Source organism: Bradyrhizobium sp. 139 (assembly GCF_023074175.1).
Lineage (GTDB): Bacteria > Pseudomonadota > Alphaproteobacteria > Rhizobiales > Xanthobacteraceae > Bradyrhizobium.
Genome location: NZ_JADPKS010000104.1, coordinates 1 through 55,140, shown reverse-complemented (window position 1 = coordinate 55,140; position 55,140 = coordinate 1). Strand labels below are relative to the sequence as shown.

Annotated in this window: 57 protein-coding genes, 1 tRNA gene and 3 pseudogenes (1 of these 61 only partly in view); 33 read left to right on the top strand and 28 right to left on the bottom strand. The window is 64.8% G+C overall.

The window, feature by feature from the left end; all coding sequences use genetic code 11:
• The 6 genes from IVA80_RS23220 to IVA80_RS23195 form a co-directional block, all read right to left on the bottom strand.
• On the bottom strand, nt 1-694 hold the beginning of the coding sequence (locus IVA80_RS23220) for an ATP-binding protein (protein ID WP_247435767.1). It extends 1,253 nt beyond the left edge of the window; only the first 694 of its 1,947 coding nucleotides appear in the window; it begins with the start codon at nt 692-694; the stop codon falls past the left edge of the window.
• Nucleotides 691-1,374: a response regulator transcription factor gene (locus IVA80_RS23215; protein ID WP_247435765.1), complete on the bottom strand. Its 684-nt coding sequence runs from the start codon at nt 1,372-1,374 to the stop codon at nt 691-693. The genes IVA80_RS23220 and IVA80_RS23215 overlap by 4 nt, the downstream gene beginning before the upstream one ends.
• A 126-nt stretch (nt 1,375-1,500) precedes the next feature.
• Complete coding sequence (locus IVA80_RS23210) at nt 1,501-4,194, bottom strand: DUF2235 domain-containing protein (protein WP_247435763.1); 2,694 nt, start codon at nt 4,192-4,194, stop codon at nt 1,501-1,503.
• A gap of 197 nt (nt 4,195-4,391) precedes the next feature.
• Entirely contained in the window at nt 4,392-4,625 is a 234-nt protein-coding gene (locus IVA80_RS23205) for a hypothetical protein (protein ID WP_247435761.1), read from the bottom strand.
• A 160-nt stretch (nt 4,626-4,785) separates the two neighbouring features.
• Entirely contained in the window at nt 4,786-5,088 is a 303-nt protein-coding gene (locus IVA80_RS23200) for a hypothetical protein (RefSeq protein ID WP_247435759.1), read from the bottom strand.
• A gap of 172 nt (nt 5,089-5,260) precedes the next feature.
• Nucleotides 5,261-5,345: transfer RNA gene (locus IVA80_RS23195), tRNA-Leu, on the bottom strand.
• 159 nt (nt 5,346-5,504) lie between these two features.
• On the opposite strand from IVA80_RS23195, the gene IVA80_RS23190 reads away from it, so the two are divergent.
• Entirely contained in the window at nt 5,505-6,047 is a 543-nt protein-coding gene (locus tag IVA80_RS23190) for a disulfide bond formation protein B (RefSeq protein WP_247435757.1), read from the top strand.
• A gap of 112 nt (nt 6,048-6,159) precedes the next feature.
• Here IVA80_RS23190 and IVA80_RS23185 read toward each other — a convergent pair whose 3' ends face one another.
• On the bottom strand, nt 6,160-7,245 hold the full coding sequence (locus IVA80_RS23185; RefSeq protein ID WP_247435754.1) for an AbrB family transcriptional regulator: 1,086 nt from the start codon (nt 7,243-7,245) through the stop codon (nt 6,160-6,162).
• A 100-nt stretch (nt 7,246-7,345) separates the two neighbouring features.
• Nucleotides 7,346-7,630, bottom strand: coding sequence for a PsiF family protein (locus tag IVA80_RS23180; protein ID WP_247435751.1), 285 nt, complete (start codon nt 7,628-7,630; stop codon nt 7,346-7,348).
• Nucleotides 7,631-7,830: 200 nt separating this feature from the next.
• On the opposite strand from IVA80_RS23180, the gene IVA80_RS23175 reads away from it, so the two are divergent.
• Entirely contained in the window at nt 7,831-8,328 is a 498-nt protein-coding gene (locus IVA80_RS23175; protein WP_247435748.1) for a hypothetical protein, read from the top strand.
• Between the two features lie 46 nt (nt 8,329-8,374).
• On the opposite strand, the gene IVA80_RS23170 is transcribed toward IVA80_RS23175, so the two are convergent.
• On the bottom strand, nt 8,375-8,923 hold the full coding sequence (locus IVA80_RS23170; RefSeq protein WP_247435745.1) for a TetR/AcrR family transcriptional regulator: 549 nt from the start codon (nt 8,921-8,923) through the stop codon (nt 8,375-8,377).
• 110 nt (nt 8,924-9,033) lie between these two features.
• Here IVA80_RS23170 and IVA80_RS38655 point away from each other — a divergent pair.
• The 5 genes and pseudogenes from IVA80_RS38655 to IVA80_RS23150 form a co-directional block, all read left to right on the top strand.
• Nucleotides 9,034-9,120 (top strand): annotated as a pseudogene (locus IVA80_RS38655) (thioesterase); the annotation flags it as partial.
• 18 nt (nt 9,121-9,138) lie between these two features.
• Entirely contained in the window at nt 9,139-9,627 is a 489-nt protein-coding gene (locus IVA80_RS23165) for a PaaI family thioesterase (protein WP_247435742.1), read from the top strand.
• A 34-nt stretch (nt 9,628-9,661) separates the two neighbouring features.
• On the top strand, nt 9,662-10,045 hold the full coding sequence (locus tag IVA80_RS23160) for a CidA/LrgA family protein (RefSeq protein ID WP_247435740.1): 384 nt from the start codon (nt 9,662-9,664) through the stop codon (nt 10,043-10,045).
• Nucleotides 10,042-10,764, top strand: coding sequence for an LrgB family protein (locus tag IVA80_RS23155; protein WP_247435737.1), 723 nt, complete (start codon nt 10,042-10,044; stop codon nt 10,762-10,764). Before IVA80_RS23160 ends, IVA80_RS23155 begins: the two co-directional genes overlap by 4 nt.
• Before the next feature lie 85 nt (nt 10,765-10,849).
• Nucleotides 10,850-11,509, top strand: a complete 660-nt coding sequence (locus tag IVA80_RS23150; RefSeq protein WP_247435734.1) for a DsbA family protein — start codon at nt 10,850-10,852, stop codon at nt 11,507-11,509.
• Nucleotides 11,510-11,590: 81 nt separating this feature from the next.
• On the opposite strand, the gene IVA80_RS23145 is transcribed toward IVA80_RS23150, so the two are convergent.
• The 3 genes from IVA80_RS23145 to IVA80_RS23135 all read right to left on the bottom strand — a co-directional run bounded on the left by IVA80_RS23145 (nt 11,591) and on the right by IVA80_RS23135 (nt 13,954).
• On the bottom strand, nt 11,591-11,797 hold the full coding sequence (locus IVA80_RS23145) for a hypothetical protein (RefSeq protein ID WP_092288893.1): 207 nt from the start codon (nt 11,795-11,797) through the stop codon (nt 11,591-11,593).
• Nucleotides 11,798-11,876: 79 nt separating this feature from the next.
• The gene (locus IVA80_RS23140; protein ID WP_247435731.1) at nt 11,877-12,947 is read right to left on the bottom strand and encodes a phospholipase; all 1,071 of its coding nucleotides are present in this window, start codon (nt 12,945-12,947) and stop codon (nt 11,877-11,879) included.
• Nucleotides 12,948-12,982: 35 nt separating this feature from the next.
• On the bottom strand, nt 12,983-13,954 hold the full coding sequence (locus IVA80_RS23135) for a S1C family serine protease (protein ID WP_247435728.1): 972 nt from the start codon (nt 13,952-13,954) through the stop codon (nt 12,983-12,985).
• A 268-nt stretch (nt 13,955-14,222) separates the two neighbouring features.
• Here IVA80_RS23135 and IVA80_RS23130 point away from each other — a divergent pair, with 268 nt between their 5' ends.
• The 8 genes from IVA80_RS23130 to IVA80_RS23095 all read left to right on the top strand — a co-directional run bounded on the left by IVA80_RS23130 (nt 14,223) and on the right by IVA80_RS23095 (nt 22,683).
• Nucleotides 14,223-14,834: a hypothetical protein gene (locus IVA80_RS23130; RefSeq protein WP_247435725.1), complete on the top strand. Its 612-nt coding sequence runs from the start codon at nt 14,223-14,225 to the stop codon at nt 14,832-14,834.
• Complete coding sequence (locus tag IVA80_RS23125; RefSeq protein ID WP_247435722.1) at nt 14,831-15,220, top strand: hypothetical protein; 390 nt, start codon at nt 14,831-14,833, stop codon at nt 15,218-15,220. Before IVA80_RS23130 ends, IVA80_RS23125 begins: the two co-directional genes overlap by 4 nt.
• A gap of 153 nt (nt 15,221-15,373) precedes the next feature.
• A complete protein-coding gene (locus IVA80_RS23120; RefSeq protein ID WP_247435719.1) occupies nt 15,374-16,792 on the top strand; it encodes a M20 family metallopeptidase in 1,419 nt (472 codons plus the stop codon).
• Between the two features lie 264 nt (nt 16,793-17,056).
• Nucleotides 17,057-18,850, top strand: a complete 1,794-nt coding sequence (locus IVA80_RS23115; protein ID WP_247435716.1) for a peptide ABC transporter substrate-binding protein — start codon at nt 17,057-17,059, stop codon at nt 18,848-18,850.
• A gap of 30 nt (nt 18,851-18,880) precedes the next feature.
• A complete protein-coding gene (locus IVA80_RS23110; protein ID WP_247435713.1) occupies nt 18,881-19,840 on the top strand; it encodes an ABC transporter permease in 960 nt (319 codons plus the stop codon).
• Entirely contained in the window at nt 19,806-20,723 is a 918-nt protein-coding gene (locus IVA80_RS23105) for an ABC transporter permease (protein ID WP_247435709.1), read from the top strand. The genes IVA80_RS23110 and IVA80_RS23105 overlap by 35 nt, the downstream gene beginning before the upstream one ends.
• The gene (locus tag IVA80_RS23100) at nt 20,723-21,718 is read left to right on the top strand and encodes an ABC transporter ATP-binding protein (RefSeq protein WP_247435706.1); all 996 of its coding nucleotides are present in this window, start codon (nt 20,723-20,725) and stop codon (nt 21,716-21,718) included. The genes IVA80_RS23105 and IVA80_RS23100 overlap by 1 nt, the downstream gene beginning before the upstream one ends.
• Nucleotides 21,715-22,683 (top strand): dipeptide ABC transporter ATP-binding protein, encoded by a 969-nt coding sequence (locus IVA80_RS23095; protein ID WP_247435702.1) that lies wholly within the window; start codon nt 21,715-21,717, stop codon nt 22,681-22,683. Before IVA80_RS23100 ends, IVA80_RS23095 begins: the two co-directional genes overlap by 4 nt.
• 24 nt (nt 22,684-22,707) lie before the next feature.
• On the opposite strand, the pseudogene IVA80_RS23090 reads toward IVA80_RS23095, so the two are convergent.
• The 9 genes and pseudogenes from IVA80_RS23090 to IVA80_RS23050 all read right to left on the bottom strand — a co-directional run.
• A pseudogene (locus IVA80_RS23090) lies at nt 22,708-22,800 on the bottom strand (HAD family phosphatase); the annotation flags it as partial.
• Nucleotides 22,801-22,940: 140 nt separating this feature from the next.
• The gene (locus IVA80_RS23085; RefSeq protein ID WP_247435698.1) at nt 22,941-24,845 is read right to left on the bottom strand and encodes a diguanylate cyclase; all 1,905 of its coding nucleotides are present in this window, start codon (nt 24,843-24,845) and stop codon (nt 22,941-22,943) included.
• Between the two features lie 180 nt (nt 24,846-25,025).
• On the bottom strand, nt 25,026-25,247 hold the full coding sequence (locus IVA80_RS23080) for a dodecin (protein WP_247435695.1): 222 nt from the start codon (nt 25,245-25,247) through the stop codon (nt 25,026-25,028).
• Nucleotides 25,248-25,443: 196 nt separating this feature from the next.
• Nucleotides 25,444-26,691 carry a glycosyltransferase family 87 protein gene (locus tag IVA80_RS23075; protein ID WP_247435692.1) on the bottom strand — a complete coding sequence of 416 codons (1,248 nt, stop codon included), beginning with the start codon at nt 26,689-26,691 and terminating at the stop codon, nt 25,444-25,446.
• A gap of 358 nt (nt 26,692-27,049) precedes the next feature.
• Nucleotides 27,050-27,607: an HNH endonuclease gene (locus IVA80_RS23070; protein WP_247435689.1), complete on the bottom strand. Its 558-nt coding sequence runs from the start codon at nt 27,605-27,607 to the stop codon at nt 27,050-27,052.
• Between the two features lie 218 nt (nt 27,608-27,825).
• Nucleotides 27,826-28,803, bottom strand: coding sequence for a peptidyl-alpha-hydroxyglycine alpha-amidating lyase family protein (locus tag IVA80_RS23065; protein ID WP_247435686.1), 978 nt, complete (start codon nt 28,801-28,803; stop codon nt 27,826-27,828).
• Between the two features lie 111 nt (nt 28,804-28,914).
• Nucleotides 28,915-30,690 (bottom strand): NAD(P)/FAD-dependent oxidoreductase, encoded by a 1,776-nt coding sequence (locus IVA80_RS23060; RefSeq protein ID WP_247435683.1) that lies wholly within the window; start codon nt 30,688-30,690, stop codon nt 28,915-28,917.
• Nucleotides 30,691-30,767: 77 nt separating this feature from the next.
• A pseudogene (locus tag IVA80_RS23055) lies at nt 30,768-30,938 on the bottom strand (DUF2855 domain-containing protein); the annotation flags it as partial.
• A gap of 221 nt (nt 30,939-31,159) precedes the next feature.
• Nucleotides 31,160-31,807 carry a DNA-3-methyladenine glycosylase 2 family protein gene (locus IVA80_RS23050; protein WP_247436040.1) on the bottom strand — a complete coding sequence of 216 codons (648 nt, stop codon included), beginning with the start codon at nt 31,805-31,807 and terminating at the stop codon, nt 31,160-31,162.
• A 225-nt stretch (nt 31,808-32,032) separates the two neighbouring features.
• Here IVA80_RS23050 and gluQRS point away from each other — a divergent pair, with 225 nt between their 5' ends.
• Nucleotides 32,033-32,938 carry a tRNA glutamyl-Q(34) synthetase GluQRS gene (gluQRS, locus tag IVA80_RS23045; RefSeq protein WP_247435680.1) on the top strand — a complete coding sequence of 302 codons (906 nt, stop codon included), beginning with the start codon at nt 32,033-32,035 and terminating at the stop codon, nt 32,936-32,938.
• Nucleotides 32,939-33,000: 62 nt separating this feature from the next.
• Nucleotides 33,001-34,290: an ATP-binding protein gene (locus IVA80_RS23040; RefSeq protein WP_247435677.1), complete on the top strand. Its 1,290-nt coding sequence runs from the start codon at nt 33,001-33,003 to the stop codon at nt 34,288-34,290.
• Here the strand turns inward: IVA80_RS23040 and IVA80_RS23035 are convergent.
• Nucleotides 34,217-35,110 carry a YihY/virulence factor BrkB family protein gene (locus tag IVA80_RS23035; RefSeq protein WP_247435674.1) on the bottom strand — a complete coding sequence of 298 codons (894 nt, stop codon included), beginning with the start codon at nt 35,108-35,110 and terminating at the stop codon, nt 34,217-34,219. The two genes, IVA80_RS23040 and IVA80_RS23035, sit on opposite strands and share 74 nt — an antisense overlap.
• A 253-nt stretch (nt 35,111-35,363) precedes the next feature.
• Here IVA80_RS23035 and IVA80_RS23030 point away from each other — a divergent pair, with 253 nt between their 5' ends.
• The 6 genes from IVA80_RS23030 (at nt 35,364) to IVA80_RS23005 (ending at nt 39,507) form a co-directional block, all read left to right on the top strand.
• Entirely contained in the window at nt 35,364-35,558 is a 195-nt protein-coding gene (locus IVA80_RS23030; RefSeq protein WP_194391311.1) for a twin transmembrane helix small protein, read from the top strand.
• A gap of 67 nt (nt 35,559-35,625) precedes the next feature.
• A complete protein-coding gene (locus IVA80_RS23025; RefSeq protein WP_247435671.1) occupies nt 35,626-36,198 on the top strand; it encodes a cob(I)yrinic acid a,c-diamide adenosyltransferase in 573 nt (190 codons plus the stop codon).
• A gap of 124 nt (nt 36,199-36,322) precedes the next feature.
• Nucleotides 36,323-37,072: an electron transfer flavoprotein subunit beta/FixA family protein gene (locus IVA80_RS23020; RefSeq protein WP_247435667.1), complete on the top strand. Its 750-nt coding sequence runs from the start codon at nt 36,323-36,325 to the stop codon at nt 37,070-37,072.
• Nucleotides 37,072-38,016: an FAD-binding protein gene (locus IVA80_RS23015; protein ID WP_247435664.1), complete on the top strand. Its 945-nt coding sequence runs from the start codon at nt 37,072-37,074 to the stop codon at nt 38,014-38,016. Before IVA80_RS23020 ends, IVA80_RS23015 begins: the two co-directional genes overlap by 1 nt.
• Nucleotides 38,017-38,223: 207 nt before the next feature.
• Nucleotides 38,224-39,105, top strand: a complete 882-nt coding sequence (locus IVA80_RS23010) for a 3-hydroxybutyryl-CoA dehydrogenase (RefSeq protein WP_247435661.1) — start codon at nt 38,224-38,226, stop codon at nt 39,103-39,105.
• Nucleotides 39,106-39,312: 207 nt separating this feature from the next.
• Nucleotides 39,313-39,507 carry a hypothetical protein gene (locus tag IVA80_RS23005; RefSeq protein ID WP_247435658.1) on the top strand — a complete coding sequence of 65 codons (195 nt, stop codon included), beginning with the start codon at nt 39,313-39,315 and terminating at the stop codon, nt 39,505-39,507.
• 10 nt (nt 39,508-39,517) lie between these two features.
• Here IVA80_RS23005 and IVA80_RS23000 read toward each other — a convergent pair whose 3' ends face one another.
• The gene (locus IVA80_RS23000) at nt 39,518-40,183 is read right to left on the bottom strand and encodes a TlpA disulfide reductase family protein (RefSeq protein ID WP_247435655.1); all 666 of its coding nucleotides are present in this window, start codon (nt 40,181-40,183) and stop codon (nt 39,518-39,520) included.
• A 115-nt stretch (nt 40,184-40,298) separates the two neighbouring features.
• On the opposite strand from IVA80_RS23000, the gene argH reads away from it, so the two are divergent.
• The 3 genes from argH to lysA all read left to right on the top strand — a co-directional run bounded on the left by argH (nt 40,299) and on the right by lysA (nt 43,368).
• Nucleotides 40,299-41,696 (top strand): argininosuccinate lyase, encoded by a 1,398-nt coding sequence (gene argH / locus IVA80_RS22995; RefSeq protein ID WP_247435652.1) that lies wholly within the window; start codon nt 40,299-40,301, stop codon nt 41,694-41,696.
• Between the two features lie 92 nt (nt 41,697-41,788).
• Entirely contained in the window at nt 41,789-42,079 is a 291-nt protein-coding gene (locus IVA80_RS22990; RefSeq protein WP_247435648.1) for a lipoprotein, read from the top strand.
• A 23-nt stretch (nt 42,080-42,102) separates the two neighbouring features.
• Nucleotides 42,103-43,368: a diaminopimelate decarboxylase gene (gene lysA / locus IVA80_RS22985; RefSeq protein WP_247435645.1), complete on the top strand. Its 1,266-nt coding sequence runs from the start codon at nt 42,103-42,105 to the stop codon at nt 43,366-43,368.
• 101 nt (nt 43,369-43,469) lie between these two features.
• On the opposite strand, the gene IVA80_RS22980 is transcribed toward lysA, so the two are convergent.
• Nucleotides 43,470-44,360: an NAD(P)-dependent oxidoreductase gene (locus IVA80_RS22980; protein WP_247435641.1), complete on the bottom strand. Its 891-nt coding sequence runs from the start codon at nt 44,358-44,360 to the stop codon at nt 43,470-43,472.
• Nucleotides 44,361-44,630: 270 nt separating this feature from the next.
• Nucleotides 44,631-45,014 carry a carboxymuconolactone decarboxylase family protein gene (locus tag IVA80_RS22975; protein ID WP_211381234.1) on the bottom strand — a complete coding sequence of 128 codons (384 nt, stop codon included), beginning with the start codon at nt 45,012-45,014 and terminating at the stop codon, nt 44,631-44,633.
• 176 nt (nt 45,015-45,190) lie between these two features.
• Between IVA80_RS22975 and IVA80_RS22970 the strand changes: the two genes are divergently transcribed.
• Together IVA80_RS22970 and IVA80_RS22965 are read left to right on the top strand one after the other, a co-directional pair.
• On the top strand, nt 45,191-47,308 hold the full coding sequence (locus IVA80_RS22970; RefSeq protein ID WP_247435637.1) for a TIGR02302 family protein: 2,118 nt from the start codon (nt 45,191-45,193) through the stop codon (nt 47,306-47,308).
• Nucleotides 47,309-47,311: 3 nt separating this feature from the next.
• On the top strand, nt 47,312-48,232 hold the full coding sequence (locus IVA80_RS22965) for a DUF4175 family protein (protein WP_247435633.1): 921 nt from the start codon (nt 47,312-47,314) through the stop codon (nt 48,230-48,232).
• A gap of 101 nt (nt 48,233-48,333) precedes the next feature.
• On the opposite strand, the gene IVA80_RS22960 is transcribed toward IVA80_RS22965, so the two are convergent.
• Nucleotides 48,334-48,708, bottom strand: a complete 375-nt coding sequence (locus IVA80_RS22960; protein WP_247435630.1) for a response regulator — start codon at nt 48,706-48,708, stop codon at nt 48,334-48,336.
• A 51-nt stretch (nt 48,709-48,759) separates the two neighbouring features.
• Nucleotides 48,760-49,638, bottom strand: coding sequence for an MJ0042-type zinc finger domain-containing protein (locus tag IVA80_RS22955; protein ID WP_247435627.1), 879 nt, complete (start codon nt 49,636-49,638; stop codon nt 48,760-48,762).
• A gap of 181 nt (nt 49,639-49,819) precedes the next feature.
• On the opposite strand from IVA80_RS22955, the gene ftsE reads away from it, so the two are divergent.
• From ftsE to IVA80_RS22935, 4 genes are all read left to right on the top strand, one after another.
• Complete coding sequence (gene ftsE, locus IVA80_RS22950) at nt 49,820-50,479, top strand: cell division ATP-binding protein FtsE (RefSeq protein WP_247435624.1); 660 nt, start codon at nt 49,820-49,822, stop codon at nt 50,477-50,479.
• Nucleotides 50,472-51,440, top strand: a complete 969-nt coding sequence (locus IVA80_RS22945; protein WP_247435622.1) for an ABC transporter permease — start codon at nt 50,472-50,474, stop codon at nt 51,438-51,440. Before ftsE ends, IVA80_RS22945 begins: the two co-directional genes overlap by 8 nt.
• Before the next feature lie 130 nt (nt 51,441-51,570).
• On the top strand, nt 51,571-52,275 hold the full coding sequence (locus IVA80_RS22940) for a YdcF family protein (RefSeq protein ID WP_247435619.1): 705 nt from the start codon (nt 51,571-51,573) through the stop codon (nt 52,273-52,275).
• Between the two features lie 11 nt (nt 52,276-52,286).
• On the top strand, nt 52,287-53,060 hold the full coding sequence (locus IVA80_RS22935) for a 1-acyl-sn-glycerol-3-phosphate acyltransferase (protein WP_247435616.1): 774 nt from the start codon (nt 52,287-52,289) through the stop codon (nt 53,058-53,060).
• Here the strand turns inward: IVA80_RS22935 and IVA80_RS22930 are convergent.
• Nucleotides 53,057-53,668, bottom strand: coding sequence for a gamma-glutamylcyclotransferase (locus IVA80_RS22930; protein WP_247435613.1), 612 nt, complete (start codon nt 53,666-53,668; stop codon nt 53,057-53,059). The two genes, IVA80_RS22935 and IVA80_RS22930, sit on opposite strands and share 4 nt — an antisense overlap.
• A 110-nt stretch (nt 53,669-53,778) precedes the next feature.
• Between IVA80_RS22930 and IVA80_RS22925 the strand changes: the two genes are divergently transcribed.
• Nucleotides 53,779-54,963 carry a DUF2125 domain-containing protein gene (locus IVA80_RS22925; protein ID WP_247435610.1) on the top strand — a complete coding sequence of 395 codons (1,185 nt, stop codon included), beginning with the start codon at nt 53,779-53,781 and terminating at the stop codon, nt 54,961-54,963.
• Nucleotides 54,964-55,140: the final 177 nt, after the last annotated feature.

The following is a 55,140-nucleotide window of genomic DNA, read 5'->3' as shown; positions in this document are numbered from 1 at the left end:
CGACGCCAAGCACCATCGCCACCGCCAGCACGCCATAGACCGGCTCGTGGCGCCGCATCAGCCACATGATCGCGAGGATGACTGCGAGGATCGATTGCCAGGCGGAGAACGCCACAGGCAGCGTGACGAACAGCAGCGTGCGTGTTTCGTAGGACGGGCGCAGGGCAGCGTCCGGCCCGACATAGACGGTGTCGAGAAAGCCCTTCAGCGGTCCCCAGACGAACAGCCGCACCATGATCTCGTTGTTGCCGTCATGCAGCAGCGAGGCGGGGATGAGCGCGATCTGCGGTGTGTTGCGGTCTGGCCGGTTGGCGTTGGCATCGCGACGGGAGTCGAGCACGACGACGCCGTTGACGGCGACCTCCACCGCGTTGCTGAAGCGCGGCAGGAATACGGACCATCCGGACGCCGCATCGCCGCGCCGGAACGTGAAGGCCCCGGTGTAGAGCGGAGGATCGGCAAGCGAATAACGCGACGACGTGAAATGCGGCAGCGTCACGGGACGGCTTGCGCCGTCCTCCCGTAGCGAAAATCCGCCCAGCGCAAAATCTTCGGGGTCGCTGGGCTGGAGCAGCCGGAGCCCGAGGATGGTGGCGATCACGATCAAGACCTGGAGCAGCAGATAAGGCACGAGGCGCGCCGCGATCAGCGAGCGCCTGGAGCGCGTTGGCGCCTTCGCCGCAATCTCGCTCACAGCTTGATCAGGCCCTGCTGCACCGCCTCGAACACCGCCTCGCTGCGCGTGTGCACTTCGAGCTTGCGATAGATGTTCTTGATGTGGCCGGGCACGGTCTGCCTGGACAGACCGAGATGGCTCGCGATCTCGGCGTAGCTGAAACCTTTTGCGATGCCCCAGAGGATATCGATCTCGCGTGGGGTCAATCTTGCGGTGTTGAGCGGGGGACCCGGCGGCGGCTCGGCCAAATTTTGTGCGGCACCTTGCGTTCTGCGCACGATGAAACGGGCGATCGAAGCCGAGATCGGCGAATGGCCGGCGACCAGATCGCGCACAGTGGTGGCGATGTCGGTCGGAAAGGCATCCTTCAAGAGATAACCGGTAGCGCCGACCGTGATTGCCGAGATCACGCTTTCCTCGTCCCCGAGCGCGGAGATCACCATGATCTCGGTATCGGGAAAGCGCTGCCGGGTCTCGCGGATCAGCTCGATGCCGTGGCCGTCGGGCAGCCGCAGATCGGTCAGCAGCACGCGCGGTGCCCTGCCGTTGAGGGCCTGGCGCGCCTCACTGAGCGTGCCTGCGCTGCGCACCTCGTAGCCGGCCTTGACCAGCGCATCCTGCAGCCGCCAGCAGGTCGGCGCGTCGTCCTCGACGAGAAGAATGGTGATGGCTTCACCCGCCTCGCCCTGTTCGCTCATGTTCATCGTCCCGCACCGCGTGTCCGCCGCGGCGCAGGCCAAGCTTAGCCGCGGCGCGGGCGCCGTGACACCCATAATCATGGGGGCCGCAATGGCCTCCCCCACGCAATCGTCGCCGGGGCGTTGCTAGTCGGCCGGAGCCGGAGCCGGAATCCGCTGGACCCGGATTGTCGCCGTGCCGCTGTTGTTGTTGTAGAACTGGACCCGCGGCCCCTGGAGTGGGACGAGCCAGCGCGGCGCGAACCGCAATGGAACGATTTGCGGGAAGAACTGGACGGCGTCATTCACGTAGAAGAACAGCTCGCCGGACTCGGGAGCGACGAACTCCGCGACAAGCAGATCGGACAATCCCTGGCGGCGCCATAGCGCGCGTGCCGCCGGCAGCGCCTCGGCCGGCATCGGCTCGAAATCTCCGAACGGACGCCAGACCCGCCTCAATTCGCTGTCTTGCTTGTCGAACTCCTCGGAGTCCTCGACACGGATGGGGTAGTTGTCCCTGGTGTTGTCCTCATATGTCGGCACCGTCGCGTTGACCCGACGCGGCAGTTCGTCCGCCGGGGATCCATTGACGGCTTGCAGCGGCATATCGTTCGATCCTCTGGCGCCCACCCGCACGATTGGCTGGAACCAGTCCGCGCCGTAGAGCCGCAGGATCGGCACGGCCGAGCGATGGGTCGGATCCGGCGGGGTCTTGAATCCGTTCAGACCGGTCATGATGGTGCGGTCGAACCACGGATCGGCCATTTGAATCCAGACGCGATATTTGCGTCCCTTCTCGACCGCGAGGTGGCTTGGCCAGCAAAAATCGCTGACGTTGAATAGTTCGCCGTCACGGGCCGCAAGCGGCATGTCGCTGACTGCACGCGTGGATGCGCTGCTCGTGCAAACGTCCCCGATGCCTTCGCGCCAGCTGAGATAACCGCGGGACGTCAGCAGCAGGGCGGAGCCGAAGATGGCAACGAGGAAAATGCCCGGCAGCAGGATGTTGGTGAATGCCATGCGTACCGGCCACGCATGCAGCCGCATCCAGCGTCCGATCGCGAGCAGCCAGCCCGATTGGCTCGCTCGGTCTCTGGAGGCCTTCCGGTCGGGCCTGTACCAGGCCAGTCGCGCCCGCTCCTGAATGCTGTCGCGCAGCGCCGCATTCCTGTTCCAGGCGATGAGTATGACAACGACAAGAACCGTAGTCAGGAAGGGATAGTAGAGTGCGATGGCAAGCCACGGCCCCGCATAGGATGGCAGAACGCTCGCGAGGAGATCTGCGAACGGCTTGACGATCGTGCCCGTGCCGTTGTCGAACGCCGTGACCCATCTGAGCAGGACTGTGTCTTCGAGACCGTGCTCCTTGGACGAGCCTACCACCGTCCGCGCGATCCATGGCCATGCGACCAATGTGCCGAGCGCGATGACGAGCGAGAAATAGGCCACGCGGCGCCACCAGACGGTATCGAGCACCCGTCCGGCCATCTCGGCATCGGGCGGGCTCATCGCCGTGAATGCATCGGCTTCTGCCGCCTTTTGCCGATCCCCGGTTCTCGCCGCGTAGGCCGACTTCATGGCCTTGCGCGTCTCATCTCTCGTGAGCGGCAACACCTCTCCGCTCGGCAGCAGCACCCTGGCATTTGCCGGAAGCATCAGCGGTGCGTAATTGTCGCATCCGTGCAACATGCGTTCGACGACGGCGAAATGCACCACCGGCGATCCGCCATCTTCCTTGCGGTCCGCGATCGGCCGCGGGCCGTAGCGATACAGCGCCGCCGCGCCGCTGCGTGAATCGTGCATCGGCCCGATCGCCGACCGGGATTCGCGGAAATGCTCGATCGTGCCGTCCTGGAAACGGAGCTGGCCGCCGAACTGTTCGGTCATCCAGACCAGAGGTACGAAAGACAGCGTGGATTCCGGATAGCCGCCGCCGACGTCGGAATGGACTCCTGCGAACCACACCTCCTTGACGACCTGCCCCTGCGGAAGATCGCGCTGGTCGATCCGCAGCGGGTGGAAAGTGGTTCGTTCGTCGTCGAGCGCGAGCGCATGGCAGGCGTGCTTGACCGTCTTCGACAGCCGGTGATTGCGAAAGGAGATCGGCCAGATTGCCCAATCGATCGCGAGGCGCAGCTCCTCGATCGGGACGCCGAAGGCCTCGACCGTATCGAACAGTCCGAGGAATTCGATCTCGATCTGTTTGCGGCCGTCCATTGCCTTGCGGACCTTGGCATAGGAGCGATGTCGAAGGACGAGGTGATAGAGGTAGATCAGGACGTCGCGGATCCAGCGGACGATCCAGATCGTCGGCAGGCTGCGATAGCCGATCGACTCTTTGCGATATTCCCGCCAGGCAGCCATCGTGTTGCGCTGCATTTCCGCATGCGACACCGCAACTTTGTCAACCACCGCAGGCACGAGGCCCTGGCTTGCGATCATCGACGCCAGCGTGCGCGCAGTGAAGGCTCCGCGGCTGAAGCCGAAGATGTAGATTTCGTCGCCGGGACGCCAATTCCAGCACAGGAAGCGGTACAGCTTGCGGACATTGGAGGGCACGCCGATGCCGGTGGCGCCGTCGAGCGCGGCGAGCGGCGCCCAGCCGGCGGTGCCGACGCCCTTGATGTAGTAGGCGATCTGGTCTGGCTGGGTGTGGTCGAGGGCTTCGTAGAGACGCCAGACGCTGGATTCCTGGGTGGTGAACGCGTTGCCCGTGCCGTCGGCGAACAACACCAGCTTGCGCTTCGACGGGGTGGTGGCGGTCCCGTCGGCGCTTACATCGTCATCCGTCTGTTTGGGTCTGGCAGAATCGACATTCTGCACGCCATCATGGTGCGTCATGGGCCCCTCCGGCAATCGACGGTGAAGCGCTTCAGGCTGGAGCCGGGCAGCACTCCCCGGATTCGATCAATGGTCGCGTCATGAAATGCAGGTGCATTCTGCACACAATCCCGCTGAGGTAGCAAGCGCCATTGCGCCGCCACGGGACGACGTGGGATGAAGGCATGCGGACCCGTGCTGGGTTACGCTGACTCACCCTACGAAATCTCCACCCGTGGCGGTGGATAGCGCCGCGCCAGCGTCGACATCGACAGATGCCGCTCTTCCTCCGGCAGCGCCAGATAGGCGAGCACGAGCGAACGTTTCCAGCCGCCGACGCCGAAATCCATCGCCGTCCATTTCTGCGGTTCGGGGCCCTCGAGGCCCCGAACCCAGACGAAATAGCGGGGGAGGTCGTTTGCCGACGCTACCGTCGTGCGTCTCCGGGCCATCAAAGCTGCTCACTGCTTCAACACGCGTTGCTGCAGGATATAGGTACTGGCGCGGCGAAATCGAACCCGTCGCGGGAGGCTCGCGCCGGGACGCACGCGGCCCTCTACCGGCGACATCTCTCCGGCCGGCGGATGCGAGCCGTACGGCCGTACGCGTTCGTCATTGCCAGAGTTCGCAGGTCGCAACCCGATTGATATCGGCGAGCCGCCGGCTGGAGTCGCCCTTGAGATCGAGGCTTGCGACCAGCGTCATCAGGCGATGATAGGCGCCGTCAGCGACCTCGACGGGCAGCGGGGCCTCGTCGAACGTCTCGATATAGCTGCCGACGAGACCGCTCAACAAACGGCACAGGCCGCGCTGGGCGGGGTCGTCGCGGCCGAGCGTCTCGAGTTTTTGCTGGAAGATCCGGAAGGTCCGCAAACCGTGGTGCTGTTGCGAAAGCCACGCGTGCAGGTCGTTCATTTGAGCCTCTTCGGTGAGTGAAGAAGCTAACGGCTTATACAGTGGAGATGTGACGATTGCCAGAGAGGGGAAGAATGCGGAGCCGGTCCGCTTTCGCCAAGGCTTCGGCGCGACAGCTTTCGCTGCTTCGCTCGGATCGTGCCTGGCTTGCCGAGCCGTAGCTCGCGAAGCTTGGTGCCCCTGGCCGGAATCGAACCAGCACTCCTTGCGGAACTCGATTTTGAGTCGAGCGCGTCTACCAGTTCCGCCACAGGGGCCCTCGGTCGGCCCTCAAACGGACGGCGTCGCGAAGCCGGCGGACTATAGCCATGGACAATGCGGGGTCAACCCGCGCCAAAGTGATGTCAGCCGTTCTCGACAGCCGCATGGGCCGGCGCTAGAGCCTTAAGGCCACGTCCCATCCGAAAGAGGCTGCCGTGACGACCCAGAGTGCCGCAACACCTGCGTTCAGGCCGGCTGCGAGCGGCCCCGCGCTGACCGCCTCGCTCGCGGTCGCGCTGATCGCCGCAGTGACGATCGCAGGTGCCTGGTTCTTCCAACTCGTGCTCGAGATCCTGCCCTGTCCGCTCTGCCTGGAGCAGCGCTACGCCTATTATGTCGCGATCCCGCTCGGCGCGCTCACGGCCCTTGCGGCGAGAGGCGGCGCGCCGCGGCCGTTGCTGCTCGCCGGGCTTGCGATCATCGCGCTGCTGACGCTCGCCAATGCCGGGCTCGGCACCTATCACTCCGGCGTCGAATGGGGATTCTGGAAGGGGCCGACCGATTGCTCCGGCCCCGTGGTCAATCTCGGCAACGCCACTGATCTGCTGTCGCGGCTCGACACCGTGAAGGTGGTCCGCTGCGACGAGGTGCAATGGCGCTTCCTCGGTCTCTCGCTCGCCGGCTACAACGTGCTGATCTCGCTGCTCATGGCCGCGATCGCCGCGTGGGGATTTGTGACGACGGCGAAGCGCTCGTAGCTGCCGTAGGGTGGGCAAGGCGAAGCGTGCCCACCAATTCCAGCAATACTGCGGATGCATGGTGGGCACGGCGCGAACGCGCCTTTGCCCACCCTACGAGAGCTGCATCCCATCAATCATCCACATCGTCCTGCGTGCGCCCGAACAAATGCACGATGCCCGGGGTCGCGATCGTCACGAATACGAAGCGCGACAGATGATGGGCGCCGACGAAGATCGGGTCGATGTGCAGCGTCAGCGCCAGCGCCAGCATCGCGTCCATTGCGCCCGGCGCAAAGGCGACGACGACGTCCGAGAATTTCACCTGCGTGGTGAGCGCGACGATGCCGACGAAGACGGCGGAGACGCCGATCGCCACGGCAAATGAGCCCAGCGCCGCATTAATGTGGCCGGCGAGCGTCTTGATCCGCATCCGCGCGAAACGGCTGCCGATTAGTGCGCCGATGCCGATCAGCGCCACGCCGCGTCCCCAGTTCGGCAGGCCACCCTCGACCCAGCCTGCGCCATGCAGCACGCTGGAGGCGATCATCGCGCCGAACATCCAGCTCGCCGGAAATCTGACCAGCCGCAAGAGCAGCGCCGCGGCCAGCGAGGCCGCGACCAGTTCGACGAGGTCAAGCGGCGAGGCGATCGTCGCGGTCAGCGACGGCGCGGCGGACGGCGCGACACCGGCCAGTGCCAGCACCATCGGCAGCGCCGCGGTGAGGATGATGACGCGCATGGTCTGCACCACCGCGATGCCGGGCAGGTCGGCGCCGCGCTCGACCGCCAAAATCGTGATTTGCGACAGTGCGCCGGGGCTGCCGGCGAGGAAGGCCGAGGTGCGGTCCCAGCCATGGATGCGCTGGAGGTAATAGCTCGAGCCGAAGGTCGAGCAGAAGGTGGCGAGCGCAAGCAGCCCGATGGTGAGAGGATAGGCGCCGACCTGTTGAAGCAGATGGCGCGAGACGACCGAGCCCAGTGAGATGCCGAGCAGCACCAGCACGGTCTGGGTCAGGATCGGCGGCAACGCCAGCTGGCGGCCGGCGATCGCGGCGATCCCGACCGCGATCATCGAGCCCGAGATCAGTCCGCCGGGAAGTCCGGCGACCAGAAACACGAGGCCTCCGGCGGTACCGATGACAAGCGTCTCCACCGTGCTCAGGATCGTGGCACGGCTTGGCCGTTCGAACGGCAGGGAGGTGGTGATTTGCTTCACGCCACCTTATCGCAAATCAGCGAGAGGCGCACAATTGCGGCCACGTCATGCCGCAATGCGCGCGCCTCGCGCCGAGGCCGAGAGGAGGATCGTGACGGATTTACTTCTTGTCTGCGGCGGGAGCGGCAGTGCCGGCCTTCGCGGTCTTGATGCACTCGGAGCGGAATTTCTTGCGCTCCTTGCCGTGCAGGCCCTTGGCGTCGGCCTGCTTGGAGCATTCGAGCGACTCGGCCGAGTGCTCCTTCGGCGCCTTCTTGTCCGTGGGGGCGGCGGTTGTGGTCTTGGTATCGGCCTTGGGAGCCGGTGCAGCGGTCTGGGCGAAAGCGGGGCCGGTTGCGAGCAGGGAGGCGAGGGCGACGGCGGCGAGGCGGGACGCGAGGGTCATGATGTTGCACTCTTCTTGCGAGAATTGTGAAGGGCGCGAAGGTCGGCTCGCGTTGCTGAACGCGACATGAATAATGCGAACGGCCGGATGACTATATTTTCGCTGCGAACGCCATCGCTCCTTGTCGGAAGCCGCGAGCACGCTAGGATAGCAATCCTCGTTTCACTTCCGTCGGGACAGACCAAGGAGGAGGATCCAAGATGACCATTCAATCGAAATTGTTGTGTGCTGTTGCGGTGTCGGGATTTGCCGCGCTGGTGGCGAGCGCGCCGGCACAGGCGCTGACCTCGCAGGAATGCAGCGCGAAATATCAGGCCGCCAAGAAGGACGGCTCGCTCGGCACCATGAAGTGGAATGACTTCCGCAAGGCCCAGTGCGGTGCAGATGCAACGCCCGCCGCTGCGCCGACCGCAGCTGCTCCGGCAGCGCCCGCGGCTCCCGCCGAGCCGAAGCAGGCGAAGAAGGAGGCGGCCCCCGCTGTCGCCCCGGCGCCAACCCTGCCGGCCGGTCCCGCGATCTATCCGAACGCGGTCGACCCGAAATACGCCAAGGAGACCGCCGGCAAGGCGCGCCTCCACACCTGCGTCGACCAGTACAACGCCAACAAGACCACCAACGGCAATGGCGGTATGAAGTGGATCGAGAAGGGCGGCGGCTACTACAGCGAGTGCAACAAGAAGCTGAAGGGCGCCGCCTGAGCTTCGAATTGACAGGATGGCCGGAGCAAAGCTCCGGCCATTTCGCCTAATCCAACAGCTTCTCGGCCGACCTCGCCACGAGCTGCGAGCGTTTGCGCGGACCGCGCTCGACGAACAGCAAACTCTGGCCGAAGATGAAGCAATAGAACAGGAAGGCCTGCGCCTCGGCCGCCTCGGCCTCGAGGCCGGTCGCGCGATAGAGCTCGGCGACGTGCTTCAGCCGCGCCGCGTCCACGCTCGCGACCGCCGTCGCCGCGGTTTCGTCCGAACGAGCCCATTGCCGGATCGCGAGCTCGATTGCGATGCCCTCCGGATTGAGCCGCTCGGAATAGAGCTGGATCACCGCCTTCAGCCGCTCGCGAGGCGCTTGCCCGTCGAGACTCGTCTGCTGCGCGATCGACGCCGCGCGTCCCTCGCGCCAGCGTTCCAGCATGGCATCGAGCAGCGCGGCGCGGTCGGCGAAGCGGCGGTAGAAGCCCCCCTTGGTGACGCCGAGGTTCTTGGCGAGCACCTCGACCCGCACGCCCTCGACCCCCGAGCGGGCGAGCTCATTAAATCCTGCCTCGACCCAGACATCGCCCTTGCCGTCGCTCATGAAGAAAGCCTCGCCGGTCCTTGATACGGTGCCGTATTGCTAACGCAGTCGAGTCCTGATACGCTACCGTATCAACAATCAAAGAGCAGAAAAACGGCAGGAGGATTGCGATGCAGGAGGCGACCTATCGCGGCACCGTCTATCCATGGCAATACGATCACGTCGGCTACATGAACATCATGTGGTATGTCGCCGAGCCGGCCGAGGTCTGAGCCATGGCCGCGTTCGAACCGAAAAACCCGGGATATCGCGCGGCGGCCGTCGCCATGTTCGACAGTCAGCCGGCGATGCACACGCTTGGCATCGTGATCGTCCGCCTTGCGCCGGGAGAGGTCGAACTGGCAATGCTGCATTCGCCGGCCTTCGCGCAGCAGAACGGCTTTGTTCATGCCGGCATCATTGCCGCCGGACTCGACAACGCCTGCGGCGTTGCCGCCTTCACCCTGATGCCACGCGAGGCCGATATTCTCACCGTCGAGTTCAAGACCACGCTGCTCGCGCCCGCCCGCGGCGAGCGTTTCGTTTTCAAGGCCGAGGTGGTCAAGCCAGGTCGCACGCTCACCTTCTGCGAGGCCAGGGCCTTTGCCGAGCACGAGGGCAAGCCCACGCTGATCGCCACCATGACGGGGACGCTGATGGCGATGCTGCGTGGAGCTGCGGCTCCGCACGAACCGCGCGCGTCCCACGCATCGCGCGGCGATTGACAAGCCTGCCGATGCATTCCTTGATGCGACCGTCATGCTCGCGAGTCTCGGCCTCATCCTGCTCTGCCAATTGATCGGCGAAGCCGTCGTGCGCGGCCTCGGCCTGCCGCTGCCGGGACCCGTGCTCGGCCTGCTGCTGCTCCTGATCCTGCTGCTCGCCCGCGACCGCTTCGCGCTACTGGTGCGCGGACCGCTGCGCAACGGCGGCGTGGAGACCGCAAGCAAGGGCCTGCTCGCGCATCTCTCGCTGCTATTCGTGCCGGCCGGCGTCGGCGTCGTGCAGAAGCTCGATCTGCTCGCATCCCACGGCATCGCCATCACCTTGGTGCTCGCGCTCTCGGTGGCGGTCACGCTGCTCGCGACTGTGCTGACCTTTCGCCTCGTCAGCCGACTGCTCCGGCAGCAGGACCAGCGATGAAGGACAATCCGTTCTCGCTCTGGGTCTATCTTTCGCAGTCACCGCTGCTCTGGCTGACTGTGACGCTGTTGGTCTATGCGACCACGGATGCGGTGTCGCTGGCGACGCGGCGCCATCCGCTCGCCAATCCCGTGCTGCATGCGATGTGGATCATTGGCGCGTTCCTGCTTCTCACCGGCACCTCCTACACGACCTATTTCGCCGGCGCGCAGTTCGTGCACTTCCTGCTGGGTCCCGCCACCGTGGCGCTCGCCGTGCCGCTCTATGAGAACCGCACGCGCGTGGTCGCATCCATCGTGCCGATGCTGGTGGCGCTGGTCGCCGGCTCGGTCACGGCGGTGGTGTCGGTCGTGCTGCTGGCAGAACTCGCCGGCCTGCCGCGCGACCTGGTCCTGTCGCTGGCGCCGAAATCGGTCACGGCGGGTGTCGCCATGGGCATCAGCGAATCCCTGCACGCCGATCCCTCGCTGACAGCGGTCGCTGTCATTCTCACGGGCATCATGGGTGCGATCATCGTAACGCCGCTGATGAACCGCACTGGTATCACCGATTTCCGTGCCCGCGGCTTTGCCGCGGGTCTTGCCGCACACGGCATCGGTACCGCCCGCGCCTTCCAGGTCGACGAGATCGCGGGCGTCTTTTCCGGCATCGCCATGAGCCTCAACGCTCTGGTGACCTCGTTCCTGGTGCCCTTGGCGGTGACGCTCCTGCTGCGATGACATTGCCGCCGGGACACTCTATATGAGCGTAACAATTCCGGTCCCGAACCGTATTTGCGGCGATGGGACCAAAACGGAACGAGATATGGCTGGATTTGGGAACAAGGGCCTCGTGGCGACGCGGCGTGCGGCGCTGACGTTGATCGGGGCGGGTGCCCTTGCGGCCGGCAGGATGACTTCTGCGCGCGCGGCCGCCGACGATGACGAGGTGCTGACTGAAGCCAAGGTGCTGCGAGACCCCGATGTTCCCGTCGCCGGTAATCCCGACGGCAACATCAGCATTATCGAATGGTCCGACTACAATTGCCCCTATTGCCGCAAGCTCGAGCCAGAGCTGCGCCAGGTCGTTCAGGACGACGGCAAGGTGAGGCTGGTGATGAAGGACTGGCCGATCCTCGGGCCGGTCTCGGTCACCGCGGCGCGGATCGCGCTGGCGGCAAAATTCCAGGACAAATACCATCAGGCCCATGACGCCATGATGGGTGTCAGCTCGCGCCTGACTGAGCCGCGCATCAACGAGCTGCTCGCGTCCGCCGGCGTCGACATGGACCGCCTGAAGCGCGATCTCACCGACCACGCCAAGGACATCGACGCCGTGCTCAAGCGAAACAACGAGCAGGCAGAAGCTTTCGGCTTCCGCGGCACTCCATCCTTCATCGTCGGCAAGTACCGCGTTCCGGGCGTGCTCAGCATGACCGAATTCGAGCAGGTCATCGCCGACGCCCGCAAGGCCAAGATGAACTGACGCAAGCCGCATCGAACCTCAGTCAACCACAAAGGCGCCGACGCGGACGCGCGGCGGCGCCTTGTTCATGACACGGCGTCGTTACTTCGATGAGATCCGGACCCAGTCCTTGTGCGCGCGGTCGCGCAGCGCGTCCCAATCGGCCTTCGCGACATCCCAGTTCACGATGGTGCGATTGGTGATCGCGACCTCGCCATTGGCGACCGACGACGTCTGCATGGAGTCATAGATGTAGACGCCGCACGCAAGCAGCAGCGCACCAAGGATCATTCCGAAAAAAGTCTGCATGACGAACCTCCGGTGACGGCGATAACGTCGGCCCGGAGTGATGGTTCCGCGGCAGTGCGGCACGATCAAGGACGGTTCGTCATCCGCCATTCAGCCACCCCACCAGATCCGCGTTGATTTCGCACGGATAGGTGTGGCTGAGGTCGTCGATCTCGCGATAGGTGACGTCGGCGCCGGCGGCGGAGAGGGCCGCCTGCGTCTGCCGGGCGGTCTGTACTGGAAACATCCAGTCGAGCTTGCCGTGGGTGATGAAGATCGGCAGTCTCTGCAGGCGCGCAGCGTCCGCCATCTCCGCCATCAGCGGATGGAAGGTCGCTGAGACCGGCGCAAGATGAGTGAAGGGTGAAGAGCCGTCGAGCCCGGTGACGTAGCAGAAGGTGCCGCCGTCGCTCATGCCGGTCAGCAACAGGCGCGAGGCATCGATGGTCCAGCGGCTGCGCACGGTCTCGAGAATGCGCATAAGGTTGGGCGTGTCGGTGTCGTCGCCCATCAGCGCCCATGTCGGGCCGGCCGCGGTCGGCGCCACCAGGATCGCGCCAAAGCTGCGGGCATCGCGCAGCCAACTCCACAGGAAGCCGCGGCCGTTGCCGCTGCCGCCATGCAGCGCCATGACCAGCGGCATGGCGCGCTCCGGCGAATAATATTCTGGCACATAGACCGAGAAGCCGCCGCGGCTGCCCGGCTCGTTGTGGTCGTGGAAAATGCCGGTGTGTTCGCCCGCGCCGGCGTCCAGTCGCGCCAGCAGATCGTCACTCTTGCGATTGGCGGCGTTGAGGAAGAAGCTGCTCACCGGCGGAAACTGGGTCGAGAGCGGATACAGCGCTTCCTGTGCGCGAGGCACATGGCGCAGCGCGCGGAAGACCGCGACGAGCTCGCCATTGCCGCGCTCGACCTCGCGGATGCCGGCAAAGGCGGCAAGCGCTTCATTGCAGGCGCGATCGAGCCGCTCGCGCAGTCCGGTGAACTGCTCGGGCCAATCCCCGATCGCCGCGTGTGCCGCTTGCAGCGCCTCGTCGGGCGTGCCGATCGCATTCATCACCGAGGCGAAGACTGGCGGATGCAGGTGCCGGGTGAAGAAGCCGAGTGCTTCCAGCGCATTGAGCAGCGGCGGTAGCACGGCCATGATGTCGTCAACGACGGCATCGCTCATCGCCGCTTTCCTTGCCTGATGTCAGTTCGATCTTGTCAGTGCAGCTTCGGCGCCTTCAGGAGCTTGAAGCGGTCGGTCGACGTCACTGTGACGTCGAAGGTGACACCTTCATGGTGCACGGTGAGGGGCACATCGACTCCGGCGGCGCCGAGCCCCCACATTTTCTTGTAGAAGCCGGTCTGGCTCGTGACCTTCTCGCCGTCGACCGCGAGGATGACGTCGCCGGTCTTGAGCTCGGCGCGCGCGGCCGGACCGTTGGCTGAAATCCCGATCACCACCACGCGATTGTCGATCTCTGTCGAATAGAGCCCGAGCCAGGGCCGTGCCGGCTTGTTGACGCGGCCGAACTTGCGCAGATCGTCCAGGATCGGCTTCAAGAGGTCGATCGGCACGATCATGTTGACATGCTCGGCCTTGCCGTCGCGTTCGCGCTCGAGCTGGAGCGAGCCGATGCCGATCAGCTCGCCGCGCTCGTTGAGCAGCGCCGTGCCGCCCCAGTTCGGATGTGCGGGATGGGTGAAGACGGCTTCATCCAGCAGATATTCCCAGTAGCCGGCGAATTCCTGCTTGGCCACGATCTGGCTTGCGACCGAGCGGGTGCGCCCGCCGGTGCCGCCGACCACGACGCGGTCGCCGAGCCGGGTCCCGGCCGAGATGCCGAGCGGCAAGGGTTCGACGTCGAGCTGGCCGAGCGCCTGTACCAGCCCGAAGCCGGTGACAGCGTCGAAGCCGAGCACATGCCCTTCCACCACGCGCCCGTCTCCGAGATGCAGCCACACCGACTCTGCTTCGGTGATGAGATAGCCGATGGTCAGCACCAGCCCCTCATCGATCACGACGCCGTTGCCGGCGCGTTCGGTGCCCAGCGTTTCGGCACTGAAGGCGTCCGGCGGAATGATGGCATGCAGGCCGACGACCGATGCGAGCGCGCGGTCGAGATCGAAACCGTAATCGCTCGCACGCGGCTGATTGGCCGGCGGCACTCTCCATTCGGTCAGAGCGGGCATGGAGTTCTCCTGGCTGAGAGCATCGCTCCGCCATTGCTGCGGAACGACGCGCGAAGCAGGATCAATCTAAGCCGCGAATGATCCGTTTTAAAGGCTTGTCGCGGCCATTCGCAGAGGATTGGAGCACGGGCTGTGCAAGTTCAGGCAGGAACAACCCTAGAATCGGTCCATCTCCCCGATCGTTGACGGCTGGCGAACTGCCGGGGGCGGAATGCTATTGTCGGCCTCGTGTTGCAGACGTATCGTTTCGCGAGCTGCGGAAGAAGCCATGAGCGACAACAAGAACTTCGATCGATCACCTCTGGAGTATGCGCTGGCTGAACTCGGCCGGAGGGCTTTTGCGGCCGGTCGCACCGTCGAAATCGTGATCTACGGCGGATCGGCTCTCCTGCTGACCCTGAATCGGCAGATCAACACCGGGGACGTCGATGCGGTGTTTGAAGGGAACAGGGATTTCATCAAGAAGCTGGCTGTCGAGATGGCAGAGGAGTTCGGGTGGGATGAAAATTGGTTGAACGACGGTGTAAAGGGGTGGCTGAGCAAGAGAGACGCTGATCCCGACGTGAAGACTTTGTTCAAGACGTATCCTGCCGAGGATCAGCCTGGCCTCCGCGTCTATACGGCAAGACCGGAATACCTGTTCGCCATGAAATGCCGCGCCATGCGCGTCGGCGGCGTCGAAACGAACTCGGATATCGACGATATTAAGCTCCTCGCCCGCGCCATAGGCATCAAGGACAGCCAGGACGCATTGACGCTGGTTGAAAAATTTTACCCACAGAACGTGCTTCAGCCCAAAACACGGTTGGGTCTCGAGGAGATTTTTTCAAATCTCGGGCCCGACAATGATCAAGCGCCTTCCTCGTCGAGCCAGCCATGAGCCTGTTTGGCAAGAAACCCGCAACGTTGAGTGAGGTGGTTCGCCGCGTAAGAGCCGGCGAGCAGAAGTTTGACCCGTCGCTCCGCGAATTTCTCGATTCGTTCTATATGAACCCACCCTCGCGCCAGCAGGCGATCGAACAACGCCCCGCTTCCATCGATGCCGTGCACGATGCCTATGCGGCGGCAGTCGCGGAGCACCTTGCGCGAGTTTACGGACTACAAATACCGGAATGGACCGAGGTTCACGGTAATGGGCTTCGCGAACCGTTCTTCGCAGGCGGCCTGGAATCTCTGAAGGGAGTGCTGGTTGCCGAGAGTCCGACGGCCTTTCGGCGACGCCTCCTGTTCGTCAGCAAAGACGCGCTATCAAGGCCGAGAATGTAGTCTTGTCGCGGCTTTCGCGCGACCAATCGCCTTGGGCCGTGCCGTGGGACCCCGCTGGGCCGCATGGCTGGTGTCCCCGTCGCTGCTAGGCGGACCATGCCGAAGCTGCTAACCATTGCCGCTTCGTTTGACCAAGAGATCACGGACCGAAGCATGGATAACCGCAGCGACATCTGGCGTGGCGTCGACACGATCAAGGCGCGTTTCATCGACCTCAGCGACAAGGTCTGGGGCATGCCGGAGGTGTGCTACACCGAAGCGCGGTCCGCTGCCGAGCATCTGGCCGAGCTGCGCCACCAGGGTTTCCGCATCACCGAGAATGTCGCGGGCATTCCGACTGCGGTGATGGGCGAATGGGGCGAGGGCGGTCCGGTCATTGCCTTCATGGGTGAATATGACGCGCTGCCGGGCCTCAGCCAGGAGGCCGGCGTCGCCGAGCACCGGCCGGTCGAGACCGGCGGCCATGGCCATGGTTGCGGACATAATCTGCTTGGTTCCGCGGCGCTGCTCGCCGCGACCGCGATGAAGGATTGGCTCGCCGAGAACAAGGTGCCCGGCCGTGTGCGCTATTACGGCTGCCCCGCGGAGGAAGGCGGCGCGGCAAAGGCCTTCATGGTGCGCTCCGGCGCGTTCGACGACGCCGACATCGCCATCACCTGGCATCCGCACAGCTTCTGGGAAGTCGCGGTAACGCCGTCGCTCGCCAACACCCGCGCCGATTTCATTTTCACCGGCCGCACCTCGCATGCGGCGGCTTCGCCGCATCTTGGCCGCTCCGCGCTCGATGCCGTGGAGCTGATGAATGTTGGCGTGAACTACATGCGCGAGCACATGCCGAGCGATGCGCGCGTGCACTATGCGCTGCTCGACACCGGCGGTATCGCCCCCAACGTGGTGCAGGCGCATGCGCGCGTGCGCTATTCGATCCGCGCCCGCGATCTGCCCGGCATGAACGAGCTGGTCGGACGCGTGAGCAAGATCGCAGAAGGCGCGGCGTTGATGACCGAGACCAAGGTCGAGATGAAGATCATCTCCGCGGTCTCCAACATCCTGCCGAATACTCCGTTGGAGCAGGCGCTGCACCGGGTGATGGAAGAGCTGGGGCCGCCGCATTTCGACGACGCCGACAAGGGGTTTGCCAGCCAGATCCGCGCGACGCTCAGCGACAAGGATATCGAGTCGGTCTACTACGCGATCGGCATGGAGCCGACCGATCGGCCGCTGGCCGACTTTCTGGTGCCGCTCGATGCCAAGCGTAACCCGCTGGTCGGCTCGACCGACGTCGGCGACGTGAGCTGGGTGGTGCCGACCGTGCAGGTCCATGCACCGACGGTTGCAATCGGCACGCCGTTCCACACCTGGCAGGTGGTGGCGCAGGGCAAGAGTGGACACGCCCACAAGGCCATGGTGCAGGCCGCCAAGGCGATGGCCGGGATCGGCATCAAGGCGTTGGTGGAGCCCGGGCTGATCAAGGCCGCGAAGGCTGACCTGAAGAAGCGGACGGCCAAGACACCTTATGTGTGCCCACTGCCGGATCACGTCGCACCGCCGCTGAATATGTCCGTGGTGTAGAATTCGTCTCGATACTTCGTCTGATCCGGCGAACAAATTTTCCGCAGTGCAACGCGGGATTCCGGCGCGTTTTAGCGCCGGATTGCCGAACGCTTGGGCTGTGGAACGCAGTTTTGCCCAACGGACAGCCAGAAGACCGTTTGCATACACACGGTCGCAGTTGACGTATGCCCTATTCAGTGTGCCATCTACCGCCAGCCAAACCCGGTGGCCGCCTCTCGCGGCCGCCTGCATCCAAAAACGGGAACCAGACGGGGGACAACCATGCTGGATAAAGAACTGCGTTCGATGATCGGCAAAGTGAAGGACGGGCGGATGGATCGCCGCGCCTTCATCCAGCGCCTGGCCGCCGTCGGCCTCACCGCCCCCCTGGCCAACCAGATCCTCGCGCTCGGCGGCGTCGCCATGGCAGAAGGCGCCTCGACCTACAAGCCGACCAAGCGCGGCGGCGGCGGTGCGTTGAAGCTGCTGTGGTGGCAGGGCCCAACTTTGCTCAATCCGCATTTCGCCACCGGCACCAAGGACCAGGACGGCTCCCGCCTGTTCTATGAACCGCTCGCCTGCTGGGATCCGGACGGCAACATGAAGCTGGTTCTGGCTTCAGAGATCCCCTCGGTCCAGAACGGCCTGCTCGCCGCCGACGGCACGTCGGTGACGTGGAAGTTGAAGCCCGGCGTGAAATGGCACGACGGCAAGCCGTTCTCGGCCGACGACGTGATCTTCACCTGGGAATATACCAAGGATCCCGCCACGGCGACCGTCACGGCCGGCGTCTATCGCGACCTCAAGCTCGAGAAGATCGACGACCTCACGGTCAAGATCACCTTCCCCCAGCCCACCCCGTTCTGGGCCGATGCGTTCGTCGGCGCCGGCGCCGGCCAGATCCTGCCGAAACATCAGTTCGCCGACTATATCGGCTCGAAATCCCGTGATGCCCCGGCCAACCTCTCGCCCGTGGGCACCGGTCCCTACAAGTTCGTCGAGTTCAAGCCCGGCGATCTCATTCGCGGCGTGATCAATCCCGACTACCACATGGCAAACCGTCCCCATTTCGATTCGATCGAGATGAAGGGTGGCGGCGACGCCGTCTCGGCGGCGCGCGCCGTGATCCAGACCGGCGAATATGATTTCGGATGGAACATCCAGGTCGAGGATGACGTGCTGCTGCGGCTGGAGAAAGGCGGCAAGGGCAAGACCATCTACGCCGTGGGCGGCGACACCGAGTTCATCGCGCTCAACTTCACCGATCCGAACACCGAGGTCGACGGCGAGAAGTCTTCGATGAAGACCAAGCATCCGCTGTTCTCAGATCCGGCGGTGCGCAAGGCGCTGTCGATGCTGGTCGACCGCGATTCCATCAAGAAGGCGATCTATGGCCGCGCCGGCCGCACCACCGCCAACTTCCTCAACGGTCCCGAGAAGTTCGTGTCCAAGAACACCACCTGGGAGTTCAGCATCGAGAAGGCCTCGAAGCTGCTCGACGACGCCGGCTGGAAGCCCGGCGCGGACGGCATTCGCGAGAAAGACGGCAAGAAGCTGAAGCTGCTGTACCAGACCGCGATCAATGGTCCGCGTCAGAAGACCCAGGCGATCGTCAAGCAGGCCTGTCAGAAGGCCGGCATCGACGTCGAGCTGAAGTCGGTGGTTGCCTCCGTGTTCTTCTCCTCGGACGTCGCCAACCCCGACACCTACCCGAAGTTCTATGCCGACCTCGAGATGTTCCAGATCCCGCTGAGCCAGCCGGATCCGGCCCAGCACATGCGCCGCTATCATTCGCGTTACATCGCCAGCAAAGAGAACAAGTGGCAGGGCACGAATTTCCCGCGCTGGGTCAACAAGGAATACGACGCGGCAATCGACGCGGCGGACAAGGAAATGGACCCGATCAAGCGCGCCGCCCTCTACGTCAAGTGCAACGACCTGATGTGGCAGGACACCGTTTTTATCCCGGCGATGCATCGCCTGAAGGTGGAGGCCTCCGCCAACACGCTGCGTCCGGTGATCTCGGGCTGGGCCAACGAAACCGACAACATCTTCGACTGGTACCGCGAGGAATGATCCCCCAGCTCTAGACGGGGTCTTTCCCTCATGAGTCAGTATGTCCTGCGTCGCCTGATGATCGCGATTCCGAGTTTGCTCGGAATCTCGGTCGTGCTGTTTGTCGTGCTGGCGCTCGCGCCAGGCGATCCCTTCTCGGAACTGGCAACGAACCCGAACGTGCCGCCCGAAGTACAGGCCGCGCTTCGGGCCAAGTTCGGCCTCGACGATCCGATCTATCTCCGTTACGTGCACTGGCTCAACGCCATGCTGCACGGCGACTGGGGTTTCTCCTTCGTCAGCCGGATGAACGTCGACACGCTGATCCTGCAGCGCCTGCCGGCCACGCTCTACGTGATCGGCTCGGCGCAGATCCTGGCGCTGATGATCGCGATTCCCGTCGGCGTTTATGCGGCCACAAAGCCCTATTCGCTGTTCGACCAGATCGCCAACACGCTCGCCTTCGTCGGCTTCTCGCTACCCACCTTCTTCACCGGCATCCTGTTCATCCTGATCTTCTCGGTCACGCTGGACTGGCTGCCCTTCGTCTATACGACCGACATCAAGGGCACCGGCATCCGCTGGGTGCTCGAGATGATCCGGCAGGCGATCATGCCGGTCGCGGTGCTGGGCCTGTTCCAGGCGGCGTCGATGACGCGCTTCGTGCGCTCGGCGATGCTCGACGTGATCCGGCTCGACTACGTCACCACGGCGCGCGCCAAGGGGCTCGGGCAGGCCAAGGTCATCGTCAAGCACGTGATGCGCAATGCCATGATCCCGGTCGTTACGCTGATCGCGCTGCAGATGCCCGCGGTGTTTGGCGGCGCCATCGTCACCGAGCAGATCTTCCGCATCCCCGGCATCGGCTCGCTGCTGATCTCCTCCATCCTGTCCAACGACACCCCGGTCGTGATGGCCGTGACCTTCGTGTTCGCTTGCCTGGTGGTGCTCTTCAACCTCATCGCGGATGTGCTGTATGGCTGGCTTGACCCTCGCATCTCCCTCCGCTGAGCGGCGCACCTACTCGCCCTGGCGCGAGACGTGGCGGCGTTACAGCCGCCACAAGCTCGCCGTGGTCAGCGCTTTCCTGCTGCTCGTCCTCATCCTGGCCGTCGTGGTCGGGCCCTTCATCTGGCGGGTCAAGATTGACGACATCGATATCGTGGCGGGCATGCAGGGGCCTTCGCTCGCGCATCCCTTCGGCACCGACGATCTCGGGCAGGACATTCTGGCGCGCATGATCTATGGTGGTCGCATCTCGCTCGCGGTCGGGTTGGCTGCGATGCTGGTCTCGGTCTTCATCGGCGTGCTGGTCGGCGCGTTCGCCGGCATGTCGCGCGGCGCGCTCGGGCATGGGTTGATGTGGCTCACCGACCTGTTTTTGTCGCTGCCGCAACTGCCGCTGCTGCTGCTGCTGATCTATCTCTTCCGCGATGGGCTGAAGGTCGCGTTCGGTCCCGAGGGCGGCATTTTCATCCTGATCGTGCTTGTCATCGGCGGCCTGCGCTGGATGCCGGTCGCGCGGCTCGTTCGTGCGCAGTTCCTGTCAATCCGCGAGAAGGAGTTCGTCGAGGCCGCCCGTGCGCTCGGCGCAAGTCCGGTGCGCCAGGTGGTGCGGCACATCCTGCCCAATGCGCTCGGTCCGGTGATCATCGCCGGCACCATCGACGTCGCTGCCGCCATCATCGCGGAATCGACGCTGTCCTTCCTCGGCCTCGGCTTTCCGCCGGATACGCCGACCTGGGGCCGGCTGCTGTACGACGCCAAGGATTTCCTCGACATCGGCCCGCACTGGGCGCTGTTCCCGGGCGGCGCGATCTTCATCGCGGTGGTCGCCATCAACTTCATCGGCGACGGCTTGCGTGACGCGCTCGATGCGCGACGGGTGATCTGATGGCACCGTTGCTGGAAATCAAAGGGCTGAAAACCCACTTCTCGACCGACGACGGCATCTTGCAGGCCGTCGACGGTGTCGACATCTCCATCAACAGGGGCGAGACGCTCTGTGTCGTCGGCGAATCCGGCTGCGGCAAGACCGTGACCGCGATGTCGATTCTGAAGCTGATCGCCATGCCGCCGGGCCGCATCGCTGCGGGCCAGATTATCTTCGAGGGCCGCGATCTCGTGCCGCTGACGAGCAGTCAGCTCGACGAGATCCGCGCCAAGGAAATCGGTTTCATCTTCCAGGAGCCGATGACCTCGCTCAATCCGGTGCTCACCATCGGCGAGCAGATCGCCGAGAGCCTCCGTCGCCATGAGAACGTCACCAGAAAGCAGGCGCTCGAGCGTACTATCGAGATGCTGAAGCTGGTGCAGATCCCCAACGCCGAAGGCCGCGTGCACAATTATCCGCACCAGTTCTCCGGCGGCATGCGCCAGCGCGTGATGATCGCGATGGCGCTCGCCTGCAGGCCGAAGCTGATCATCGCCGACGAGCCGACCACCGCGCTCGATGTCACCATCCAGGCGCAGATCCTCGACCTCTTGCAGGACATGAAGGAGCGCTTCGGCATGGCGGTGATGCTCATCACCCACGCCATGGGCGTCGTCGCCGAGACCGCGCAGCGCGTCGTCGTGATGTATGCCGGCAAGGTGGTGGAGGAAGCTCCCGTCGAAGATCTCTTCGGCGATCCCCGCCATCCGTATACGCAGGGCCTGATCCGCTCGATTCCGCGCATCGATCTGGCCGCCGAGCACAAGATACGGCTGGAGGCCATTGGCGGCTCGGTGCCGATCCTGATCAATCCGCCGGTCGGCTGCCGGTTTGCCGCGCGTTGCCGCCATGCCATGAACATCTGCACCGAGAAGGAGCCGCTGTTGCGCGAGATCGCGCCGGGCCATCGCATGGCATGTCACCTGGGAGATTCGCATCTGGGAGATGCGGCATGAGCGAGCCCTTGCTGCAAGTCTCCAACCTGAAGAAGCACTTCCCGGTGTTCGGCGGCCTGTTGTCGCGCCAGGTCGGCAGCGTCTACGCGGTCGACGGGGTCTCGTTTTCGGTCAATCGCGGCGAGACGCTCGGTCTCGTCGGCGAATCCGGTTGCGGCAAGTCAACGACGGGGCGTTGCGTGCTGCGCCTGATCGAACCGACCGACGGCGAGGTCATGTTCGACGGCCAGGACGTGCGCCAGCTCGGTGGCAACGATTTGCGCGCGATGCGGCGGAACATGCAGCTCGTGTTCCAGGACCCGTTCGCCTCGCTCAATCCGCGCATGACGGTCGGGGCGATCCTCGGCGAGGCCTTCACCATCCACAGTCTCGCGTCCTCAGCCAAGGAGCGCGAGGAGCGCGTCGCGGGGCTCTTGGTGAAAGTCGGCCTCAAGGCCGAGCACATGCGCCGCTACCCGCACGAATTCTCCGGCGGCCAGCGCCAGCGCATCGTGATCGCGCGTGCGCTCGCGGTCGAACCGAAGCTGATCGTCTGTGACGAGCCGGTCTCGGCACTCGACGTGTCGATCCAGGCGCAGGTGATCAATCTGCTGGAGGACCTCCAGGCCGAGCTGAACCTGACCTATCTGTTCGTCGCGCACGATTTGTCGGTGGTCGAGCACATCTCCGACCGCGTCGCCGTGATGTATCTCGGCCGCATCGTCGAGCTGGCGAAAGCGAGCGATCTGTACCGCAATCCGCAGCATCCCTACACCAGGGCGCTGTTATCAGCGGTGCCGGTGCCCGATCCCAAGCTCAAGCGTGAACGCATCCGCCTCAAGGGCGACGTGCCGAGCCCGATGAAGCCGCCATCCGGCTGCCACTTCCACACCCGCTGTCCGATCGCCCAGCCGCGCTGCGCGGAAAGTGCGCCTGAGCTGAGGGAAGGGGCGGGCGGGCACTTCGTGGCGTGCCATCTTGCCTGATGCCGCGCAAACTGGAACGCGCGTTCATTCGTCGTGAAGCAGGCCGTGCTCCGCAAGAGCCTGCCTGAAAGACTCGACCGAGGTGTGGCGATGCGCAAACAGGCCGGCCTCGCCCGAACGCAAGCGACAAACCGGGGAGGAAAGGCCCGCGCTGCGATGGTCGGTCGCGGCAACGTTCGAAGGTGAGTTCTCAAATATCACTCGCAGCGACGCAGGAAACGACGCCGTGCGCTACGCCTGGCGGGCGACCGATCCCATCACGCGCTCTTCGCGGTCCAAGGTACGATCTGCCCCGACATCACCAGACGGTCACGGCCGCTGTCCTTGGCAGCGTAGAGCGCGCGGTCGGCGGCAGCGACCAGCGTGCTGCAGTCCATCGTGGTCTGAGACGGAAGGCTCCTCGCGGCGCCCACGCTCACCGTAACCAGCCGGGAGGGCGGATTTTGCGCATGCAGCATGGCGAAGTCGTGCAGTGCCTGGCGAATCCCTTCGCCGACTTCAGCGCAGCCATCCGGCCCGGTATTCGGCAACAGCAAGGCGAACTCCTCGCCACCGTAGCGCGCCGCGAGGTCGGCCGGGCGTCTGGCCTGGGCGGACAGGATCCGGCCCAGCGTACGCAGGCATCCGTCGCCGGCCAGATGTCCATAATGGTCGTTGAATTTCTTGAAATGGTCGACATCGATCAACAGGAGCGAGATCTGCGTCCCGTCGCGCCGGGCGCGCGTCCATTCCTCCGCGAGACGCTCATCGAACGCCCGGCGGTTGGCAAGACCGGTCAGGCCGTCGGTGGTTGCGAGCGAAGCGAGCTTGTCCTGAAGGTCCTTCTGCTCGGTCATGTCGCGCACGACCGCGACGACACCGTCGATCTCGCCGCTGTCGGAGGCTCGGGTCACGTGCAAGGCCGCCTCGGCCCAGATATCGCCCTTGTCGCGATGACGCTGGCGATAGACGAACCGCGCTTCTTCGGCCTCGCCGTTCTTCAGCGCGGCGATGGCTTGCTCGACCCGTTCCATGTCGTCCGCGTGGATGCCGGCCACCGCCGACGTGCCGAGCAGTTCGTCGGGAGACCAGCCGATGATGCGCACGCACGAGGGAGAGACGTAGATCAGCCGGTTATCCAGCCCGATCCGGGACACCATATCGCTGGATTGCTCGGCGAGCAGGCGGAAATGGGCTTCCTTCGCGATCAGGGCCTGCGCCATTCGCTGCCGCTGCCAGAGCTGGCGGACCAGATAGAAGCCGATCACCGCGATCAGCACGACGAGGCCGAGCACGAAGGTCGTGCGTACGGCCGCCGCGCGTCGCCAGGGCGCCAGCACGTCGTCCTGCGACTTGCTTGCCAGCACTATCAGCGGATAGCGGCTGCTGTGCTGATAGTAGCTCAGCCGCTGCACGCCATCGAGCGGCGACTTGAAATAGTAAACCGCCGCCCCCGGACGGCTTTTCCAATCCCTGAACAGCGGCGCATTGGACAGGTCGCGGCCGACGAAGCCGCCGCTCGCGTCGTGGCTGCGCGCCAGCATGATACCGGCGTTGTTGAGCAGCGACGCCGAGCCGTTCGGGCCGAAATCGAAGCGCTCGTAGAACTTCGCGAAATAGGCGACGTCGATCGTGAGCAGCGCGACGCCGGCAAAGCTGCCGTCGGGGTGGTCGATTCGGCGTGACGCGGTGATGATCCACTGGCCGCCGGCGCGGCTCTTGACGGGCCGCCCGATCAGCGTGTCCTTCTTCGGGGAATCGCGGTGCTGCCGGAAATATTCGCGGTCGCTGTTATTGAGCTTGGAGAAGTCGACATGCTCGGTGGTGGCGAGCCATCGGCCGGTCTCGTCATAGATGAAAATGCCGCGGATGCGGTCCGATGATTTGCGGGTGGGCAGATAAGTCTGGAGCTTTGCGATCGTGTCCGCGCCCGTTCCGTCGAGTTCGAGCCGATGGACCAGTCCGACCAGGATCGTATCGGCGAGCTCGAACGTGTCGTCCGCGTGCTGGATCAGCGAATGCGCGAGGTTGGCGACGTCGATCTCGGCGTTCCTGAGCTCGGCATTGTGCGTTTCCCATTCGCGCCAGACGCTCAAGCCGAGGATCGCCGCGCAGATCAGCACGACGAATCCCGCGGCCCAGAGCGGAAGGCGCGTCTTGCCGAGTTCGCGGCTCGTGACCATCGGGCTTGCTCCAGATCGGTGCAAACCTCTCACTTTGGCCTTAACGGCCTGTTGCAACTTCCGCGATGATTTTGCGCGTCCGTAGTCCTCCGGAGGAGGTCGTCGATATTTGATCGCCCCCCACCGGCGGATGTTAACCAGGCCGCCGCGCCATGACGGTTTCGCGCGGCGTCCGCCGCGTCAATCCGCCAGCGTGAAGCCGACGCGTAGCGTCACCTGGTAATGGCGGACAGTGCCATTTTCGATGTGACCGCGCGTCTGCACCACCTCGAACCATTTCATCTCGCGAACCGTCTTTGCGGCGCGGCTGATGGCGTTCTTGATCGCATCCTCGATCGAGGTCTCGGATGATCCGACCAGCTCCAGGATCTTGTAGACGTGATCCTTCTCGGCTGTGGCCATGGTGCGTCTCCCTCGTTTGCGTTGCGGCAGCACTGCCGCCCGCGCTCCCATCTGAACGGGTACCAGCGTTCCGGGTTCCATAATCCGCCATAGCCTGTATCCGCCAGCCGAGGTGGAGTGCGTCGCACTCGTCTGCTAAGCGCCATCCATGGATTCGGCGCGGCGTGACGCTGGTGTTGCAGCGGGCGTAGAGGCGTTATTCCGCGGCTTGCGACAGGATGGGCGCCGGCTGTGTCCCGCGCCACAGCAGTCGCAGCAGCAGGACCAGTAGCGCCATCAAGGCGAAGCCGCCCAGCGCGGGCGCGAAATGTTGATCGGGATCGGCCTTCTGCCCGAATTGCACCGCGCGCCGCGCTGTCTGCAACAGACCATAGGCTCCGGCGAACAGGATCAGCCCGTATATGACGCTACGCTCGCGCGGGCTCGCGATCCTGATGAGATCGGGCAGCATCAGCGCCAGGCCGATTCCGAGCATCGGCAGATCGTAGTCATACGCATAGGGGCTGATCATCACGGATACCATCACGGCGGCACCGAGCGTGAAAGCCGCTGAAGCGCCGCGCGCCGCGCCGAGAAGGACGGCGAACAGGGCCAGCCCGGCAACGGCCGTCTGTGCCCAGAAGGCGGCGCTTGCGGAAACGCCGGCCTTGTACAGCGCCGCATAGGTCGAAACCATACGAAAGAGTGGATAGAATCCCTGCTCGAGATAGCTCGCCGATTCTCTGATCGCGCCGAGCCATGCGAACCAGATCTGCCAGCCGAAGAGGAGCGTGCAGAGCAGTGAACTCGCCAGTACGACGGCGGCGGCCGTTCCGAGCGCGATCCAGCGCCGCGTCACCAGCAGATAGACGCCGGCGGCAATCGCAAGGTGCGGCTTGATCACCATGGTGCCGAGCGCGAGGCCGGCCAACAGCTGCCGCCGTTCCACGTTGAGGCAAACGAGCCCGATCAGCGCCCCGGTCAGAAAGCCGTTCTGTCCGCAGCCGATGGTGATCGCCAGCGCCGGAAACAGGATCACCAGCACTTGCGCGAAATTATTCCCGGCGATCCTTCGCAGCGTTACGAGATAGAGCGCGAGCGTCGCGGCCGTGAACAGCAGATAGCTAACGCCGACGGGGAGGAATGCGAAGGGCGCCACCAGCAGGTCGTATTGCGGCGGATAGGTCCAGGGCATGAAGCGGGTGGCGCCGCCGGCGGCCTCCATCTGCATCTTCAGCAGCGCCTCGGAATGATAGACCTGGTCCAGATCGCCGCGCCAGACGCGTTGCGCGACGATGTGGAAGGCGTCGAAATCGGCAAGCTCGCGCTGCGCCCAAGCACCGAAGCGCGCGAACCAGAAGGTCTTGAACACGACGATCACCGCCAGCGCCGCCAGCACGAAGCGAACATAGGCCGCCCGCTTCGAGGGCAAGAACTGAAGCTGTTCCAGTGTTTCGGCGAGCATGAGAAGGCAACCTCGAACCTGACCGGTCGGCGGGCCGGCACGCCGGTCCGCCATGGCCGAGATTGCCGCCAGAGGCTTAAAGGACGGTAACGAAACGATAAGGATCGGCGGCCGCAGGCCCGCAACATCTCTGCGTTTTCGACGGCAGCCTCGACCTGAGGTCTATCCCCGCGCCCGACCAGCGCGAGTGCAATTCGACCGCCATGGCCGAGTACGAGGTGCCGCCATGGGCACCGAGGTCTCGGATCTGGCAGAATCGGTGGCTGGAGAACGACCTCTGAGTTGCCTGATCTCGAATCTCGTAAAACATGCGCTGGCAGCCAGAGTTCGAAGAACTCATTGGCGAACTGCCAACTCCCTACGGATCCAGTTCGGTGTCCCAGTAGAGATAGTCCAGCCAGCTATCGTGCAGATAGTTCGGTGGGAACAGGCGGCCGTTGCGGTGGAGCTGGTGCACGGTCGGGGCGAAGGCGTGCTGGCGCGGAAACATTTTTGCTTGCACCGACGTGAGATTGCCCTTGCGCAAATTACAGGGCGAGCACGCCGCAACCACGTTCTCCCAGGTGGTCTGGCCGCCTTTGCTGCGCGGGACGATGTGATCGAAGGTGAGGTCTTCGGGCGAGCCGCAATATTGACAGGCGAAACGATCGCGCAAGAAGACGTTGAATCGGGTGAACGCGGGATGCGTGGTCGGCTTGACGAAGGATTTGAGGGAGACGACGCTCGGCAGCTGCATTTCCAGCGTGGGACTTCGAACCGCCTGATCGTAATGCGCGACGATGTTGACGCGGTCGAGGAACACCGCCTTGATCGCATCCTGCCACGACCACAGAGACAGCGGGTAGTAACTCAGCGGCCGGAAGTCCGCATTCAGCACCAACACCGGCCAATGGCCTTGCGAGACATGTGCGTTCAAGTAACGCTCCTGGCCTCCATGTACGCTGCGAAGCAGCACGTATTGACATACTACATGCAGCGTGACGGGATTGTGAAGCCCGTTGAGCGACTTATTCCGGCGCAAGCAATGCGGCTCCGGGGTGGCAAAGCGCTCAAAACACCGTGATTTAGGAGGCGAGGACGACGCCGAGGGAGGCAGGGTCGGCCTGACAGCGCATCGCGGCCTCGTCCGCCCGATTACTCCCGCACTCGCTCCAGCTTCTGCAAGCACCGCGTGGCGCGCACCACGGCCGGCATCTCCTCGTCCGGAAAACTCGTCTTCCAGTCGGTGACGCCGACCTCGCCAACATAGATGTCGCCCCTCGAGTCCAGCGCGATGCCGTGCGGAGCCAGGAATTTTCCGCTGGCGACACCCGGGCCTTCCTCGCCGCCGAGCCGCGCGATGCGGTTTCCCTTGGCGTCCACAATGGACAGCCGCGGGCCGAGATTGGGGACCTTGCGGTTGACCGCCAGGCCGGGACCGAGCTCGCCGATCACGAAGGTCGGATTCTTACCGCCGCCGCAGCAGCACAGCGCACAGGGCCGGTGCAGATTATTCCATTGCGTCTCGTACTTGCCGTCGCCATCGAACACCTGCACGCGATGGTTCTCGCGGTCGGCGACATAGACAAATCCCTCGGCGTCGGTGGCGATGTTGTGCACGATGTTGAACTGGCCGGGGTCGGTGCCCGGCTGGCCCCAGCTCGTCATCAGCTTGCCGTCGGGCGTGAACTTGTGCACGCGCGCATTGCCATAGCCGTCGGAGACGTAGATCTCGCCTTTCGGCGATAACGCAGTGTGGGTGCAGCGATGGAAGGGATCGCCGCTCATGAACGGCGACGGCTTCTCGGGGATGCCGATCGTCAGCAGCACCTTTCCCTCGGTGGTGCATTTGCGCACGGTGTGGTCGCCGTCATCGGTGCAATAGAGATTGTCGTCGGCATCGATGTGCAAGCCATGTGCGCGGGAGAACAGGCCTTCACCCCAGCTGCGCAAGAAATTGCCTTCGCGGTCGAGCACCACCATCGGATGGGCGCCGCGGTTGAAGACATAGATGCGGTCGCGGCTATCGACCGCGACGGACGCGACGTCGGTGAGCGTCCATCCGTCCGGCAGCTTCGCGAAATTTTCGACGACGCGGTAGCGGTGCTCGCCGGTGCCGAGAATGGCTGGCATTGGTTTCTCCTCTTATTCGTATCGGCGGCGCGCGATCTTCTCCACACTGCCATTGCGAGCCAACGGGGCCGCGCTTCGCACGGACCCGGTGGCTCGCAATGACGAGGAGGCTCATGTTGCGCCCATCTCACGCCCCAAAATCCCTTGCTCGATCGCCTTGATCTGGAGCGCGAGATATTTCGAGTTGATCCGACACTGCGCGAGGCTGCCGGCGATGAACCAGAGGCCAGGCTGCCTGGTGCGCGCATACATGTTGCGCAGCTCGAGGCCGTCGCCAAAGCCCCAGACCGGGCCGACGCGGTCGGCGACTCCGTCGCCGAACAGCTTCCGCACCAGATATTGCTGAGGCTTGTAGCCCGTGGACAGCACGATGAGATCGGCCGCGATCGTCGAGCCGTCCTTCATCTGAGCGCCTTCGGCCGTGAAGCTCTCGATGTCTGCAAACTGCCTGAGCTCGATCGCGCCCTCGACGATCAGGTTGGAGCAGCCGACGTTGAAGTAATAGCCGCCGCCGCGGGTGAGGTACTTGAACTGCCAGCCGGTGCCGGCCTCGCCGAAATCGAGCTTGAATCCGACTTTGCGCAGGCCGTCGAGCAGCTCCCTGTCGAGCTCCTGCGACTGCTCAGTCAGCATCACATGGGTTTTCTTCGCGAGCGGTGTCGGCATCGAGGTTGCGATCAAGTCGTTGTCCTCGAGCGTGCCTTCGTTGTAGGTCGCATAAGCGAGCTGCGCCGACGGCTCGATGTTGGTGACCAGCGTCGGCGACCGCTGCACCAGCGTCACCTCGGCGCCGCTGGAGCAGAGATCCTGCGCGATGTCGTGGCCGCTGTTGCCGGTGCCGATGACGATGGCGCGCTTGCCTGTCCAGGTCTCGCCATCCTCGTAGCCGCTGGAATGCAGCAGCGTACCTTTGAAATTGGCGAGGGTCGGAATGTCCGGCACGTTGGCGATGCCGCTGACGCCGGTCGCCATCACAACATGGCGCGGGTGCATGACGCGTTTGCTGCCGTCGGCGCGCCGCAGCGTGACGGTCCAGCAGCCCTTCGCGTCGTCGTGCGCGCCGCCCTCGAACTCGGTGCCCGTCCAGAAATTCAGCTCCATCGCGTCGACATAGGCTTCGAACCAGTTGGCGAGCTTGTCCTTGGGGATATAGGTCGGCCAGTTCGGCGGGAATGGCATGTAGGGCAAATGATTGACCTGCACCTGGTTATGCAGGGTCAGCGCGTGATAGCGCTTGCGCCAATTGTCGCCGATCCGCGTCTCGCGATCGATGATCAGCGTGTCGACCTTCAATTGCTTCAGCCGTGCTGCAATCGCAAGGCCGGCTTGGCCGCCGCCGACCACCAGCACCGCGGGATCGCGCTCGGCGTAGTCGCGCGATGCGTTGCGCAAATCGAGCCAGTTGGGCCCGCGGAAATCGCGCGAATAGGCCTGTCCCCGTGGCCGCGACGTGCCGAGTTGTTCCTCAAAATCTTTCAGTTCGTCGAGCGCGGTGAGCAGCGTCCAGGCCTTCAGGCGTTCGCCGTCAGCGCTATCGGGCACGAGCCGGACGATACCGCTGCCGCGGCCGATCGCCGTCTCGAAGTTGAAGATGGCTTCGATGTTGTTGGTGCCGGCACGCGTGACCCAGCGCGGCGCCGCGCGGTTCGGCGCGATCTCGAAATTCGTCGGCGCGGCCTTGGGTGCGAGTGCGGTCAACGCCCGCGAGACCGCATCGCGGCCGGCGATCGTTTGCAGGTTCCAGCTCAGCGCCAGCACGTCGCGCCAGAAACATTCGGCTACGAACAGCCGGTCGAGTGTTTCACGGCCGGGTTTGCCAAGCATGCACTCGAACGCGTCGAGCCAGGCCTGTGCGGAGACGGCAATATCCTTCGTCTTGTCCAGCATGCGCGACCTCATAGCCGTCTTCGCGGCGTTTCCTCTGAGGTGGACGCTATACCGGTTCGACAGGCCTCGAAAGCGGTTTACCCGAGCAGCGAGAGCATGTGGCCCTGCTCCGGCGGAATACGCCCTTTCAGCGTATCGAGAAACACCTGCCGCACCGCGTCGGGTCCGCGGCTCTCGACCACGGTCAGGCATCTCTCCAGCAGCGGCGCAAAACCGGACCATGCCGCGCCAAAGCGCTGCTCGATGCCGAAGGCGAAGCGGTCGATCTTCACGAGCAGCGCGTCAGGGGCAGCACATCCGGGCCGGGAAGCTCGGTTGGGATCGTCTTGCACGTTTCGAAATCGACTCGCGCAACGATGAAGTCGGCGGCTGTCATGGTTCGATCCCCGCTCTGGTCCGCGCCGGCATCTCATCGTTCACGTGCGCGTCGTTTGCAACAGCAACATAGTCTTAAACGCTATTTGGCGGCTCATGCCGACAGCACGCCCTCGCGCTTCTTTACCGCGCGGTAGTAGCTCCACCACAGATGCGCGGCCGCGCCGCGCAGGGGACGCCAGGGTTCGGCGAGCGGTGCCATCTGCTTTTCCGTCGGCCGAGCCTGAAGACCGAGGCCAATCTTGATGCCCTCCTGCACGGCGAGGTCACCGGCCGGCCAGGCATCGCCATGGCCGAGGCAAAACAGCAGATAGACGTCCGCAGTCCACGGCCCGATGCCGGGCAGCGCGATCAGCGTGTGATGCGCGGCGTCGGCGTCTTCTTCGGCGAGCACGTCGAGGTTCAGCCGCTGCGACGCGATCTCGCGCGCGAGATGTTTCAGCGTCTTGATCTTGGCGGCGGAAAGGCCGAGCCGCCCCAGCCGGTCGGTGCGGGCGCGGCGCACCGCGTCATGGTCGAACGGATCGAAGACGGCGGACAGCCGTCCCCAGATCGCCGCGGCGCTCGCTGTGGAGAGCTGCTGCCCGCAAACGATGTGGGCGAGACCCGTAAAACCCGGCTCGCGCCGCCGCAAGGCGGGCATACCCGCAGTCGCAAGCACGGGCTTCAGGCGCGGGTCGCGCTTGATCAGCGCGTGGATGGCTTCTTCGAGATCGGACTGGGTTTCGAGGTGGATGGTCATTTGGGTCGGCACGCTCTCTCCGGTGTCATGGCCGGACTTGTTCCGGCCATCCACGTCCTTCTAACCGTGCAGCATTCTTACCATGAGGAATGGTACTGGTACTTGTCCGCGGTCTTGACACGATCGCCGTGTGGCACCGAAGAACGTGGATGGCCGGGACATAGGCGAGCGCAAGCGACGCCGTCCCTTCGGACGGCTATGCCCGGCCATGACGAGATCTGTCCTATGGCGCCACCCGTTTTCCGATTTGCCCCCAGCCCGAACGGCTTCCTACATCTCGGCCACGCCTACTCGGCGCTGCTCAATTTCGACCGCGCGCGCGAGACAGGCGGGCGGCTGTTGCTGCGGATCGAGGACATCGACGCGACGCGCTGCCGGCCGGAATATGAGACGGCGATCTACGAAGACCTTGCCTGGCTCGGGATGGCCTGGGAGACGCCGGTGCGCCGGCAGTCGGGTCATCTCGCCGACTATCACACCGCGCTCGAAAAACTCTCTGCGCTTGGTCTCGTCTATCCCGCCTTCGAAAGCCGCGCCGAGATCGCCAAGCTCGTCGCTGCGCGCGAGGCCGCTGGGCCATGGCCGCGCGATCCCGACGGCGCGCCGCTCTATCCCGGCACTGCGAAATCGCTATCCGCTGATGAGTGCGACCGGCTGATCGATTCCGGCGCGCCTTATGCGCTGCGGCTCGACATGGCGCGCGCCTGCCGACGCGTTGCCGCTTTGACCTGGACCGAGCTTGGCGAGGGGCCCGATGGCGAGCGCGGTATCGTCTCGGCGCGGCCGGAGGCCTGGGGCGACGTCATGCTGGCCCGGAAGGAGACGCCGACGAGCTATCATTTGTCCGTCGTCGTCGACGACGCGCTGCAGGGAGTCAGCGAGGTGGTGCGGGGTCAGGACCTGTTTCACGCCACCTCGGTTCACCGCCTGCTCCAGGTCCTGCTCGACCTGCCGGAACCCGCCTACCGCCACCATGCCCTGCTTCTGGACGAAGCGGGCCGGAAGTTGTCGAAATCGGGCCGCTCGACTGGTCTGCGGGAGTTGCGCGATGCCGGCGCCTCGCCTGCCGATGTCCGCCGGTTGGTGGGATTAGGTCAAGTTTCTCTGGGGGTTAGCAAAACGCCGCCGTGACTCCGGGTGTTCCGCCGTGCCATGCTCGGCCGGTTCGAAGGGGGACACTTCGAAGGGGATTTATGGCGGCGAAAACGCACCCAGCGCGCACGACGCGGACGTCCAGGCGACCGCCTCGGAAGCAGTCCGGGGCGGCCGGCCGGTTGCCAAAGCGCACTGCCAAGGTCCTCGCGCCGGACGTGGTCCAGGCCGCGCTCGCCGCCTTTGCCCATGAGGTCCGCACCCCCTTGACCGGCATTCTCGCGATCAGCGACCTGCTCGCCACCTCCGATCTCGGCGAGCGGGAGCGGCGCTGGGCCGACACCATCAAGGCCGGTGCCGAACACCTTGCAAGCCTCGCCACCCTGTTCGTGGACGCTGCCAGGTCAGGGAAGGGCGGAAGCACGCTGCGGCAGGATTTGTTCGACCTGCGGGCGCTGGCCCGCAGCGCCGGCGATTCGCTCGCCGGACGCGCCGCGGCCAAGGGCCTCCAGGCCCAGGTCGAGATCTCCAACAAACTCCCCGGTCTGGTGGTGGGTGATCCCGTCCGCCTGCGCGCCGCGCTCGAAAACCTGATCGACAATGCCGTCAAATTCACCGAACAGGGCGGCGTGGCGCTCGCGGTCGCGCCCTGGCGTCCCCCCAAAGGCAAGGACAAAGACAACGCCAAGAAAGGCAAGGCCAAGGAAAAGGGCAAGGGCAGGGTCGGCGTCGCCTTCGCGGTGTCCGACAGCGGCATCGGCCTGACCATGGCCGAGATCAAGCGGCTGTTCCGCCCCTTCACCCAAGCCAATGTCACCATCGCCTCGCGTTTCGGCGGCGCCGGCCTCGGGCTCTCCTCGGTGAAGCAGCTTGCGCGCGCGATGGGTGGCGACATCGCGGTCGCACCGCGGCCAGGCGGCGGCGCCACCTTCACATTGACCATGTCGCTCGACGCGACCGGATCGCGCAAGTCCCGCAAGCCGAAGGGCGAAACGGAGGCGGATGCGATGGCCGCGCTCCGCGTGCTCAGCGTCGAGGACAACCCGTTCGGCCGCGTCGTGCTCAACACCATCCTGACCGAGCTCGGCCATCATGCCGAGTTCATCGGGCGCGGTGAGGACGCGGTGACCCGGCTCGCGCAGGGCGCGTTCGACGCGGTGCTGATGGACATGGTGCTGCCTGGCATCGACGGCGTCGAGGCCATCAGGCGGATCCGCACCATGCCGGCGCCGCTGGCTCAGATCCCCATCATCGGCGTTTCCGGCCGTGGCGAGGACGAAGCGGCCTCGCGCGAGGCCGGCGCCGACGCCTTCCTGGTCAAGCCTGTGTCCCCGCGGGATTTAGCGACTGCGCTGCTTGAAGCGACACGCCGTGAGGAAGCCGCGACTTGATGATCGCGGCGTTGAGTTCGCCGCCGTAGACGAAGATCGCGGCGATGAAATACAGGAACACCAGCGCGATGATCACCGAGGCGAGCCCCGCATACATCGTGACGTAGTTGTTGGCGAAGCGCGCCAGATATTGGCCGAACACGATGCCCGAGATCAGCGACGCCACGATGGTAAAGACGATGCCGGGCAGGATCTGGAGGAAGCCGCGCCGCCCCGCCGGCAGCCAGGCGTGCAGGATGATCAGCGCCACCACCAGCGCACCCACGGTGATGCCGTAGCGCAGCCAGGTGAGGATGCTCTCGTTGGACTCGACAAACAGCGGGATGTGGCGCCGCGCCGCCTCGATGAAGAGCGGTCCGAGCACGATCAGGAACGCCATGGCGAGCGCAGTGAAGGCCGCAATCAACGTGTAGGCGATCGATTCCAGCCGCAGCCAGTACCAGGGCCGCATCTCCACCACCGCGTAGGCGCGGTTGAGCGCGACCCGGAGCGCCTCGACGCCGTTGGAGGCGAAATAGACCGACAGCACCGCGCCGATGGTGAATAGGCCGGTGCGGGTGGTGGTCAGCACGTCGTGGACCTCGCCTGAGATCGAATCGGCGACCTGCTTGGGCCAGATCTGGAGCATCAGGCTGGCGGCCTGATCGGCAAGTTCCTTGGAGCCGAAGAAGCCGGCAAGCGAGGTCAGCACGATCAGGAACGGGAACAGCGCCATCAGCGTCGACAGCGCGATGTGGCTCGCGATCGCCCAGCCGTCGTCGGCGAGGAATGTGTAGAACGCATCCATCGCGACGATGTAGATGTAGCGGATTGCCTTCACAGCGTGCCCCGGATTGCTTCCTCTCTCCGCAAGCCGGGAGAGGCGATGAAGGCCGGCGATGGATGCAAATCAGCAATCATCCAGGCAGCTTCTGATATTACTCGCTTAAAAGCCAGATCGCCTCGGACCTCTGAGCAAGTCGTCATTTCCAGGGCGATGGGACGGGACCGCGCAAAGGGCGACCCGGTGGCGCGAGCCCGGAATGACGGGGTAGGAGATGGCGGAGCCGCGAACTCGGTGTTATCTACCCCCAATGGCATCTCTCTTGAGTACTTTCATTCTGCCGGCGGCGGCCGGCGCCGTAGCGTTGGTGCTGCTGCTCGGCCTCATCAACATGATGCGCGGCGGCTCGCCCAACACCTCGCAGAAGCTGATGCGCTGGCGCGTGCTGCTTCAGTTCGTGGCGATCGTCATCGCAATGCTCGCGGTCTGGGCGATGGGGCGCTAGGGCATGATCCGGAAAAGTGCGAAGCGGTTTTCCGACAAGATCATGCCCTAAGATCAAGGAGTCTATCATGGTCGTGCTCAACCGCATCTATACGAAGACTGGCGACGACGGCACGACAGCGCTCGGAACTGGCGAGCGCCGTCCGAAATACGATCTGCGCATCGCGGCCTATGGCACCGTGGACGAGACCAATGCCGCAATCGGTGTGGTCAGGCTTCATACCCACGATATGTCCGAGTTCGACGCGATGCTCGGCCGCATCCAGAATGATTTGTTCGACCTCGGCGCGGACCTCGCAGTGCCCGAGCGTGAAGGCAAGGCCGAGCGGCTGCGGGTGGTGGCAAGCCAGGTCGAGCGGCTCGAGCGCGACATCGACGCGCTCAATGACAAGCTGGCGCCGCTCACCTCCTTTGTGCTGCCGGGTGGCACGCCGGCCGCCGCCTACCTCCACGTTGCCCGTACGATTTGCCGCAGGGCGGAACGCGTGATGGTGGAACTGGCGGCGCGGCCTGACGAGCCCGTGGGCGCTGCTGGCATCCAGTATATGAACCGCCTGTCGGACTTCCTGTTCGTCGCCAGCCGAGCCGCCAACCATAACGGCGCCGGCGACGTGCTCTGGGTTCCGGGCCAGAATCACTGACCCATTGGAGCAGCGCAATTCTGGACGCTAAAATTAGGCCCCACGCGCGTTGACCGGGCCGGATCAGGCCTTTAGGTTCCGCGCCAGCTGATAACCCCCTCCCAGATTGAGTGAAAGAGGATCGATGAAGGTCTTGGTGCCGGTAAAGCGGGTGGTCGATTACAATGTCAAGGTCCGCGTCAAGAGCGATGGATCGGGCGTTGAACTCGCCAACGTCAAAATGTCCATGAACCCGTTCGACGAAATCGCGGTCGAGGAAGCGTTGCGCCTGAAGGAAGCGGGCAAGGCCACCGAAGTCGTGGTGGTTTCCATCGGACCGGCGCAGGCGTCGGAGACGATCCGCACCGGTCTCGCCATGGGCGCCGATCGCGGCATCCTGGTGAAGGCCGAGGGCACCGTCGAGCCGCTCGCTGTCGCGAAGATTCTCAAGAAGATCGCCGACGAAGAACAGCCCGGCCTGATCATTCTCGGCAAGCAGGCGATCGACGACGACAGCAATCAGACCGGTCAGATGCTGGCCGCGCTGCTCGGCTGGTCGCAGGCGACGTTTGCCTCGAAGCTCGAGGTCGAAGGCTCCGATTTCAAGGTCACCCGCGAAGTCGACGGCGGCTTGCAGACCGTCAAGCTGAAGGGACCGGCGATCGTCACCACCGATCTCCGTCTCAACGAGCCGCGCTATGCCTCGCTACCCAACATCATGAAGGCCAAGAAGAAGCCGATCGCGGACAAGACCGTCGCCGATTACGGCGTCGACGTCACCGCGCGTCTCGAGGTTCTCAAGACCACCGAGCCGGCGGGCCGCAAGGCGGGCGTCAAGGTCAAGGACGTCGCCGAGCTGGTCTCGAAACTCAAGAACGAAGCCGGGGTGCTCTGATGACGACGCTTCTGATTGCCGAACACGACAATGCGTCGCTGAAGGATGCGACCAACAAGGCCCTGACCGCGGCTGCCGCGCTCGGCGCGGACGTCGAGGTGCTGGTCGCCGGAGAGAACGCCAAGGCCGCGGCGGACGCCGCCGCCAAGCTCGCAGGCGCGAAGAAGGTGCTGCTCGCCGACGGCGCGCTCTACGCGCATGATCTCGCCGAACCTCTGGCCGCGCTGATCGTCTCGCTGGCGCCGTCCTATGATGCGATCGTCGCGCCCGCGACCTCGCGCTTCAAGAACGTGATGCCACGCGTCGCGGCATTGCTCGACGTCATGCAGGTCTCGGAGATCACCAAGGTGATCGCGCCCGACACCTATGAGCGTCCGATCTATGCCGGCAACGCGATCCAGACGGTGAAGTCCAAGGATGCCAAGAAGGTCATCACGGTGCGTACCTCCACCTTCGCCGCAGCAGGTGAAGGCGGCAGCGCATCGATCGAGAGCGTCGCGGCTGCGGCCGATCCCGGCCTGTCGTCCTTCGTCGGCGAGGAAGTCGCCAAGAGCGACCGTCCCGAGCTGACCTCGGCCAAGATCATCGTATCCGGCGGCCGCGCCATGCAGAGCCGCGAGAACTTCGCCAAGTACATCGAGCCGCTTGCCGACAAGCTCGGCGCCGGTGTCGGTGCCTCGCGCGCGGCGGTGGACGCCGGCTACGCACCGAACGACTGGCAGGTCGGCCAGACCGGCAAGGTCGTGGCCCCCGAGCTCTATGTGGCCGTGGGCATTTCCGGCGCGATCCAGCATCTGGCCGGCATGAAGGACTCCAAGGTGATCGTCGCGATCAACAAGGACGAGGACGCGCCGATCTTCCAGGTCGCCGATTACGGGCTGGTCGCCGATCTCTACCAGGCGGTTCCGGAGCTGACGGCCGAACTCGGCAAGCTCGGCAAGTAAAACGCGCTAAAAACACCGGCCGGAGCTATAAACTCCGGCCGGTGTTTCTTTTTTGAGGCGCTTTCTTTGGCGTGGGGCACGCCTTCGAAGCGATCCAATCTAGGTTTCGAGCCAAGGTTCTGATTAAATCAGGCTTCTGGTTAAATCGGCCCCGGCTCAAGGGGATTGGCAGGGCGCGACGTGCGCGCCGTTCCGGTGGATGACAATATGGCGGCAGTAATCAAGAAGGTCGGCGTGATCGGCGCGGGTCAAATGGGCAGTGGCATCGCGCATGTTGCGGCCCTGGCCGGCTTCGACGTGGTGCTCAACGACATCTCGGCCGACCGCCTGAAATCAGGCATGGCCACCATCAACGGCAATCTGGCGCGCCAGGTCTCCAAAAAGGCCGTCAGCGAGGACGACAAGACCACGGCGATGGCGCGCATCAAGCTTGCCGAAAAGCTCGACGATCTCGCCGACTGCGACCTTGTGATCGAGACCGCGGTCGAGAAGGAAGAGGTCAAGCGCAAGATCTTCCACGAGCTCTGCGCGGTGCTGAAGCCGGAGGCGATCGTCGCCTCCGACACCTCCTCGATCTCGATCACGCGGCTTGCCGCTGCCACCGACCGGCCCGAGCGCTTCATCGGCATTCATTTCATGAATCCGGTGCCGCTGATGGAGCTGGTCGAACTGATCCGCGGCATTGCCACCGACGATTCGACCTTCGAGGCATCGAAGGAATTCGTCGCCAAGCTCGGCAAGCAGGTCGCGGTCTCCGAGGATTTCCCGGCCTTCATCGTCAACCGCATCCTGCTGCCGATGATCAACGAGGCGATCTACACGCTGTACGAAGGCGTCGGCAACGTCGAGGCGATCGACGCGGCCATGAAGCTCGGCGCACATCATCCGATGGGCCCGCTCGAGCTCGCCGATTTCATCGGCCTCGATACCTGCCTGTCGATCATGCAGGTGTTGCACGAGGGCCTGGCCGACTCCAAATACCGTCCGTGCCCATTGCTGGTGAAATACGTCGAGGCCGGCTGGCTCGGCCGCAAGACCCAGCGCGGCTTCTACGACTACCGCGGCGCCAAGCCGGTTCCGACGCGGTAAGGCAGCGGTGCCGTAGCGTGGGCAAAGGCGCACAGCGCCGTGCCCACCATGCCTCGGCAATCGCGATGCTGATTTGTGGCACGCTGCGCTTTGCCCACTCTACGGCCCTTCGTGTCGGACTGTGTCCAGGCCACGAGACCGTCCGAAATCTCCACCTCCCGTTAACCCATCGCCCCTAATGTCCGACCAGTACCAGGGGTTCGCGTAATGGACATGATGGCGATGGTCAGCACCATGCTGGCCGCTCAGCAAGGCGCGCTGCAGTCGAATATCGCGGCAACGCTGATGAAGCAGAACGCGGACGCGGAGAAATCCACCGTGCTGACGCTGCTCGGCGCCGGTCAGGCCTCGCTCGCCAATGTCGGGGCCGGCGTCGGCGGCAACCTCAACATCACGGCTTAAGAGATATCGCCTACAGCGACGCGGCGGCCTTGCCCGTCGCCGCCCGGATCAGCTTGAGCGCGTCCTCGCTGGCCCATTCCGCCGGCCCCGCGATCGTCGCGATCTCACAGCCCTGCGGGTCGACCAATATCGAAGTCGGCATGCCCAAGGCTCGGCCTATCGCCTTAAGATCCTGGAAAACCTTGGCTTTCTCGTCGTTGAAATAGCCGAGCCGGGTCAGATTGGCCTCTTTCAGGAACGTCTTGGGCTTCTCGGCGTCGCGGGTGTCGATGTTGATCGCCACCACCTCGAAATCGGGGCCCGAAAGCTTGCCCTGGAGCTCGTCCAGCGCCGGCATTTCCTTGCGGCAAGGCACGCACCAGGTGGCCCAGAGATTTACCAGCAGGGTCTTGCCGCGGAAATCGGACAGCTTCTTCGGCTTGCCGTCGGCGTCCTCGAAGGCGAGGTCGGGCAGTTTCAGCGGCGCGCTCGCCATGGTCAGGGCGGCCATCTCGCCATGGGCGAGCGGGGCGATCTTCTGCGCCGTTGCCACTGCCGCCCGGCACGCCGGATCGCCGGATGGCGCCCGGCCCAGGCCCAGCCCGTACAGCGCGGCGAAGCCGGCCAGCCCCCCGATCGCCACCGTGGCGACGACGAGGGGGATCCGGCGCGTGGCGGAGGGCGTCTTGTCGAGCATATCGTTTGTCATCCGGTCGCAGATATGGCTATCAGGGGCCTCTTAATACGGCTGGCAGCAGTCGGCAAACGCGCGGCACGGGTCGCAGCGACAGGCAAGGCGTGAGCAGGGGATCATGAGCAACAAGATGTGGGGCGGCCGGTTCTCGGAACGTCCCGATGAGATCATGGAAGAGATCAACGTCTCCATCGACGTCGATCGTCACCTCTTTGCCCAGGACATTGCCGCGTCCAAGGCGCACGCCGCGATGCTTGCCGCGCAGGGCATCATCACGGGTTCTGATGCGAAAAATATCGGCAAGGGTCTAGACACGATTTTGTCAGAGATCGGCAAGGGCGGCTTCGAATTCAAGCGCGCGCTCGAAGATATCCATATGAACGTCGAGAGCCGCCTGTCCGAGCTGATCGGCCCGGCCGCCGGCCGCCTGCACACCGCGCGCTCGCGCAACGACCAGGTCGCGACGGATTTTCGTCTCTATGTCCGTGACATTCTCGATGAGACCGACGCCGCGCTCGCCGCGTTCCAGCAGGCGCTGGTGGAGCGCGCGCTGGAGCATGCCGGCACCGTGATGCCGGGCTTTACGCATTTGCAGACTGCACAGCCCGTGACCTTCGGCCACCACCTGCTCGCCTATGTCGAGATGGCCGCGCGCGATCGTGGCCGTTTCCAGGATGCACGCAAGCGGCTCAATGAATCTCCGCTCGGTGCGGCCGCGCTCGCCGGCACCTCGTTCCCGATCGACCGCCACGCCACCGCGAAGGCGCTCGGCTTTGACCGCCCCATGGCAAATTCGCTCGATGCGGTGTCCGACCGCGATTTCGTGCTGGAGACGCTGTCGGCGGCCTCGATCTGCGCCGTGCACATGTCGCGCTTTGCCGAGGAGATCGTGATCTGGACCTCGCCGCTGGTCGGCCTCATCCGCCTCAGCGACAAGTTCACGACGGGATCCTCGATCATGCCGCAGAAGCGCAACCCGGATGCCGCCGAGCTCGTGCGCGCCAAGACCGGCCGCGTCATCGGTGCGCTCAACGGTCTCCTGATCGTGATGAAGGGCCTGCCGCTCGCCTATCAAAAGGACATGCAAGAGGACAAGCAGGGTGCGATGGAGGGCTTTGCCGCGCTGTCGCTGGCGATCCGCGCGATGACCGGCATGGTCCGCGATCTCGTGCCTGACGAGGCCAGGATGAGGCTTGCTGCCGGCGAAGGCTATGCCACCGCGACCGATCTCGCCGACTGGCTGGTGCGGACCCTGAAGATGCCGTTCCGCGAGGCTCACCACGTCACCGGCCGCATCGTCGCCAAGGCCGCCGAGGGCGGCGTCGCGCTGCACGAGCTGCCGCTCAAGGAGATGCAGGCCATCGAGCCGAAGATTACCAAGGACGTACTCGGCGTGCTCTCGGTCGAATCCTCGGTGAAGAGCCGAACCAGTTTTGGCGGCACTGCGCCGAAGAACGTGGCGAGCCAGGCCAAGGCCTGGGCGAAGCGGCTGGAAAAAGAGCAAAAATTGGGCTGAGGGCAAAATTTCGCTTATGTTTCATGGTCATCCGGCTCTCGCCAGAGCGCGCCAACCTCTGTATGGTGCGCCCGCGTAGTGGGGATTTCGTCGTGACGTCAAAGTTTCGCCCGGCCGGTTCGGGGTGGGCCATCATTGTCTTGAGCCTGACGGCGCTCGCGCTTGCCGGCTGCGGCCGCAAGGGCCCGCTGGATTTGCCGCCGACCGCCTCCAACGCGTCAACGGCCAACGGGGCTGCGCCGACCGACACCGAGACCGAAGCCCAGAGGACGCCGAGCGTGTTCAATCCCACCTATGGGGCGGACACGGGGCCTGCCGCGACCAAGGGCAAGAAGAAACCGTTTATCCTCGACCCGCTCCTGGACGAAAGACCCAGCCGATAGGCTGGGGCAACCGAGCCAACGCCATGAACCATTTCGACTACCGCAACGGCGTGCTGCACGCCGAGGCCGTGAACCTGTCCGAGCTGGCCGCAACCATCGGCACGCCGTTCTATTGCTATTCGACTGCGACGCTCGAGCGGCACTATCGTGTCTTTGCCGATGCCTTCGCCGGCGAGAAGGTGCTGGTCTGCTACGCCATGAAGGCGAACTCCAACCAGTCGGTGCTGCGCACGCTGGCCAAGCTCGGGGCCGGCGCCGACGTGGTCTCCGGCGGCGAATTGAAGCGTGCGCTGGCCGCCGGCATTCCCGCCAGCAAGATCCTGTTCTCCGGCGTCGGCAAGACCGAAGCCGAGCTGCGCGCAGCACTTGCTGCGGACATCCTCTGCCTCAACGTCGAATCCGAGCCCGAACTGGAGCTGCTGTCGCGCCTCGCGACCGAGATGGGCAAGACCGCGCGCATTTCCATCCGCGTCAATCCCGATGTCGATGCCGGCACGCACGCCAAAATCTCGACCGGCAGGTCCGAGAACAAGTTCGGTATTCCGATCGCCCATGCCCGCGAGGTCTATGCGCGCGCCGCAAAACTTCCGGGCATCGAGGTGACCGGCACCGACGTGCATATCGGCAGCCAGATCACCGATCTCTCCAAGATGGAGACCGCGTTCCGCATCCTCTCCGAATTCGTGCAGACGTTGCGCGCCGACGGCCACAACATCTCGCATGTCGATTTCGGCGGCGGCCTCGGCATTCCCTATTACATGGACCGCGAGGCACCGCCGGCGCCCGACGCCTATGCCGCCATGGTCAAGCGCGTCAGCCACAATCTCGGCTGCACGCTGATATTCGAGCCCGGCCGCATGATCGTCGGCAATGCCGGCATCCTGGTCGCCAAGGTGATCTATGTGAAGCACGGCGACGGCAAGAATTTCGTCATCATCGACGCCGCCATGAACGACCTGATCCGCCCCACATTGTATGAGGCCCATCATGACGTTTTGGCGGTGACGCAGCCGGCCAAGCGCGCCGCCACGATCATGGCCGACGTCGTCGGCCCGGTCTGCGAGACCGGCGACTATCTCGCGCTCGACCGCACGCTGCCGACGCCCAAGCCCGGCGATCTCCTCGCGATCATGACCGCCGGCGCCTATGGCGCGGTGCAGGCCGGCACTTACAACACGCGGCCGCTGGTGCCCGAGGTGCTGGTGAAGGGCGATCAATATGCCGTGGTGCGCCCGCGCATCGAGGTCGAGCAGCTGATCGCGATGGACACGCCGGCGCCGTGGCTGTGAGTCGACCGTAGACTGGATGGAGCGAAGCGTAATCCGGGTTCGCGTCAAGCCTCGATGATCCTGGACAACGCTGCGCTCCATCTCGGGCTACAGGATCGTCGTTATTCCTTCCCGCCAACCACCACCCCCGCCTTCTTCTCGATCGGCTTGATGGCTGCGGTGAAATCGGAATCGGCGCCTTCCGCGCTGATCACCGTCTCCCACAGGCGCCCGACCGCGTCCGCGACCTCCATCGACAGGCCGAGCTGCTTCATCTCCTCCAGAGCCAGCCGCACGTCCTTCACCATCAATCCCGTGGCGAAGCCGAAATCGAAGCTGCGCGGCAGCACCGCGCGCGGAAACTTGTCGCGACTCGCGGTGTTCATGCCGGAGCCGGCATTGATGACGTCGATCATCACGGCCGGATCGAGCCCGGCTTTCACGCCCATCACGACGGCTTCCGACGTCGCCACCATCGCGGTTGCCGAGAGGAAATTGTTGGCGAGCTTCATGGTCTGCGCCGCGCCCGGTTTCTCGCCGATGAAGAACACTTTTCCGATCACGTCGAGCGCGGGCTTGAGCAGCTCGAACTCCGCCTTCGGCCCTGAGACCATCACCGCCAGCGTGCCCTTCTCGGCGCCGCCGACGCCGCCGGAGACGGGGCAATCGATCTGCACGATGTTGCGTTTTGCCAAAAGGCCGTGAATCTTCGAAGCCATCTGCGAACCGACGGTCGACAGGTCGATGAAGCGTTTTACGCGGCTCCCCTCGATCACGCCATTGGCGCCGGTTGCAACCTCGAGCGAGGCCTGCAGCGACGGCAGGCTTGCCATCACCGTCTCGACCTGGTCGGCGACGTCCTTCGGCGATGTTGCAGCGGTGGCGCCGCGCGCCACCAGAGTGTCGACGACCTCCTTGCGCGTGTCGAACACGGTGAGCTTGTGACCCGCCTCGATCAGCCGCCGTGCCATCGGGAAACCCATGTTTCCAAGGCCGATAAATCCGATGTCCATGGTGTTTCCTTGTGTTTGTTATTTTGCTCTCATTGTGGACGAAGGCGTGCGCTCCATCGGCGGTGTCGTCCCGGACAAGCGCGCCGAAAGCGCGCGCCGATCCGGGACCCATAACCCCAGGGAGGAGTCGCGGCTTGAAAGGGCAACCCCGAGTCCCCGTAACCACACCGTCCTGTGGGTATGGGTCCGGATCTGCGCTTCGCTATTCGACAGCGCTGCGCGCTGCCTAGCGCTCCGCTGTCCGGGACGACAGCGGAGATTGATGCGCCCTCATGCCTTGCCATCGATCTCCGCGAACACCTCGCGCGCGATGCGAAAACTGTCGACCGCGGCGGGCATGCCGCCATAGATCGCGACCTGCATCAGGATCTCTCGGATCTCGTCGCGGGTGACGCCGTTGGTGAGCGCGCCCTTCAGATGCGCGCGGAATTCGTGCTGGCGGTTGAGGATCGCGATCATTGCGATGTTGAGCATGCTGCGGGTCTTGCGCGGCAGCTCCTCGCGGCCCCACACCGTGCCCCAGCAATATTCGTTGAGCATCTCCTGGAACGGACGGTTGAAATCATCGACGCTCTTGAGGGCGTTGTTGACATAGGCCTCGCCCAGCACCGCTTTGCGAACTTCCAGTCCCTTGTCGTGCATCTTCTTGTCCATGGCGTTCCCTTTATTTCCCTTGCGTTTCCCTTGGATGGCGCGCGGAAATTACGGGGTTGCGGCGGACCAGTCACGTCCTCGTGTTATGCGGGAAAAGGGGTATCTCCCGTACAGGAACGGATGCCTCAGTGCTGCCGTTGTGGTAGGCTTCTCTACCGGGCAACCTGGAGAGTTGATTGAACGGCGTCACCCCCGACCCGTCAGACCCGATCCGCGATGGCGACGCTCTGTCGCGGCTGAAGCTGGCGCAGGCCCTCGATCGGGCCGTTTATGCCATCGCGTGGGAACGTGCCTGGCCGCATCTGGCGCGGGTGCTGACCGTCGTCGGCCTGTTCCTGGTGGTGTCGTGGGCCGGCCTGTGGCTGGCACTGCCATCCATCGTCCGTGCCATCGGTCTCGTGGTTTTTGCCGGCATCGCAATCGCCGCTCTGGTCCCGCTGATTCGTTTCCGCTGGCCGGGTCGCGACGAGGCTCTGAGCCGGCTCGACCGTGGCTCCGGTATCCGCCACCGCCCCGCGACGACGCTGACGGACACGCTGAGCTCGCGAGACCCGGTCGCGCTGGCGCTGTGGCAGGCGCAGCGCGAGCGCACGCTGGCTTCGCTCAAGCGCATCCGTGCCGGTTTGCCGCATCCGCGCCTCGTTCTGCATGATCCCTGGGCGCTGCGCGCGCTGGTCATGGTGATGCTGGTTGCGACCTTCTTCGCCGCCGGCGACGAGCGCGCGATGCGGCTCGGCGCCGCGTTCGACTGGAATGGCGTGCTGGCGCCCACCAACGTCCGCGTCGATGCCTGGGTTACCCCGCCGCTCTACACCGGCAAGCCGCCGGTCATCCTGTCGGCCGCCAACAAGGAGGCCGCGGCGCTGCCCGCCAGCGGCCCACTCGCAGTTCCGGCCGGCTCGACCCTGATCGTGCGCTCCTCCGGTGGCAGCCTCGATGTGGCCACCTCCGGCGGCCTCAAGGAGGTCGCGCCCACCGAGGCTGCGCCGAAGGGCACCAACGAGAAGCATTTCACCATCGCGGGCGACGGCAGCGCGCATGTCCGCGCGCCCTCGGGCCAGCCGCAATGGGCTTTCACGGCGACGCCGGACCGCGCGCCGACGATCGCGCTCGCCAAGGATCCCGAGCGTCAGGCCTATGGCGCGCTGCAGCTCTCCTACAAGATCGAGGACGATTACGGCGTCACCGGCGCCGCGGCGCAATTCGTTCCGCGCGCAGCCGATGACAAGGACGGAACCAAGGACGCCGACGGCAAGGCCGCGCGGCCGCTGTTCCAGCCGCCGCAATTCGCGCTGACGCTCCCCAATGCGCGGACCCGCAACGGCGTCGGCCAGACGGTGAAGGACCTCAGCGAAGACCCCTATTCCGGCGCGGACGTCACGCTGATGCTCACCGCCAAGGACGAAGCCGGCAACGAGGCGAAGAGCGAACCCTTCAACATGCGCTTGCCGGGCCGGCTGTTCACCAAGCCGCTCGCCCGCGCGCTGATCGAGCAGCGCCGGATCCTCGCGCTCGACGCCAACAAGAATTCCGAGGTCTATGCCGCGCTCGACGCGCTGATGATCGCGCCCGAGATGTTCACGCCGGAGGCCGGGCAGTATCTCGGCCTGCACATTGTCGCACGCCAGCTCGAGGCGGCGCGCACCGACGATTCCCTGCGCGACGTCGTGGCCAGCCTGTGGGCGCTCGCGGTGACGATCGAGGACGGCAATACCAGCGACGTCGCCAAGGCACTGCGCGCGGCGCAGGACGCACTCAAGCAGGCGCTTCAGCGTGGCGCCAGCGACGAAGAGCTCAAGAAGCTCATGGACAATCTGCGGACCGCGCTGGACAATTACATGCGCCAGTACGCCCAGCAGATGCGCAGCAATCCGCTGGCGCGACCGGCGATCGGCCTCGACGACCAGATGAAACGCATCGAACGGCTGATCCAGCGCGGCAATCGCGAAGCGGCCGCGCGCGAGCTGGATCGCCTGGCGCGTGCGCTGGAAAATCCTCCGGGGCCGCCCAGCGCCGAGCAAAAAGAAATGGACGAGATTGCGCGCGAGCTGAACGATCTGCTCCGGGAGCAGAACGCGCTTCGGGACGAAACCGACCGGCAGAGCAAGGACTCCAAACGCGGTCAACGTACCAAGCCTCTGCCGCCCAAGGTCGCAGAGATCCTGCGCAAATCGAGGGAACTGCGGCAGAAGACGCGCGGCGCCACCAGCGATCAGCTGGAGGACCTGGCGAGGCAGCAGAACGCCTTGCGCGAAGAGCTCAGGACCTGGCGTGAATCCCAGGGAGCGAGGTAGCTCATGAACTACACCTCAATCTGGCAGAACGGGAAGGTCGCGCGCGGAAGGCTCGCCACGGCTTGTCTCGTGCTTGCGCTATCTTGTTCCACGGCTTCGATCTGCCTGGCGCAGTCGTTGCGCGCCGACCAAAAGAGCCTGGATGCACTGCTCGACAGCGCCGAGCGGTCGATGAAGCAATCCGCCGACAGCCTGAAGGACAAGAACTCGGACGAGAGCATCGGCCAGCAGTCCAGGGCTATCCGGGACATGGAGAAATATCTCTATCCCGACCCGAACGATCCCTCGGCGTCGCGCGAAGGGTCGCAGGATACTCAGGGCCGGCAGGAGCAGTTGAAGAAGAGGCTTGAGGCCCTCAAGAAGAAGCTCGCCGAGATGGGGCTCCAGCAGGATAGCCAGAAGGGCCAGCGCGGGCAGAAGCAGCAGGGCCAACAAGGCCAACAAGGCCAACCGGGTCAGCAGGGTCAGCAGGGTCAGCAGGGTCAGGACGGTGATCAGGATGGCGACGACGGCTTCGACACCGCCGAGAACGCCATGGGAGATGCCGGCAATCAGATCGGCGAGGGCGATGCCGACGGTGCAACGGCGTCGCAGGGCAAGGCCATCGATGCCCTGCGCAAGGGCATGCAGGATCTGGCTGACGCGCTTGGCGGCGAGCAGAACGGCGAAGGCCAGGATCCCGGCGATGGCGACGGCCCCGGTCAGGCTGTCGGCCGCCAGCAGAGCGGCGGCGAACGGACCGACCCGTTGGGCCGGCCGCTCCGCGGCAAGGAGTACAGCGACGACTATACGGTCAAGATTCCCGGCGAGATCGATGCCCAGCGCGCGCGCCGCATCCTCGAAGAGCTCCGCCGCCGCCTGAGCGATCCCGCGCGTCCGCAGATCGAGCTGGATTATCTCGAACGTCTGCTGAAGGATTTTTGAGGCCGTCGTAGCCTGGATGAGCAAAGCGAGGTCCGGGACGACTGTCCCCGCATGTTGCAACGCTCACGCGGCTGCAAGCGCGACAAACTCTGGCCGCGCCGCTACGCCTTCTTCGCTGCTAGCGCGTCCGCGACCGCCGTACGGATGTCGGCGACCGAGAACGGCTTGGTCACGACGTCATGCACCAGCGCATTCAAGTTCGAGGCGCGTTCGCGCTGGTCGGCAAAGCCGGTCATCAAGAGAATGGTCAGGTCAGGGAAATCGCGCGCGGCGGCGAGCGCCAGCGCGATTCCGTCCATCACCGGCATCTGGATGTCGGTGAGCAAGAGATCGAACGCGCCGTCCTGGCGGGTCAGGATTTCCAGCGCCTCGGCGCCGTCCTGCGCGGTGACGGTCTCGTGGCCGTCCATGGCGATGGCCCGCGCCACCAGCTGGCGCATCGAATCCTCGTCGTCGGCGATCAGGATTTTCGGCATGAGACCAATCTTGGGACCAACCTTGGGACCAACCTCCCCGTGCGGGACCGATTACACGCTGCCGCCGGCAATGTCGCGCCGGTTAAAGAAGCGAACGTCGATATTGCGGCCCTCCGGTGGCGGCGAGGCCAGTCGCGAGCGGAAGAGGGCGCGCTCACCCGGCTGCAGCACCGTCTGCTCCAGCACGGTATTCCAGGCGTAGATTTCCGCTCCCTGCGCGTCGCGCACCGCAAAGCGCAGCCGCGGGATATCGAGCGGCTTCTTGCTTTGGCCCACGATCACGCCCTCGATCACCAGCACCTGCTTACCGTCGACGGTCTCGCTGGAGAGCTTGACGTCCTTGAACGCCAGCCCGCGCAAATTAACCTCAAAGCCGACCATCTTGTAGAAAGCCGCCGTCTGCGGCAGCAGCCGGACCATGTCGCCGCGCCAGATCACCAGCGCCAGCACCAGTGCGCCCATGGCGGCGCAGACGGTCGGCAGGCCGAAATAGGATTTTCGAGGAGCCGTACTAGCGACCGGGCGGCTCACCCGCGCGCCGCGGCGCGGGAAAAGCCCCTGGAACCAGGACTGGTGCTGCGCGCCGACGACGTCATCCTCGGCGGCCTGGGCCGCCGCTGACCATTCGTCCTCGGTCTCCGTGGCGTCCTCGGCCGGCCAGTCGCTGGCGATCGAGGGGCTGTCGACAACAGGCGTATCGGCGGCGCCGTCGTCCCTGGCGTAGGAGTTCCACTGCTCGGCGAGGTCGGACTGGTCGTCGGTCTGGCTGGCGGCGGCCATGGCCGGGACGGATGCCTCCTCGGTGGCATCCTCGGCATAGGCGACCCACGTCTGCTTGCAGCGGGAGCAGCGGACCGTCCGTCCGTTTGCCCCCAAGCTTGCAGGCTTGATGGCGTAGGATGTCGTACAATGGGGGCAGACGATATGCATGGACACGAGCCTTGATGCACGGACGAGTCTTGACGATGCCCCGGTCACGGCGAACCGGGCACCTTGGATGCTACAGGGCGACCGTTAACGAACCGGAAACCATAACGGCCGCAAATCCCGTTGATCGCGTATGGCGGAGTGCAGCAGTGCGGCCCGCGCCCCCTCTCGAACGGAGCTGAGCTTGGTTCGGTTCGAAAATGTCGGATTGCGTTACGGTCTGGGGCCGGAGATTCTGCGCGACCTCAGCTTCCAGATCCCGGCGCATTCCTTCCAGTTCCTCACCGGCCCGTCCGGCGCCGGCAAGACCTCGCTGCTGCGTCTGTTGTTCCTGTCGCATCGGCCGACGCGCGGCCTCGTCAATCTGTTCGGCCACGACATCTCGCAGCTCGGCAAGGACGAGATCGCGGATTTGCGCAAGCGTATCGGCATCGTGCTCCAGGACTTCCGGCTGCTCGACCACATGACGACCTATGAGAACGTCGCGCTGCCGTTCCGCGTCATGGGCCGCAGCGAATCGAGCTACCGCAAGGAGGTCATCGACCTGTTGCGCTGGGTCGGCCTCGGTGACCGCATGGACGCGCTGCCGCCGATCCTGTCCGGCGGCGAGAAGCAACGCGCGGCGATTGCGCGGGCCGTGATCTCGCGACCGCAGCTCCTGCTCGCGGACGAGCCGACCGGCAGCGTCGATCCGACGCTCGGGCGAAGGCTGCTGCGGCTGTTCATCGAGCTCAACAAATCAGGCACCGCCGTCATCATCGCGACCCACGACATCGGACTGATGGACCAGTACGAGGCGCGCCGCTTCGTGCTGCATCAGGGACGGCTGCACGTCTATGAGTAGGCCCGACGAGCGCGGCGTATTGGTCGATCTCGGACAGGAGGGGCCGCCGCTTCCGGCCAGGGCGCGCAACATGTCGCCGATCGTGCCGCGCGCCTCGATCCACGGCCGCGCGCTGGTTGCTGTAGTCGCCATCATGACCTTCCTCGCCTCGATGACCACAGGCGCGGTGCTGCTCGTCAGCGCCTCCGCCGCGGAATGGCAGTCGGACGTTGCAAGCGAAATCACCATCCAGGTCCGTCCCCAGACCGGCCGCGATCTCGATCGCGACACCGCGGCGGTGACGGAGGCCATGCGCGCCCAAGCCGGCATCGTCGAGGTCAAGCCGTTCACCAGGGCCGAGAGCGGCAAGCTGCTCGAGCCCTGGCTCGGCACCGGCCTGTCGATGGACGATTTACCGGTGCCGCGCATGATCATCGCGCGCGTGCAGCCCGGCACGCCGCTCGATCTCGGCGCCTTGCGCGCGCGTGTGACCCAGGCCGCTCCAAGCGCCAGCGTCGACGATCACCGCGCCTGGATCGAGCGGATGCGCTCGATGACCAACGCCACCGTGCTCGCCGGCCTCGGCATCCTTGCACTCGTCATCATCGCGACCATCATCTCGGTCTCGTTCGCGACCCGCGGCGCCATGGCGGCGAACCGCCCGATCGTCGAGGTGCTGCATTTCGTCGGCGCCGGCGACCGTTACATCGCCAACCGCTTTCTGCGTCACTTCCTCAGGCTGGGCTTGGAGGGCGGCGTGATCGGCGGCGGCGCCGCCATGCTGGTGTTCGGCTTCTCCGAGTCGATCGCCGGCTGGTTTTCCGGTACGCCCGTCGGCGATCAGTTTGCCGCTTTGCTCGGCACCTTCTCGCTGCGGCCGTCGGGCTACATCGTGCTCGCGGTGCAGGCGGTGCTGATCGGCGCCATCACCGCGGCCGCCTCGCGCCAGACGCTGTTCGCGACGTTGAACGATGTTGATTGAGTGCTTGATGAAATTGGGTGAGACGATCGCCGCGGACGCTCTGTTGTCCAGCGGATGCGCCCAATAAACCGGACTCCACTTCGCCTCAAAACGTCCTAAAATCATCCGGGGAAGGGATCACCGACATCATATGACCTCGCCGACCAAAGATCGATCGCCGAAATTGCCGCGCGGCTGGCTGCGCGCGGCCGTGGTGTCGACGGTCGCGCTCGCCTTCCTCGGCGCGGCGGCGGGCTTCATCGCGTTCCTGTCGCAACTGCGCGGCGCCGAGATCGCGCCGGATCGCAAGGCGGACGGCATCGTAGTCCTGACCGGCGGCTCCTCGCGGGTGCCGGACGCAATGGAGTTGTTGGCTGCCGGCTACGGCAGGCGGCTGCTGATCTCGGGTGTGCACCCGACTTCGACGGCGAGCGACATCTCCCGGACCCTGCCGGAGAACCAGGCCTTCATGCGTTGCTGTGTCGATCTCGACCGCACCGCGGTCTCGACCCGCGGCAACGCGGCGGAAGCGCGGCGCTGGGCGCAGGAGCGCGGCTTCAGATCGCTGATCGTGGTCACCTCGAACTATCACATGCCGCGGGCGCTGGTGGAGTTCTCGCATGCGATGCCGGAGGCGACGCTGATCCCGTTCGTGGTGGTCGGCGACAAATGGCGTGAGGAGCCGTGGTGGACCTCGGCCTCCACCTTGCGGCTGCTTTTGTCCGAATACGTCAAGTACATCGTCGCCGAGTTCAGGGTGCGGCTGGAGGATCTCGGCATTGACCTTTCGCCCGAGATGTCGGAGCAGCCTCCAAGCCTGGCGCCGAAGCGGCCCGCCACGGCACAGGCCAATTGATCGGATCGTCGATGCCTTTGATCTTCCTGCGCTCGCTCCTGTTCAACGTGCTGTTCTACGCCGTGCTGGTGTGCCTCGCGATCGTGGCGCTGCCGACTTTCGCATTGCCGCCGCGCGCCATGATGACGGTCGCGCAAGGGTGGGCGAAGGCGACGCTGTTCCTGATGCGCGTAGTCTGCAACATCAAGGTCGAATTCCGCGGCGTCGAGAAGATCCCGGCAGGACCGCTGGTGATCGTGGCGAAGCACCAGTCGTTCTGGGAGACGTTCGTGTTGCCGGGGTTCTTCAACCACCCGATCTTCATCCTCAAGCGTCAGCTCATGCAGATCCCGGTCTTCGGCCAATTCCTGGTCAAGACCGGAATGATCGCGATCGACCGCAAGGCCGGCGTGAAGGCGCTGTTGGACATGACGCGGCGGGCGCGCGCGGCGGTGCGCGCAGGCGGGCAGCTCGTGATCTTCCCGGAAGGTACGCGCCGGGCGCCCGGCGCTGCGCCCGACTACAAGACCGGCTTTGCGCAGATCTATTCGTCCTGCGGTGTGCCGTGCCTGCCGATCGCGCTCAATTCCGGCCTGTTCTGGCCGCGCCGCACCTTCATGCGCTATCCCGGTACGCTCGTGGTGGAATTCCTCGATCCGCTGCCGCAAGGCCTGCCGAAGGACGAGTTTCTCTCTCGCGTGCAAACCGCCATCGAAGACGCGACCGGCCGCCTCGTCGAAGCGGGCCGGAAAGAGCAGGAGCAGCTCATCGGCTCGGCTCCGAGTTATGCGCCGTCGGAGAGTTAGCGGTTCTCTCGATCTTCTGCGGGAGCCGGCGCGTGCAGGGAATGCCCATCATCATGCAGCATCGCCGCAAGCTGATGCAACTGCGCGTCGCGAAAGCCTTCGGCCTCGATCGCCTTCACCGTCGCGGTCACGTAATCGCGGTTGGCGCCGGACTGGCCGTGGCCGTGGACGACATGACGGTGCTGGTCGGCGAGCGACAGCCGGCCGGCATATTGCACATGGCCGCGGTCGACGACGTAGGCGAGCGCGGAGACGCGCTGCCGGGCATCGTTCTCCAGCCACACCGAGCGCATCACCTCGCGATAGACCGAAGTGACCTGCTCGCGCGCCCGCAAATAGGCGACGACGTCGGCGCGGTCCTTCTCGACGATGCGGAAAGCAATGCCGCGGCAGGCGCCGCCGCGGTCGAGCCCGAGCACCAGGCCGGGCTTCTCCGGCGTGCCGCGGTGCACGAACGAATAGACGCAGAGCGCGCGATGCTCGCCGACCAGCCGCGCCGGGACCCGTTCCTCGAATTCGAAGCCCGGCCGCCACATTAGCGAGCCGTAGCCGAACACCCAGAGGTCGCCCTTGGCTGCCGCGACGGAGGGGAGGGTGATTTCCGACATTTCGGGCACGGCTATCAGAACCGCGCCCCCAAGCGAAGCGAATTCTCCGCCTTTCGTCGGAGGCCAACGCCGCTTACATTTGACAAAATCTGGGGCCAAAGGGTCGCCGCATGTCCGATATGACCGTTGCCGCAGGCCGGCGCTCCCGTTGGGGCCTTTTCATCGCACCCGTTATCCTCCTGATCCTCGCCGTCGCGTGGAGCGGCTTCTGGTTCTATGCCGCGTCGCAAGCCGAAGTCGCCGCAGACGCGTGGCGCGCGCAGGAGGCCAAGTCCGGCCGCATCTACGATTGCGCCAAGCGCTCGATCGCGGGCTTCCCGTTCCGCTTCGAGGTCCAGTGTTCCGGCGCCAGCGTCGCCCTGGTGTCGCAGAACGCCAGCAAGACGCCGTTCACGGCCAGGCTCGACAACATCCTGGTCCTCGCCCAGGTCTACGATCCCAAGCGCGTCATCGCCGAATTCTCCGCGCCGGCGACGCTCACCGACGGCGTCACGCAAAACACCTTCGTGGTGAACTGGAGCAAGGGCCGCAGCAGCGTCGCCGGCCTGCCGGCGGTGCCGGACCGCGCCTCCATCGTGTTCGACGATCCCACCGTCAATCGTCTCGACGGCAGCGTGCAGATGCCGCTGGCGCGCGCCAAGCAGATCGAGTTGCACGGTCGCCTCGCGGATGGGTCGTCGCCGGATCATCCCGTGATCGAGACTGTGCTCCACATCGCGCAGGGCAGCATCCAGGGCGTTCATCCGCTGCTGGCCGAGCCGTTCGAGGCGGACACGCGCGCAAAAATCACGGGCCTCTCCGACATCACGCCAAAACCCTGGCCGCAGCGCTTCCGCGAGATCCAGGCCGCCGGCGGTCACATCGAGATCGTGCAGTCGCGCATCCAGCAGGGCGAGATGATCGCGGTTGCGGCCGGCACGCTCGGGCTCTCGGCCAATGGCCGGCTCGACGGCGAATTGCAGATGACCGTCACGGGCCTTGAGCGCGTGATCCCGGCGCTCGGCATCGAGAAGATGCTGGAGGAGGGCGTGCCGCAGGCGACGCTTGACCGCGTTGCCCCCGGCGTGAAGTCGCAGGATCTCAATAACCTCTTCGGCGCGCTCGACCGCGCCGTTCCCGGCCTCGGCAAGGTCATCAAACAGAACGCCAATGCCGGTGTTGCGGCCGGCATCAATTCGATCGGCACCGAGAGCACGCTGGAAGGCAAGAAGGCCCGCAGCTTCCCGCTGAAATTCGTCGACGGCGCCGTGCTGCTCGGCCCGGTCAAGGTCGGCCAGATCCCGCCGCTGTATTGATATCCCGTAGCCCGGATGGAGCGAATCGCAATCCGGGGCAAACCACGCTGAAAGAGATCCCGGATTTCGCTTGCGCTCCATCCGGGCTTCTGTAACGGGCCTTGGTTAGTCAATCCCTTTTTGCGTCATCCGCTTGCCGGGAACCTGCTTCTGTACGGGATCAACGCGATGGTCGTC

Coding starts and splice junctions, on each gene's coding strand:
- IVA80_RS23020 (WP_247435667.1), top strand. CDS start 36,323: ATGAAGGTCTTGGTGCCGGTAAAGCGGGTGGTCGATTACAATGTCAAG.
- IVA80_RS22975 (WP_211381234.1), bottom strand. CDS start 45,014: ATGGACAAGAAGATGCACGACAAGGGACTGGAAGTTCGCAAAGCGGTG.
- IVA80_RS23210 (WP_247435763.1), bottom strand. CDS start 4,194: ATGACGCACCATGATGGCGTGCAGAATGTCGATTCTGCCAGACCCAAA.
- IVA80_RS23150 (WP_247435734.1), top strand. CDS start 10,850: ATGGCTGGATTTGGGAACAAGGGCCTCGTGGCGACGCGGCGTGCGGCG.
- IVA80_RS23060 (WP_247435683.1), bottom strand. CDS start 30,690: ATGCTGGACAAGACGAAGGATATTGCCGTCTCCGCACAGGCCTGGCTC.
- gluQRS (WP_247435680.1), top strand. CDS start 32,033: ATGGCGCCACCCGTTTTCCGATTTGCCCCCAGCCCGAACGGCTTCCTA.
- IVA80_RS23180 (WP_247435751.1), bottom strand. CDS start 7,630: ATGACCCTCGCGTCCCGCCTCGCCGCCGTCGCCCTCGCCTCCCTGCTC.
- IVA80_RS23065 (WP_247435686.1), bottom strand. CDS start 28,803: ATGCCAGCCATTCTCGGCACCGGCGAGCACCGCTACCGCGTCGTCGAA.
- IVA80_RS23030 (WP_194391311.1), top strand. CDS start 35,364: ATGGCATCTCTCTTGAGTACTTTCATTCTGCCGGCGGCGGCCGGCGCC.
- IVA80_RS23100 (WP_247435706.1), top strand. CDS start 20,723: ATGGCACCGTTGCTGGAAATCAAAGGGCTGAAAACCCACTTCTCGACC.
- IVA80_RS23215 (WP_247435765.1), bottom strand. CDS start 1,374: ATGAGCGAACAGGGCGAGGCGGGTGAAGCCATCACCATTCTTCTCGTC.
- IVA80_RS22945 (WP_247435622.1), top strand. CDS start 50,472: ATGAGTAGGCCCGACGAGCGCGGCGTATTGGTCGATCTCGGACAGGAG.
- IVA80_RS23205 (WP_247435761.1), bottom strand. CDS start 4,625: ATGGCCCGGAGACGCACGACGGTAGCGTCGGCAAACGACCTCCCCCGC.
- IVA80_RS23135 (WP_247435728.1), bottom strand. CDS start 13,954: ATGCCCGCTCTGACCGAATGGAGAGTGCCGCCGGCCAATCAGCCGCGT.
- IVA80_RS23050 (WP_247436040.1), bottom strand. CDS start 31,807: ATGACCATCCACCTCGAAACCCAGTCCGATCTCGAAGAAGCCATCCAC.
- lysA (WP_247435645.1), top strand. CDS start 42,103: ATGAACCATTTCGACTACCGCAACGGCGTGCTGCACGCCGAGGCCGTG.
- IVA80_RS23140 (WP_247435731.1), bottom strand. CDS start 12,947: ATGAGCGATGCCGTCGTTGACGACATCATGGCCGTGCTACCGCCGCTG.
- IVA80_RS23165 (WP_247435742.1), top strand. CDS start 9,139: ATGGCCGCGTTCGAACCGAAAAACCCGGGATATCGCGCGGCGGCCGTC.
- IVA80_RS23085 (WP_247435698.1), bottom strand. CDS start 24,845: ATGGTCACGAGCCGCGAACTCGGCAAGACGCGCCTTCCGCTCTGGGCC.
- IVA80_RS22940 (WP_247435619.1), top strand. CDS start 51,571: ATGACCTCGCCGACCAAAGATCGATCGCCGAAATTGCCGCGCGGCTGG.
- IVA80_RS22980 (WP_247435641.1), bottom strand. CDS start 44,360: ATGGACATCGGATTTATCGGCCTTGGAAACATGGGTTTCCCGATGGCA.
- IVA80_RS23025 (WP_247435671.1), top strand. CDS start 35,626: ATGGTCGTGCTCAACCGCATCTATACGAAGACTGGCGACGACGGCACG.
- IVA80_RS23170 (WP_247435745.1), bottom strand. CDS start 8,923: ATGAGCGACGGCAAGGGCGATGTCTGGGTCGAGGCAGGATTTAATGAG.
- IVA80_RS23160 (WP_247435740.1), top strand. CDS start 9,662: ATGCTCGCGAGTCTCGGCCTCATCCTGCTCTGCCAATTGATCGGCGAA.
- IVA80_RS22955 (WP_247435627.1), bottom strand. CDS start 49,638: ATGCATATCGTCTGCCCCCATTGTACGACATCCTACGCCATCAAGCCT.
- IVA80_RS22960 (WP_247435630.1), bottom strand. CDS start 48,708: ATGCCGAAAATCCTGATCGCCGACGACGAGGATTCGATGCGCCAGCTG.
- IVA80_RS23095 (WP_247435702.1), top strand. CDS start 21,715: ATGAGCGAGCCCTTGCTGCAAGTCTCCAACCTGAAGAAGCACTTCCCG.
- IVA80_RS23125 (WP_247435722.1), top strand. CDS start 14,831: ATGAGCCTGTTTGGCAAGAAACCCGCAACGTTGAGTGAGGTGGTTCGC.
- IVA80_RS23015 (WP_247435664.1), top strand. CDS start 37,072: ATGACGACGCTTCTGATTGCCGAACACGACAATGCGTCGCTGAAGGAT.
- IVA80_RS23040 (WP_247435677.1), top strand. CDS start 33,001: ATGGCGGCGAAAACGCACCCAGCGCGCACGACGCGGACGTCCAGGCGA.
- IVA80_RS23120 (WP_247435719.1), top strand. CDS start 15,374: ATGGATAACCGCAGCGACATCTGGCGTGGCGTCGACACGATCAAGGCG.
- IVA80_RS23175 (WP_247435748.1), top strand. CDS start 7,831: ATGACCATTCAATCGAAATTGTTGTGTGCTGTTGCGGTGTCGGGATTT.
- IVA80_RS22925 (WP_247435610.1), top strand. CDS start 53,779: ATGTCCGATATGACCGTTGCCGCAGGCCGGCGCTCCCGTTGGGGCCTT.
- IVA80_RS23130 (WP_247435725.1), top strand. CDS start 14,223: ATGAGCGACAACAAGAACTTCGATCGATCACCTCTGGAGTATGCGCTG.
- IVA80_RS23200 (WP_247435759.1), bottom strand. CDS start 5,088: ATGAACGACCTGCACGCGTGGCTTTCGCAACAGCACCACGGTTTGCGG.
- IVA80_RS23010 (WP_247435661.1), top strand. CDS start 38,224: ATGGCGGCAGTAATCAAGAAGGTCGGCGTGATCGGCGCGGGTCAAATG.
- IVA80_RS23115 (WP_247435716.1), top strand. CDS start 17,057: ATGCTGGATAAAGAACTGCGTTCGATGATCGGCAAAGTGAAGGACGGG.
- IVA80_RS23110 (WP_247435713.1), top strand. CDS start 18,881: ATGAGTCAGTATGTCCTGCGTCGCCTGATGATCGCGATTCCGAGTTTG.
- argH (WP_247435652.1), top strand. CDS start 40,299: ATGAGCAACAAGATGTGGGGCGGCCGGTTCTCGGAACGTCCCGATGAG.
- IVA80_RS23000 (WP_247435655.1), bottom strand. CDS start 40,183: ATGCTCGACAAGACGCCCTCCGCCACGCGCCGGATCCCCCTCGTCGTC.
- IVA80_RS23105 (WP_247435709.1), top strand. CDS start 19,806: ATGGCTGGCTTGACCCTCGCATCTCCCTCCGCTGAGCGGCGCACCTAC.
- IVA80_RS22965 (WP_247435633.1), top strand. CDS start 47,312: ATGAACTACACCTCAATCTGGCAGAACGGGAAGGTCGCGCGCGGAAGG.
- IVA80_RS23005 (WP_247435658.1), top strand. CDS start 39,313: ATGGACATGATGGCGATGGTCAGCACCATGCTGGCCGCTCAGCAAGGC.
- IVA80_RS22930 (WP_247435613.1), bottom strand. CDS start 53,668: ATGTCGGAAATCACCCTCCCCTCCGTCGCGGCAGCCAAGGGCGACCTC.
- IVA80_RS23080 (WP_247435695.1), bottom strand. CDS start 25,247: ATGGCCACAGCCGAGAAGGATCACGTCTACAAGATCCTGGAGCTGGTC.
- IVA80_RS23075 (WP_247435692.1), bottom strand. CDS start 26,691: ATGCTCGCCGAAACACTGGAACAGCTTCAGTTCTTGCCCTCGAAGCGG.
- IVA80_RS23155 (WP_247435737.1), top strand. CDS start 10,042: ATGAAGGACAATCCGTTCTCGCTCTGGGTCTATCTTTCGCAGTCACCG.
- IVA80_RS22935 (WP_247435616.1), top strand. CDS start 52,287: ATGCCTTTGATCTTCCTGCGCTCGCTCCTGTTCAACGTGCTGTTCTAC.
- IVA80_RS23145 (WP_092288893.1), bottom strand. CDS start 11,797: ATGCAGACTTTTTTCGGAATGATCCTTGGTGCGCTGCTGCTTGCGTGC.